The organism is Mesorhizobium erdmanii USDA 3471 (assembly GCF_000472705.1).
GTDB classification, from domain to species: domain Bacteria; phylum Pseudomonadota; class Alphaproteobacteria; order Rhizobiales; family Rhizobiaceae; genus Mesorhizobium; species Mesorhizobium erdmanii.
In genome coordinates this window covers 1-57,671 of record NZ_AXAE01000035.1, presented here as the reverse complement: position 1 = coordinate 57,671, position 57,671 = coordinate 1, and the positions used below count along the sequence as shown (strand labels likewise).

41 protein-coding genes and 2 pseudogenes (1 of these 43 running past the window's edge) are annotated in these 57,671 nt (G+C 60.1%); 31 read left to right on the top strand and 12 right to left on the bottom strand.

All coding sequences use genetic code 11. The features are described 5' to 3' along the window. From A3AU_RS0125270 to A3AU_RS1000000137350, 6 genes and pseudogenes are all read left to right on the top strand, one after another. Nucleotides 1–693, top strand: partial view of a cyclic nucleotide-gated potassium channel gene (locus A3AU_RS0125270; RefSeq protein WP_027055362.1) — the 3' portion only. Its footprint begins 375 nt before the window's first position; the window shows 693 of its 1,068 coding nt (coding positions 376–1,068); its start codon lies off the left edge, out of view; it ends in the stop codon at nt 691–693. A 492-nt stretch (nt 694–1,185) separates the two neighbouring features. Next, nucleotides 1,186–1,629 carry a hypothetical protein gene (locus tag A3AU_RS0125265; protein ID WP_032918099.1) on the top strand — a complete coding sequence of 148 codons (444 nt, stop codon included), beginning with the start codon at nt 1,186–1,188 and terminating at the stop codon, nt 1,627–1,629. Between the two features lie 153 nt (nt 1,630–1,782). Continuing rightward, the gene (locus tag A3AU_RS1000000141000) at nt 1,783–2,409 is read left to right on the top strand and encodes a cation-transporting P-type ATPase (protein ID WP_027055360.1); all 627 of its coding nucleotides are present in this window, start codon (nt 1,783–1,785) and stop codon (nt 2,407–2,409) included. Next, entirely contained in the window at nt 2,406–3,428 is a 1,023-nt protein-coding gene (locus A3AU_RS01000000136085) for an ABC transporter transmembrane domain-containing protein (protein ID WP_154674658.1), read from the top strand. Before A3AU_RS1000000141000 ends, A3AU_RS01000000136085 begins: the two co-directional genes overlap by 4 nt. Nucleotides 3,429–3,775: 347 nt before the next feature. Then, nucleotides 3,776–4,683: pseudogene (locus tag A3AU_RS1000000140485) on the top strand (adenylate/guanylate cyclase domain-containing protein); the annotation flags it as partial. After that, nucleotides 4,681–4,905 (top strand): annotated as a pseudogene (locus tag A3AU_RS1000000137350) (ornithine cyclodeaminase); the annotation flags it as partial. The pseudogenes A3AU_RS1000000140485 and A3AU_RS1000000137350, both read left to right, overlap by 3 nt. A gap of 60 nt (nt 4,906–4,965) precedes the next feature. Here the strand turns inward: A3AU_RS1000000137350 and A3AU_RS1000000137345 are convergent. Next, complete coding sequence (locus A3AU_RS1000000137345; RefSeq protein ID WP_051355466.1) at nt 4,966–5,688, bottom strand: antitoxin Xre/MbcA/ParS-like domain-containing protein; 723 nt, start codon at nt 5,686–5,688, stop codon at nt 4,966–4,968. Between the two features lie 326 nt (nt 5,689–6,014). On the opposite strand from A3AU_RS1000000137345, the gene A3AU_RS0125220 reads away from it, so the two are divergent. After that, nucleotides 6,015–7,199: a porin gene (locus A3AU_RS0125220; RefSeq protein WP_027055356.1), complete on the top strand. Its 1,185-nt coding sequence runs from the start codon at nt 6,015–6,017 to the stop codon at nt 7,197–7,199. A gap of 419 nt (nt 7,200–7,618) precedes the next feature. Here A3AU_RS0125220 and A3AU_RS0125215 read toward each other — a convergent pair whose 3' ends face one another. After that, entirely contained in the window at nt 7,619–9,301 is a 1,683-nt protein-coding gene (locus A3AU_RS0125215) for a tetratricopeptide repeat-containing sulfotransferase family protein (protein WP_027055355.1), read from the bottom strand. Between the two features lie 301 nt (nt 9,302–9,602). Continuing rightward, nucleotides 9,603–10,766: a RelA/SpoT domain-containing protein gene (locus tag A3AU_RS1000000136965; RefSeq protein WP_245235568.1), complete on the bottom strand. Its 1,164-nt coding sequence runs from the start codon at nt 10,764–10,766 to the stop codon at nt 9,603–9,605. An 878-nt stretch (nt 10,767–11,644) separates the two neighbouring features. On the opposite strand from A3AU_RS1000000136965, the gene A3AU_RS0125200 reads away from it, so the two are divergent. The 3 genes from A3AU_RS0125200 to A3AU_RS0125190 are packed head-to-tail and all read left to right on the top strand — an operon-like array spanning nt 11,645 to nt 15,280. After that, the gene (locus A3AU_RS0125200; protein WP_027055354.1) at nt 11,645–12,859 is read left to right on the top strand and encodes a glycosyltransferase family protein; all 1,215 of its coding nucleotides are present in this window, start codon (nt 11,645–11,647) and stop codon (nt 12,857–12,859) included. A 1-nt stretch (nt 12,860) separates the two neighbouring features. After that, complete coding sequence (locus A3AU_RS0125195; RefSeq protein ID WP_027055353.1) at nt 12,861–14,105, top strand: glycosyltransferase; 1,245 nt, start codon at nt 12,861–12,863, stop codon at nt 14,103–14,105. Then, nucleotides 14,102–15,280 (top strand): glycosyltransferase family protein, encoded by a 1,179-nt coding sequence (locus tag A3AU_RS0125190; protein ID WP_032918097.1) that lies wholly within the window; start codon nt 14,102–14,104, stop codon nt 15,278–15,280. The genes A3AU_RS0125195 and A3AU_RS0125190 overlap by 4 nt, the downstream gene beginning before the upstream one ends. Before the next feature lie 47 nt (nt 15,281–15,327). Here the strand turns inward: A3AU_RS0125190 and A3AU_RS0125185 are convergent, their stop codons facing one another. Continuing rightward, nucleotides 15,328–15,999 carry a class I SAM-dependent methyltransferase gene (locus A3AU_RS0125185; protein ID WP_081709665.1) on the bottom strand — a complete coding sequence of 224 codons (672 nt, stop codon included), beginning with the start codon at nt 15,997–15,999 and terminating at the stop codon, nt 15,328–15,330. A 224-nt stretch (nt 16,000–16,223) separates the two neighbouring features. On the opposite strand from A3AU_RS0125185, the gene A3AU_RS0125180 reads away from it, so the two are divergent. The 3 genes from A3AU_RS0125180 to A3AU_RS0125170 all read left to right on the top strand — a co-directional run bounded on the left by A3AU_RS0125180 (nt 16,224) and on the right by A3AU_RS0125170 (nt 20,511). Further along, nucleotides 16,224–18,938, top strand: a complete 2,715-nt coding sequence (locus A3AU_RS0125180) for an ABC transporter ATP-binding protein (RefSeq protein WP_027055350.1) — start codon at nt 16,224–16,226, stop codon at nt 18,936–18,938. A 34-nt stretch (nt 18,939–18,972) separates the two neighbouring features. Continuing rightward, nucleotides 18,973–19,428 (top strand): cyclic nucleotide-binding domain-containing protein, encoded by a 456-nt coding sequence (locus A3AU_RS0125175; RefSeq protein WP_027055349.1) that lies wholly within the window; start codon nt 18,973–18,975, stop codon nt 19,426–19,428. 228 nt (nt 19,429–19,656) lie between these two features. Beyond that, nucleotides 19,657–20,511 (top strand): MBL fold metallo-hydrolase, encoded by an 855-nt coding sequence (locus A3AU_RS0125170; RefSeq protein WP_027055348.1) that lies wholly within the window; start codon nt 19,657–19,659, stop codon nt 20,509–20,511. A 1-nt stretch (nt 20,512) separates the two neighbouring features. Here the strand turns inward: A3AU_RS0125170 and A3AU_RS0125165 are convergent, their stop codons facing one another. Continuing rightward, nucleotides 20,513–21,277, bottom strand: coding sequence for a polysaccharide deacetylase family protein (locus A3AU_RS0125165; protein ID WP_027055347.1), 765 nt, complete (start codon nt 21,275–21,277; stop codon nt 20,513–20,515). Next, nucleotides 21,274–22,362, bottom strand: coding sequence for a glycosyltransferase family 4 protein (locus A3AU_RS0125160; protein WP_027055346.1), 1,089 nt, complete (start codon nt 22,360–22,362; stop codon nt 21,274–21,276). Before A3AU_RS0125160 ends, A3AU_RS0125165 begins: the two co-directional genes overlap by 4 nt. Nucleotides 22,363–22,436: 74 nt before the next feature. On the opposite strand from A3AU_RS0125160, the gene A3AU_RS0125155 reads away from it, so the two are divergent. The 8 genes from A3AU_RS0125155 (at nt 22,437) to A3AU_RS0125120 (ending at nt 33,485) form a co-directional block, all read left to right on the top strand. Beyond that, a complete protein-coding gene (locus tag A3AU_RS0125155; RefSeq protein WP_027055345.1) occupies nt 22,437–23,618 on the top strand; it encodes a DUF3095 domain-containing protein in 1,182 nt (393 codons plus the stop codon). 112 nt (nt 23,619–23,730) lie between these two features. Beyond that, entirely contained in the window at nt 23,731–25,074 is a 1,344-nt protein-coding gene (locus tag A3AU_RS0125150) for a nucleotide sugar dehydrogenase (RefSeq protein WP_027055344.1), read from the top strand. 267 nt (nt 25,075–25,341) lie between these two features. After that, nucleotides 25,342–26,682 carry an adenylate/guanylate cyclase domain-containing protein gene (locus A3AU_RS0125145; RefSeq protein WP_027055343.1) on the top strand — a complete coding sequence of 447 codons (1,341 nt, stop codon included), beginning with the start codon at nt 25,342–25,344 and terminating at the stop codon, nt 26,680–26,682. Nucleotides 26,683–26,824: 142 nt separating this feature from the next. Further along, entirely contained in the window at nt 26,825–28,720 is a 1,896-nt protein-coding gene (locus A3AU_RS0125140) for an ABC transporter ATP-binding protein (RefSeq protein ID WP_027055342.1), read from the top strand. Then, nucleotides 28,717–30,615 carry an ABC transporter substrate-binding protein gene (locus A3AU_RS0125135; RefSeq protein WP_027055341.1) on the top strand — a complete coding sequence of 633 codons (1,899 nt, stop codon included), beginning with the start codon at nt 28,717–28,719 and terminating at the stop codon, nt 30,613–30,615. Before A3AU_RS0125140 ends, A3AU_RS0125135 begins: the two co-directional genes overlap by 4 nt. Nucleotides 30,616–30,617: 2 nt before the next feature. Then, on the top strand, nt 30,618–31,616 hold the full coding sequence (locus tag A3AU_RS0125130; protein ID WP_027055340.1) for an ABC transporter permease: 999 nt from the start codon (nt 30,618–30,620) through the stop codon (nt 31,614–31,616). After that, a complete protein-coding gene (locus A3AU_RS0125125) occupies nt 31,613–32,794 on the top strand; it encodes an ABC transporter permease (protein ID WP_027055339.1) in 1,182 nt (393 codons plus the stop codon). The genes A3AU_RS0125130 and A3AU_RS0125125 overlap by 4 nt, the downstream gene beginning before the upstream one ends. A gap of 211 nt (nt 32,795–33,005) precedes the next feature. Beyond that, complete coding sequence (locus A3AU_RS0125120) at nt 33,006–33,485, top strand: class I SAM-dependent methyltransferase (protein ID WP_027055338.1); 480 nt, start codon at nt 33,006–33,008, stop codon at nt 33,483–33,485. Nucleotides 33,486–33,516: 31 nt separating this feature from the next. Here A3AU_RS0125120 and A3AU_RS0125115 read toward each other — a convergent pair whose 3' ends face one another. Continuing rightward, nucleotides 33,517–34,932 carry an adenylate/guanylate cyclase domain-containing protein gene (locus tag A3AU_RS0125115; RefSeq protein ID WP_027055337.1) on the bottom strand — a complete coding sequence of 472 codons (1,416 nt, stop codon included), beginning with the start codon at nt 34,930–34,932 and terminating at the stop codon, nt 33,517–33,519. Nucleotides 34,933–35,119: 187 nt separating this feature from the next. On the opposite strand from A3AU_RS0125115, the gene A3AU_RS0125110 reads away from it, so the two are divergent. From A3AU_RS0125110 to A3AU_RS0125100, 3 genes are all read left to right on the top strand, one after another. Then, nucleotides 35,120–35,944, top strand: a complete 825-nt coding sequence (locus tag A3AU_RS0125110) for a hypothetical protein (protein ID WP_027055336.1) — start codon at nt 35,120–35,122, stop codon at nt 35,942–35,944. Nucleotides 35,945–36,018: 74 nt separating this feature from the next. Then, nucleotides 36,019–36,537 carry a GNAT family N-acetyltransferase gene (locus A3AU_RS0125105; protein WP_027055335.1) on the top strand — a complete coding sequence of 173 codons (519 nt, stop codon included), beginning with the start codon at nt 36,019–36,021 and terminating at the stop codon, nt 36,535–36,537. Then, entirely contained in the window at nt 36,537–37,922 is a 1,386-nt protein-coding gene (locus tag A3AU_RS0125100) for a hypothetical protein (protein WP_027055334.1), read from the top strand. Before A3AU_RS0125105 ends, A3AU_RS0125100 begins: the two co-directional genes overlap by 1 nt. Before the next feature lie 10 nt (nt 37,923–37,932). Here the strand turns inward: A3AU_RS0125100 and A3AU_RS0125095 are convergent, their stop codons facing one another. Continuing rightward, complete coding sequence (locus A3AU_RS0125095) at nt 37,933–39,681, bottom strand: adenylate/guanylate cyclase domain-containing protein (protein ID WP_027055333.1); 1,749 nt, start codon at nt 39,679–39,681, stop codon at nt 37,933–37,935. A gap of 245 nt (nt 39,682–39,926) precedes the next feature. Here A3AU_RS0125095 and A3AU_RS0125090 point away from each other — a divergent pair, with 245 nt between their 5' ends. Continuing rightward, nucleotides 39,927–43,223, top strand: coding sequence for an adenylate/guanylate cyclase domain-containing protein (locus tag A3AU_RS0125090; RefSeq protein WP_027055332.1), 3,297 nt, complete (start codon nt 39,927–39,929; stop codon nt 43,221–43,223). Between the two features lie 20 nt (nt 43,224–43,243). Continuing rightward, on the top strand, nt 43,244–43,924 hold the full coding sequence (locus A3AU_RS0125085; RefSeq protein WP_027055331.1) for a peroxiredoxin-like family protein: 681 nt from the start codon (nt 43,244–43,246) through the stop codon (nt 43,922–43,924). Nucleotides 43,925–43,930: 6 nt separating this feature from the next. Here A3AU_RS0125085 and A3AU_RS0125080 read toward each other — a convergent pair whose 3' ends face one another. Next, nucleotides 43,931–46,897, bottom strand: coding sequence for a trifunctional glycosyltransferase/class I SAM-dependent methyltransferase/polysaccharide deacetylase (locus tag A3AU_RS0125080; protein ID WP_027055330.1), 2,967 nt, complete (start codon nt 46,895–46,897; stop codon nt 43,931–43,933). Between the two features lie 533 nt (nt 46,898–47,430). On the opposite strand from A3AU_RS0125080, the gene A3AU_RS0125070 reads away from it, so the two are divergent. The 4 genes from A3AU_RS0125070 (at nt 47,431) to A3AU_RS01000000136060 (ending at nt 53,757) form a co-directional block, all read left to right on the top strand. After that, nucleotides 47,431–49,722 (top strand): mechanosensitive ion channel family protein, encoded by a 2,292-nt coding sequence (locus A3AU_RS0125070; protein ID WP_245235567.1) that lies wholly within the window; start codon nt 47,431–47,433, stop codon nt 49,720–49,722. Nucleotides 49,723–50,221: 499 nt separating this feature from the next. Then, the gene (locus tag A3AU_RS1000000140160; RefSeq protein ID WP_209444668.1) at nt 50,222–50,641 is read left to right on the top strand and encodes a hypothetical protein; all 420 of its coding nucleotides are present in this window, start codon (nt 50,222–50,224) and stop codon (nt 50,639–50,641) included. 897 nt (nt 50,642–51,538) lie between these two features. After that, on the top strand, nt 51,539–52,618 hold the full coding sequence (locus A3AU_RS01000000136065) for an ABC transporter permease (RefSeq protein ID WP_245235566.1): 1,080 nt from the start codon (nt 51,539–51,541) through the stop codon (nt 52,616–52,618). A 56-nt stretch (nt 52,619–52,674) separates the two neighbouring features. After that, nucleotides 52,675–53,757, top strand: a complete 1,083-nt coding sequence (locus A3AU_RS01000000136060; protein ID WP_081709664.1) for an alpha/beta hydrolase — start codon at nt 52,675–52,677, stop codon at nt 53,755–53,757. A gap of 284 nt (nt 53,758–54,041) precedes the next feature. On the opposite strand, the gene A3AU_RS0125055 is transcribed toward A3AU_RS01000000136060, so the two are convergent. Together A3AU_RS0125055 and A3AU_RS0125050 are read right to left on the bottom strand one after the other, a co-directional pair. Further along, complete coding sequence (locus A3AU_RS0125055; RefSeq protein WP_032918091.1) at nt 54,042–55,550, bottom strand: cyclic nucleotide-binding domain-containing protein; 1,509 nt, start codon at nt 55,548–55,550, stop codon at nt 54,042–54,044. Next, on the bottom strand, nt 55,547–55,744 hold the full coding sequence (locus tag A3AU_RS0125050; RefSeq protein ID WP_027055327.1) for a hypothetical protein: 198 nt from the start codon (nt 55,742–55,744) through the stop codon (nt 55,547–55,549). Before A3AU_RS0125050 ends, A3AU_RS0125055 begins: the two co-directional genes overlap by 4 nt. Nucleotides 55,745–56,127: 383 nt before the next feature. Here A3AU_RS0125050 and A3AU_RS0125045 point away from each other — a divergent pair, with 383 nt between their 5' ends. Beyond that, nucleotides 56,128–56,322, top strand: a complete 195-nt coding sequence (locus A3AU_RS0125045) for a hypothetical protein (RefSeq protein ID WP_027055326.1) — start codon at nt 56,128–56,130, stop codon at nt 56,320–56,322. Between the two features lie 185 nt (nt 56,323–56,507). On the opposite strand, the gene A3AU_RS0125040 is transcribed toward A3AU_RS0125045, so the two are convergent. After that, a protein-coding gene (locus tag A3AU_RS0125040) for an IS3 family transposase (protein WP_154674525.1) occupies nt 56,508–57,607 on the bottom strand; the annotation gives its coding sequence in 2 pieces (ribosomal slippage) (nt 56,508–57,355 and nt 57,355–57,607; 1,101 coding nt in all). Nucleotides 57,608–57,671: the final 64 nt, after the last annotated feature.

Below are 57,671 nucleotides of genomic sequence, written 5' to 3'. Positions count from 1 at the left end.
GCGCGCAATCTGATCGGCGTCACTACGCTCTTCGGCGTCGTTCTGTTCGCCGTAGCGCTCGCGGCCTATGTCCTAGAGCGATACATCCAACCGGAAAAGTTCGGCAGTATCCCCCAAGCAATGTGGTGGGCGGTAGTCACGCTTTCCACCACCGGCTATGGGGACACCATCCCGCAAAGCTTCTTCGGCCGCGTCCTTGCCGGTGCGGTCATGATGTGTGGCATCGGCATCTTCGGGCTCTGGGCAGGCATTCTTGCCACTGGCTTCTATCAAGAAGTCCGTCGCGGGGATTTCGTCCGCAATTGGCAATTGGTCGCAGCCGTGCCGCTGTTTCAGCAGCTCGGCCCGGCTGTCCTGGTCGAGATTGTGCGCGCGTTAAGAGCTCGTACGGTGCCGGCGGGCGCCGTGATCTGCCGCATTGGTGAGCCCGGTGATCGGATGTTCTTCGTCGTGGAGGGGCGCGTCAGCGTCGCGACGCCGAATCCGGTGGAGCTTGGCCCCGGCGCCTTCTTCGGCGAGATGGCGCTGATCAGCGGCGAACCACGTTCGGCGACCGTCAGTGCCGCAACGGTGGTTTCACTCCTGTCACTGCACTCGGCGGATTTCCAGATGCTGTGCAGCAGCAGCCCGGAGATCGCGGAAATCATCCGCAAGACCGCGCTCGAGCGGCGCGGCGCGGCGGGGAGCGCTTGACCGTTTCCTCGGCGAGATCGGGGCTGCCCTGGCAGGCGGGATGACGAAAACCTTGACGGTCTCAGTGTGCTGCGGGCCGGTACGCCGACCACGGCCGTGTCTATATGTCATCGTGTCGGTCACTCGAAATAATGACTATACCTTCACTTTCCTGAGAACGGCCGCTCAAGCTTATGGGAGCTGCTTCGACGTCGGCTTGGATCGCGGAGAGAGCGTGACATGATGGATTCTGCGCGGATCGACAGACTGATCGCTGCGGTGCCCTCGAGCCTTAGCGCTTCGAGGCGGACTGGACCTTGGCATCTTCACCCGGCTCGGTGGGGATGCTGCGACTGCCGGCAGCCTTGGGGCCACGCAGAATCGAGACCTCTGTCGCGCCTCCTCTACGCGCTCGCCAGCATCAGTGTCCTCGAAGTCAAGGATGGTCAATTTCGGAACGGAGCCGACCGATTTATTCAACGCCATTATCGCTGAAGAAGCCGGCTGAAGGAGTTGTATGCGCCGCTGATGGTCAGGCTAGCTGATCAGGGTGGCACTTTGGCCAAATTGTCCTTGACGGGCTCGCGCGTAGCCGACTTTAGGGCATGGGCTCAAAAAACCGAGAAAGAGCTTTTTGACCTCGCTAGCGGCCCATTCCGTAGAACCGGAAAACTTTTGGAATTTGCCAACGCGGAACTCAAACAAGCGTGGGAGACCGGTGACGTCGAGACGATGGATGCTTTCCTCAAAAAACATCCAGAACAGTTGGTCGAACCTAGTCCTGATCGCAGCAAGACCGCATGTCGCTTTCGAAAGTGGCCAAAGCGGTTTGCTCAATGGCTTTATAGCTCTGACCAAATCAATGTGTCCGAAATGACGGGCAGGGGCCTGCCAGGGATCGCCTATGATCTGGCGGCCTGGACTTGGCTGATATTCGCTAGAGCGTCTCCGAGATGATCGAAGGCGGAGAGGCAGCGTTTAGTGACCGCCCGTAGATATCAAATTCTAGCACCTATCAGCGGCTCCGGCAGGACGATGGTTGCGGGTCACGCAACGCTCTGAGTTCTCCAGCGCAACTATCGTGCAGCCTGCCTGCTTATCCCGGCCTTGATGTTGATCAAGGAGCCACGCGGCCTTCTGCGCTATCAAACCGCGATGATCAATAACTCAGCCTCACCAACTTGGCGCGGCCTTGGCAAGCCCTACTGGTGGCGACCGGCGATCGAGGTAATGCAGGAATGCCGTACTCGGCCCACCGGGCTGACCTCGGCCGAGGTGCGCAACGGGCTTTCGCGCCACCGTTCAAACACGTTCGCGGATCACCGGCGAGAACATGCGTTGGCGGTCCTGTTGCTGCGGTTCTGCAATTCGCTTGTTTTGATCCGGATCGTCGCGGCGATCGTTTCCTGTGTTGTCCGTGAAGGCTGCGAGGCGGGCATCGCAGCAATCATCCCCGGGAGTTGCGGTCTCGGCTTCAATCAGGAGTGCAGCGCGTCTCACACAGTCGACGCTTTGAGGCAGCGCATCACGATCGCCTATGCCCTTGTCTCGGAATGGTCGGAGAGGCTCTTCTTTGAGCACGACCGGCACCAGCCGGGACAACGCCAGCGCGAAAGGCATGGCCGAGCGACAGTACGGGCCCTGCTTGCGGATGCCCGTTCAGCTGGTCACCGACCGGCTGCGTTGCTCTTATCGGCTGGATCGGAATTGGAGGCGACTGGAGCGTACCGAAGGTGAGCGGCATTTTCGCGACAATTGCAAGGCGCCTCGCCCCGTTTAAGCCGATGGCCGACGCGATCCGTCCGGGCGAGAAGTTTCCCAGTTTTGTCCGGCGAGCCAGCGGCACGCATCAGGTCTACACCAGCGTGATCGCAATTTCGGTTGCCTTGGCCAACTTCATCCCCATCGACCTGCAGAGACGGATCGTCGATGTGGCGATTGCCGACAAGGACGTACGAGCGCTTCTGATGCTCGGCGGCCTGTATCTTGCGGCTATACTGCTGCATGCGGGGCTGAAATACGCAATGATCGTCTATCAGGGTTGGGTCGGAGAGAGCGTGGTGAAGACGGCCCGCGACCAACTCGCTCTCGTCGCCACGCAAAGGTCCGCGCGCGACCACGCAAGGAGTGGTCAGACCGCAAGCATCATTGGCAACGAGATCGACTATGTTGGCGGATTTGTCGGCACCAGCATTTCCGAATGCGTAGTCAACGTCACGATGATGATCTCCGTCGTATCTTACATGATCTACATGCAGCCGGTGATCGCTCTGGTCAGCGGCGTGTCACTCCTGCCGCAGATCCTGCTTGCGCTTCACATGCAGAAGGACCTGAACTCACTGGTGGAACGGCAGGTCGCGCTGGTTCGAAGGCTTGGCAACCAAGCAGTCAATTCCTTCGCCAGCCACTCGCCGAAGCGCCGGGCGGCCTTTCGCACCATACGCACCATCTTCAGCAATCGCATTGAATTCTATTTCTTGAAATTCGGGCTGAAGACGTTGCTGAATATAGCCAACGCGCTGGGGTCCCTGATGGTGCTGATCGTTGGCGGCTATCTTGTGATCCGCGGGCAGACGACGATCGGCACGGTCGTCGCCTTCATTTCGGGCTTCCAACGCTTGTCGGAACCCACAGGAGAACTTCTCGACTTCTATCGCACGTATTCGGAAGCGAAAGTGCAATTCCGGATGATCGTCCAGTGGGTTGATGGCGATCATCCCGCGCAAACAGGACATTCCGCGCACAGCCAGCGTTGATCGATGTCTTGCCCGCCAGCTTGTTCCGGGAACTGGTGCTCCTCTTAGGTCATCGTCTCCGCCTACATGAGAGATTTTCGTCCGCCTTACGGCACCCAGAACACTTCAGCATCTCGCCCCTGGCGATGTGCTGGCCCCTGCTTGAAAACAAACGCGGCTAGCGACAGGGCTGGACGTCTTGATTGCGCCAGCTCTAGCGCTATGCCGACCTGCTCGAACGACTCCGGGTATATCCTATTCGGACCCTCCGACCCTTGGCTCGGAGCTATCTTCCCTATGCTCAACGGCTCTATGGTGAGGGGGACGGAACTATTCTGGCTGCAGTCGGCTGGATAGAGGAGCGCGAGGTGAGTGAGAACCGGCAAATGGCAGCAATTCTAGTCTCGGATGTGGTCGGCTACAGCCGGCTCGCCGGCATGGACGAGGGATCGCATCCTGGCTCGGCTGCGGGCGCTGCGCAGCGATCTTATCGATCCGACGATCGCCGTGCATAGTGGTCGCGTGGTCAAGCGCACAGGGACGAAGCCCTAGTCGAGTTTCGCGGCGTCGTGGACGCCGTGCGCTGCGCCATCGAGGTGCAGACGGCATGGTTGAGCGCAATGCCGGGCTGCCGCCCGACCGCCGCATTGACTTTCGCATCGGCATCCATCTGGGCGATGTCGTGGAGGAGGGCGACGGCGATCTGATGGGCGACGGCGTCAATATCGCCGCGCGGCTCGAAGGCATCTGCGAGCCGGGCAGCGCCTGTCTCTCCGAGCAACCGTGCTGGCAGGTCGAGGCAAGGCTCGATCTCGCAATCAAAGATCGCGGCGCGGTGCAACTCAAGAACATCGCCGATCCGGTCCGAGCCTTTTCCCTGCTGGTCGGGTCCTGCTCAGGCGAAGCCCGCGGCACCCTGCGGAGCCCGCTGTGCGGGACAAGCCTTCGCCACAGCTCGCGCTGCCCGACAAGCCTTCGATCGCCGTGCTGGCGTTCCAGAAGATGAGCGGCGATCCTGAGCAGGAATATTTCGCCGCCGGGATAACCGAGGATGTGATCACCGATCTCTCTAAGGTCGAGGGCCTGCCGTGATCGCGCGCAATTCGAGCTTCGCCTATAAGGGCAAGGCTCTCGACCTGCGGCGGGTGGCCAGTGATCTCGGTGTCCGCTCGGTGTTCGAAGGGAGCATCCGCCGCGCAGGCAACCGCGGTAGGATTACGCTCAGTTGATCGATCCGGAAACCGGCGGACACCTTTGGGCCGACCGCTTCGATCGCCGCTGGGAGCTTTTCGACAAGACGCCTCGCATTGCATCGCACAGCCATGACGGCGTCATGGAACTTATGCCGACGAACGACTGGCGGCTCTATGGCTTCAAATATGTCAACGGCCATCCAAAGAACATGCGCCGGGGCTTGCAAACGGTCCCCACTTTGGGCGTGCTTGCCGTCGGTAGCGGCTACCCGATGCTGCCTACCGAAATGATCATCCCGACCGCTGCGCACCATCAATATGTCCGCTATGGCATGATTATCACCTGATCTTTGCTACCAAGGTGATCAAGTTTTCACCAAAACGAGGCCATGCGATATTCGACTACGAGCCCAAAGTCCCGCCGCCTCCACCACCAAATCGACCTTACCCGATGCCAGCAAGTCGAGCGGCGCGTCGCCAGCAAAGTCTGGATTTGGCGAAATCAACCATTTCCACGCCTCACGTTGGCTACCCGCGATTGAAATTGTCGAGGCAATGCCAGGCAGCGGCCGGCCATCGACAAATTGCCTCAACGGAAATACAGGCTTGCTGCTGGTCCGGGTATTGATAGCCACCGCCTCGTTGTGTTTCTGCCACCTATATAACGTCGAGCGCGGGATTCCGTAAAACCGCTCGATCTCTGTAGGGCCCGCGACGGGGCCAGCCCAATCATCAGCTAGCGGTAGAGTCGCTTCCGGCTCAGGGAGGCTTGCCTTGAACCGCACCAGCCGTCGTGAAACTTGCCCGGTCGCGATTTGCACCAGATCGGCCGCAAATTCGGTGGCATAACTGGCGATGTCGTCCTCAACCGTCTTGAATGCTCGCTGCACAGCGTCTGTCTGGCAAACTATTTGAGACACAATAATCGCTGCCAACTCGGATGCCACCCTCATGGCAGGCAAGCGCATCTTCGGCCCATCTGTTTGCAGGACACTCTCTATCGCTAGAAAGAGTGTTTCCTGCAAAGCCTCTCGGTTGGCTAGCTTCTCTTTGTGACGCTCTTTCGACAGACGCCTTCGGGTAACCATTTTCTCTCCGATTCCAGTTTCGGCTGCGGCCCGATTCTCGCCATGCAAAGAACATGGTGCCGGGCCCAGGCAAGGCCAATTCGTTACCAAATTGTTTATCAAGAGGCGAAAACGTGACGTTTCTGCAACAGGCAATTCGGATAGCAGTCGGTCAGGGACACTCCTGCGACGATCTCGGTTGATCACGATGCTCCGATGGGTAATGTCGATTTCGAAGGAGCGGCGCGGTGCGCATCTTTTTCGGTAGTGGGGATGGGGCAGGGAACGCTGTCCTTCAGCAAAGAATACCCAGACCCGTTTTTTAACTTTTGACTGGAGGTCAGAAAATGAACATTAAGAGCCTTCTCCTCGGCTCCGCTGCGGCCCTGATCGCAGTTTCCGGTGCGCGCGCCGCCGACGCCGTCGTCGTTGCCGAGCCGGAACCCGCTGAATACGTCAAGATCTGCGACGTCTACGGCGCTGGCTACTTCTACATCCCCGGCACCGAAACCTGCCTGCGCATTGGCGGCTACATCCGTTACGACATCGGCGTCGGTGACATCGGATCGTTCGATGGTGCTCGCAGCCACGACGTCGTCGACGGCAAGGACCAGGGTACTTTTCAAAAGCATGCTCGCTTCTCGCTGAAGACCTGGACCGGCCAGGAAACCGAGCTCGGCACCTTGAAGACCTACACCGAGACCCGCATCAACTTCCAAAACCACAATGGCGATTACGATCCGAACGCCGCTGGGAACACTGGGATCTCACTGAACTTCGCTTGGATCCAGCTCGGCGGTCTCCGCGTTGGTAAGGACGAATCGGCCTTCGATACGTTCATCGGCTACGCCGGCAACGTCATCAACGACACGCTCGTCCCCTACGGCGGCTTCGACACCAACCTGATCAGCTACACCTTCGACGCCGGCAACGGTTTCTCGGCCATAGTCTCGCTTGAAGAAGGCTCGGGCGGCGGCAACCAGAAGTACGGGCACTTTTATGGCGTCGGCACGATCGACAGCTATGTTCCGCACGTCGTCGGCGGTGTGAAGTGGACGCAGGGCTGGGGTGCGATCACCGGCGTCGCTGCTTACGACAGCAACTACGAATCGGTGTCCGGCAAGGTCCGCTTGGATGTGAACGTTTCCAGCGCACTGTCGCTGTTCATCATGGGCGGCTACGGCAGCCACGGGAAGCTCGACGATAACACCATTCATGATCCGGCTGGCGATCGCGGCTTCTATAAGCCGTGGGGCGGCAACTGGGCGGTGTGGGGCGGCGGCACCTACAAGTTCAACGAGAAGACCTCGTTCAACCTCCAGGCTTCGTACGACCAGTGGAAGAACCTCGGCATTGCGGCGAATGTCGCTTATGACGTCGTTCCCGGCCTCACTGTCACAGCCGAAGTCGACTACGTGCATGCAGGTAAGTTTGACGACGCTTTTGATGGGACCGGAAACAACTACAACTGGACCGGTGGTACCAAGAAGAACAGCGTCGGCGGCGTGCTCCGCTTCCAGCGCTCGTTCTAAGACCAGATATTTCTGGGACAGGGAAACCCGGCGGGCAACCGCCGGGTTTTTCATTTTGTACGCGCAAATCTTGCGCTAGTTCGCCGCCGCGCCTTTGTGACCTATCGCCTTTCCGCAAACCGCCTGGCGATCCTGTCTGAGTGTCTTGAAGCAGTTCCGGCCGAAACCGCCGGGAATCGCGGACTTACCCGCACAGCACCGCGCACATTCGGACGCAAGCCAGCTGCGGCGTTCGGCTGGAGTGCGATCTTTTTCGAAGATGGGGTACCGGTTTAGGTCAGGCGCGGCTGATAGCTGCCGAAACCGGCTTCATGCGATGGCCACATTCAACCGGTTCACTAAGAATAGAACCACCGACGCGCTTTCAACGCATCGCCTCCCGGCGCACCGCCGCGCCCTTACGGCGGCTTTACCGAAGATCAGGTGTCGGCCAGGTCACCCAAGGCTTCGATCAGGGGGGCGATCTCACCTTGGAAATTCTTCCAGCGCTTAACGGAGGATTTGTAGATCGGCTGACGGACCTGCCATCGGCTAGGCGTGGTGACCGCCCCTTCCCTATCGAAAAAGCGGAGGCATGCGTCATTCCAAGGCAGCCCTAAATAGTCTATGAGCCGGCGTGACTGTGCCTCCTGGTCGTCCACAAGCATCTCGTAGCGATTTTCAAAGATGCGACCTGGCAAAACCTCGTCCCAGTGACGCATCAGGCGGTCATATTCGCGATAGTAGAGGCCAAGCGCTTGCAGATCTGTATTGTAGCTGTGCGCCGAGCTGAAGGGCAGGACAAAACATGACACACAATTGTCGATGGCATCGCGACGGCAATGAATGATGCGGGCATTGGGAAAAAGGAGGGTGAGGAGGCCGATCAGTTCGAAATTGTGCGGCATCTTGTCCACGATGCGCTGTGCGGTTGGAGCGCGCTCCCTCAAATAAGATAGGTGCTCCTCGGCCAACGTCCTGGACAAGCCTTCAGTGACCATCATGACCGGCTTTTTCAAATCGGAAGCCGAGAATTGCAGACCCATCGCGTTGGCTACCCGACTCAGTTTGCTGAGCTCTCCGGCGCCATGGACCTCCGGATGACTGGCGCATATCTGTTCGGTAAGCGTTGTGCCGGAACGCGGCATCCCGACCACGAACACAGGGGCTTCCGAAGGATTGCCGTAGCCGGACCTTTCGGCAAAGAAGTCCGCCGTGAAGGTCTCGATCGATGCGTCAATGAAGCGGCGGTACTGGTCTATGTCGAATCTATAGCCCTCGACCTGCTTCGCCTTTTTGAAATGGTCGAAGGCTTCCGCATAGCGCTTGAGGTCGTTTTCCACCTTACCGGCGGCGTAGTAGAGACTCGCTTTCGTCTCCGGCTTAAGTCCCGGGCTCTCCAACTCGCGCAGGATCGGCTGGAGTTCGGCCGGCTCCTCGGTGAATTTTCGGGTCTGCACAAGGTCGTAGTACGCCGCCCCTACGTCGACGCGGCGTTTGATCGCCTCCTTAAGAAAGACGCCGGCCTCCTCCATGCGCCCAAGACCAGTGAGCGCAGCAGCCATACCGATCCGCGCCTTGGGGTGATCACGGTTAATCTTCAGCGCCTTCTCATAAAGCGGCAAGGCTAGGTCGGGTTTGCCGTACTGGGTATATACGCGCCCCAAGGCACACAGTGCTTCTATAAGATCGGGCCGCACTTCCAAGGCATACTGGATATGTTTTACGGCAACTGAAAATTCACTCAGCTTCTCATAGGCCTCGCCGAGGCTAAGATGGTAGTAGGGATTTCTAGGCTCCTCGGCGATCGCACGTCCGAAATAGCGCAAAGCCGCTTCGTCGTCGTAGCCCAGGCAAACGGTACCCATGATGTAGAGAGCCAGCGGATGATTCGGCGTGCGCGACAGCACCTCGAGGCATATGTCCTGAGCTTCTGCCAGCCGCTTGGCCTGTTGATGTTCATACGCCTGCATCAGCAATTGGTCATCAGCCCGCGCACGCGCGTCATTGGCGGCGCGCACGAGTTGTTTTGCCACTGTCGGATTTGCTTGAGGCAAGCGTGGCTTCGAAGCGGGACCAGGCTTGAGGTGCTTTGCCCAGGCGGGCGGCAGACGATTGTTCATTGAACCTTGCTAACAAAATGCACAGGAAGAATCCAGTCGAGCTATGCTGTCAATGTCGGAGTTTGGCGGCGGCTGGCGACCGTCCAAATAGCGCCGAAAGCCACCCGGAAAAAAGATTGGAAAGCTTAATCAGAAAGAGCAATCCGGGTGGTTCAAGGAAGCCGCTCGGGGGCTAGAGGAAAGCGGCAAGGATTTGAACGGGCAATAGGGCGAAATTTGCCGAGGAAGGCACTTGCTCCGGCTACTTCAGACGGAAGCGATGCTTAAGCCAACCATAATCGGTCTTTTCGTAGGGCTTCGGTTACGGCGCCAGACTGTATTCGATAGCCGCCTTCTCCGTGCAGATGGATTTCAGCTTACGAGCAAATAGCGAAACATCTCCGAAGTAATTCGGATACATTTCAACTAGCTTTTCGACCTTATCTACCTCCACCAAGACAGCCTTTACATCAATACCCCTTAGTTCTATTTTTTTCTCTATCTCTTCCAATGTCCGAGCACCTAACATAAGCGTCCGATATGGTTCGATGGTTACGCTATGATCTCCGCCATACTGGATCAAATAGTATCGAGATTTTTCCGTTGATCGTACGAAGTTCTCTGGGTAGTGGGTGAGATTCTGAATGTCTTCTAGTATCCTGGTCGCACCTATTCGCTTATTGATATCCCGCAATTCCCGCACCCGGTCATTGTGATCCGGAACACCGATATGAACGGGGCACTGCTCAACGAGCGCGAATTCCGCCGACATAAGCTGGAACAGACGTAGCCAGTCCTGCTCGCCCTTTCCGTGCTGCAAATCCTGGCCCCGGAATAGCCCGACAGCCTCAACTGCGGTTGCCCACGAGTGCTGAAGTCTGGTCCGAACTTGCAATTCGATGCGTCGTCCCTCGAAAGCCTCAGTGTCGGCATTTTTGGGCCGGTACTTGAAAACAATATGGTGACTTCGATAGCCGTCCGGCTTCGGTTCATCGATATAGTTAAATTCCCGAGTGTGGATCTCGTGGGGGAAATTCTCTCGCATCGATGCGAGAAGCGAGCGAACACCTTTGATGTCGGCCATGATCGCTCGGCAGCCGCCGATGTCGTCCATGGTGTCCAAATTCGTGGTGGACTCGCGGAGCTTCCGACGAATGGATGCCATACGCTTCGGGCGGGATGCCATATCGCCCTTCAGTCGAAGGGTTCTCATGTGGTGACCGACAGAGAACCGAACGCTCCGCATCGGCAGAAAGTGCGAGTCGCGCCAGCTATTGGCGATTGAGAAGATCTCGAGCGTGTCCACGTAGTGGCCGACAGTGATGTCTCGTCCGAACTGAATAGGTTTTGCCAGCTGGTCGCCTACCTTGCGAACGGCTTTCATGCTGTAGGCAAGGCGCGGGTACTCAGTCATTGGACCCATGAAGTCAAGGTAGTCCGCCTCATTCTGGACTGGCGGGACTACCGCGAAGGAATCAGATGTCATGGACCATACCCGTTTGGGGTACGCTGCGGCGACCCCCTTTCAACGGAGATGGCCGTGCCCGTAAAGACCCTGGCCGACACCTTGTCGCGCGCGACCAACTGGCACCCGAAGTGCTGCAAATCGACAAAGCTCGGCATCGGTGCACTGGTAGAATGGCTGGGCCGGACCACGGCTCGACACGTCAGGATCTCGTCGGGCAGTTTGGCTGCTCGAATTGCCAGGCGGCCGGCCGCGACCGCCGGCCTGGGTTACGAAGGACAGCAGCAGGCACGGAAGCGCGAATGGAGCCGACTTTCGAGAAGCGCCAGGTTCGCGTCCTGCGAAATGACGCTGGGCGCCTCCTGGCGGTCGGGGGATGGCCTAGAGGCACCGACCTAAACTGCTACGTGCGACGGACGCATTCTGCCCTCGGGGAAGGGGTTGTGGGCAACATCGCTCCTGTTCCGAGGACGAGGAGGCGTAAGTCTTTGGGGACGTTCGCTTCTTCACTATCGCCCATCGCAGTTCTGGCGATGCTTGGGGTGACCTCAGTCGCGACTCTAATACGTGAGATCGAGCGGCACGACGAGGCGCGAGAATCCTAAGACAGCCTGCCGCTCCTGGAACCTGCCCGTTATGCCAGCCGCCTGTTTGCTCAAAAGGCTCCAACGAGAGGAACGCCTTTTGAATCTGGTGCTGCGGCTGCGGCATCAAACGAGGCCGCCGGGCGAAATTGTCCGCAGGGCAGCCAGTTTGGCTGGGCAATCTAAGGTTTTTTGGTAATACAAATTGAAAATTTCGTCCTCATGTTTCACAACAGGTCGGTAGAGCCCGGGCGGGTTCGAAGCCTGCGGGTTTGTCACGGTCCTCAAGGCGAGAATTCGAAAAGACGTTCAACAATGACCCAACACTCAGAAAATGCTCGAATTCTTATGTACAGCCACGACACGTTCGGGCTCGGGCACTTGCAGCGCTGCCGGACGATCGCGCATTCGCTGGTCGAGGATTTTCGCGGACTTCAGGTGCTTATCATTTCGGGTGCGCCTATCGCTGGCGCCTTCGACTACCGCGCCCGTGTCGACTTCGTGAAGATTCCCAGCGTCATCAAGCTGCGCAACGGCGAATACACCTCGCTGGAAAAGGATATCGATCTGCACGAGACGCTAAGGATGCGCCAGTCAATCATCCGCCACACAGCCGAGACCTTCCGACCGGATATCCTCATCGTCGACAAGGAACCGCTCGGCCTGCGAGGTGAGATTGAAGACACGCTGTCCTACCTCAAGACACGGGGCACCACGCTCGTGCTGGGCCTGCGCGAGGTGATGGACGCGCCGCATCTGCTCGAAGCAGAGTGGGCACGCAGGGATGTGATGCGCAAGATAGGTCTGTTCTACGACAAGGTCTGGGTCTACGGTCCGCCGGATTTCTACGATCCATTGACCGGCCTGGATGTACCGCCGGCTGTCAGAGCAAAGATGAAGTTCGTGGGTTTCCTGCAACGGAGCCTGCAGAAGAACGAGTTGCCGGGCCACCGCCCCGAGGGCGACTATATCCTCGTTACCACCGGTGGCGGCGGTGACGGCGGTGAGTTGGTTCACGACGTCATCGATGCCTATCAGCAGGATCCGCAATTGCAGCATAGGGCTCTAGTCGTGCTTGGGCCTTACATGCCAGCGCGCAAGCGCAACAAGCTGCTCAAAAAGGGGTCCAAGATCCCCTATATCAACATCATCGAGTTCGACAACCGCATGGAAGAGCTGATTGCCGGCGCCAAGGCGGTGGTGGCGATGGGTGGTTACAACACCTATTGCGAGATACTGTCTTTCGACAAACCGGCGCTGATCGTGCCGCGCGTCAAGCCTCGCGAGGAACAACTGATTCGTGCACGGCGCGCCGCCGAACTTGGGCTCATCGAGATGCTTCTGCCGGAAGAAGCAGAGGATTCTCAGCGGTTTGCCAATGCACTGGAAATGCTGCCAAACCGGCCCCGCCCATCGCAGAGCAATCCGCATCTGACGCTGGAAGGGCTGCCTCATATTTCCGAAATCGTCGCGGAACTGCTCGACCGGCGGGCCGGCCATCACCTTTCGGTCATTGAAGGCATGAACTGAGTTGCAACATCGCAAGATCGTCGTGGTCCTGAAGGGCTATCCGCGGCTGTCGGAAACCTTCATCGCGCAGGAATTGCTCGGTCTGGAGCGTTCGGGGTTCGAACTGATACTCGTCGCGCTCAGGCGGCCGACCGACGCAAGACGCCACCCCGTGCATGACGAGATCAAAGCGCCCGTCCATTATCTGCCGGAATATCTGCATGACGAGCCGTTGCGCGTGGTTCGCTCGCTGTTTGCTTGTCTGCTGCGGCCGGGCTTCTGGCGCGCTCTCGGATCGCTGGCGGCCGATATCCCCCGCGACTTTACGCGCAATCGCGCGCGCCGCTTCGGGCAAGCGCTCGTGCTGGCCGCCGAATGGCCGGAAGACGCGGGTTGGCTGCATGCACATTTCGCGCACACGCCGGCATCGGTGACGCGCTATGCCAGCCAGCTTCGTGGTCTGCCCTGGAGCTGCTCGGCCCATGCCAAGGATATCTGGACTTCGGCGGACTGGGATCTGGTTGGCAAGCTTGCATCGGCGCGCTGGACGGTCACTTGCACGAAAACCGGGTTCGACCGTCTGAAAAAACTCGCTAACGGCAACGCGCGTGTGCATCTGAGCTATCATGGGCTCGACCTTGATCGCTTCGGCAGTTTCGGCGAGACGCGGAAACAGCATGACGGCTCGGCGCAGGACGAACCGGTTGTCGTTCTGAGTGTCGGGCGCGCCGTTGAAAAGAAAGGTTACGATACCTTGCTGGAGGCCCTTGCCCTCTTGCCTGGTGATTTGGCGTGGCGTTTCGAGCATATCGGCGGCGGCGAGGAACTGGAAGGGCTCAAGGCGCTGGCGCGAAAGCTCGGACTGGATGGTCGCGTCTCTTGGAAAGGCGCGCTTGCGCAGGAGGAGGTGCTTGAGCACTACCGCTGCGCCGACATCTTCGCCCTGGCCTGCAGGATTACCGCAAATGGCGACCGGGACGGTCTGCCGAATGTTCTGGTGGAGGCGGCTAGCCAGCGGCTTGCCTGCTTGTCGACCGATATTTCCGGCGTGCCGGAGCTTCTATCGCCGGATGAAACCGGGCTGCTGGTTCCCACGGAAAACCCGATTGCCCTGGCACAAGCGCTGGAGCGCCTGATCCGTGATCCCGTGCTGCGCGCCCGACTCGGCGATGCCGCAGAGCGGCGCGTCCGCGGCAATTTCGATCATTTGGCAAGCATTGGACAGCTCAAGGACCTGTTCGAGCGGGAGTGGCGGGCCGCCGAATGAAGCGGCTGCGCGCTTTCTTCTATGTCCAGCACCTGCTCGGCATCGGCCATCTCGCGCGCGCCAGCCGCATTGCGGCTGCTCTGACCGATGACGGGTTTGACGTAACCGTCGTGACCGGCGGAGCGCCGATCCCGGGCTTTCCGGGACCGGGTGTAAAATCTGTAAATTTGCCGCCTGTCACCTCCGGAGATGAAGGATTTTCCGGGCTTGTCGACCTGCAGGGCAAACCCATCAACGATGATTTCAAGAAATCGCGCTCCGAGATGTTGCTGCAAGCATTTCGGGATTGCAGGCCCCATATCGTCATTGTCGAGGCGTTTCCCTTTGGGCGCCGGCAGATGCGTTTCGAACTCTTGCCGCTGATCGAGGCCATCGAAGCGACGTCGCCCAGATCGTTTTTGGCGACGTCCGTGCGCGACATCCTTCAGGAGCGCGTCAAGCCGGGCCGAAACGAGGAAACGGTCGATCTCGTCAACAGGTATTTCGACCTTGTCATGGTCCATGGCGATCCGGCTTTCGCAGCCATCGGCAAGACATTTCCACCGGCCGGGGCGATCAGGGCCGAGGTCGCCTACACAGGGCTCGTTGCCGCACCGCGGGCGCCCGCGGCCTCCGAGCGCTTCGACGTCCTGGTGTCGGTTGGCGGCGGGGCCGCGGGAAAGAGCATTGTCCGGTCCACCATCGCGGCGGCGCGCAATGCAGACAACGCCTGGAAATGGTGTCTGATCACCGGCCCGAACCTGCCGAAAGACGAGTTTGACGCGATTGCAGGCGATGCCACGCCGGGCCTATCCATCTTCCGGTTTCGCGAGGATTTTGCCAGCCTGCTGACCGGTGCCCGCGTGTCGGTGTCGCAGGCGGGTTACAACACGGTCTGCGATGTCCTGCGCGCGGGTTGTCGCTCCCTGCTCGTTCCATTTGCGGTCGGAGGGGAAACCGAGCAGACGGTTCGCGCCCTGATGCTCGAAGAACTGGGCCTAGCAACGGTCCTGATGGAAAAGGACCTGACCCCTGAAGGTTTGTCGCAAGCGATTGAACAGGCGCTTGTGGGACCGACGCCAGCCGCGCATCGTCTTGATCTGGAAGGCGCCAGTCGCTCGGCGCAAATCCTGCGCGAGAGGTATCGAACATGGTCGCCAAAAGTGGGACCCGGCTTCGGAAAAGTTCATGAGTAAACAGACGATGGATGCATGCAAGCGCCATGCACTTTTGGACGAATACATTAAACAGTTCCAATCAGCATGAAGCGCATATAATTTTTTGTAGGCAGTTCCCCGGAGAACCGCACCTCACGCAGCGCCGCCATCGCTTCGAAGGCTGCAAGTGAAGCCACGCAGTTGATATGTGTCGGCTCGCTGAAATAATCGTTCGATTGCAGCAGTACGGTCGTGCCACGCGGAAGCAGAGCAAGCCAGGCGCGCAGATCGGCTATGTGTTCGCAGCTCGTATTGACCACCAGGTCGGGTCGCCCGGCCGCATAGTCGAGTGCGTACATGTCTGCCGTCACCGCCCGGAACCGGTCGCCGTCTTCCCGGTTGAGGGTCAGCGCGACCGGGGCGACTTCCGGATCGATGTCGATGCTATCGACCGCTGCGATGTCGAAGCGGGCGTCGTTAAAGAGCATTGCCGGCAATACGCCGTACCAGCCACCCAGGACCCATATGCGCTCGAATCGGCCGCCGCAGCTTTCGAACAGCCTATCGAGCGCCCACATCTTGCAGGCGACCTGCTTGTGGTTGAAGGCGTTGGCGATATCGGCCTTCGGATGCTTGGTGAGGACGCGCGCCAGCCCCGCCACGAGAGGCCGGTTGACATAGGCAGCAATTCCCCGCGTGAGGTCCAGGGCTTGTTCGTGCCAGTCCATGTCGGCATTGCGTGGTTGCGTGACATCCATCATATTCGTCTTGTATGTTGGGATTTCGGGCGACACAACGCAATCTTGCCTCCCGCAAGGTAGTTCGATCCGCGGACGTGATCATGCTGCAAGCCGCTTCGCCACGGGCCGATGCCGGAGAGAGCCCGCTGCGTCTGTCTGGGTCATCGGCGTCCCAAGTGCGCTGCGCCAGCAGGTACGTCTATATCCCGCATCCTTCCAATTGAAGAGCCCCAAAGTCGCAAATGGAACCCAGTCTAGCCCGCTATATCTGGACGCACACCAAGAAGCAGCAGCTCTGGATATTGATGATTGTCCTGCTTTCGATGATCCCGTATTTCATGTCCTTCGACCTGCCGAAGCTGATCGTCAACGGCCCGATTCAAGGTAGGGGCTTCGAGCAACCGGGCGCGACCCAGGCATTCATGCGGCTGCACTATAACCTGCCGTTTATTGGAGAGGTCCAGTTCTTCTCCGGTTTTCAACTCGACCGCAAGGAGACGCTGCTTGCCCTAAGCCTTGTGTTCCTCTTGCTGGTCGTCATCAACGGCTTGTTCAAGTTCTACATCAACACCTACAAGGGCCGCCTCGGCGAACGTATGCTGCGGCGCATCCGCTTCGATCTCGTCGATCGTGTGCTACGGTTTCCGCCGATTTACTTCAAGCGGGTGAAATCCGCCGAAGTGGCGACCATGGTGAAGGACGAGGTGGAGCCGCTGGGCGGCTTCATCGGCGATGCCTTCCTGCAGCCAGTGCTGCTCGGTGGCCAGGCCCTGACGGCCATGCTGTTCATCATGGTCCAGAACGTCTGGCTCGGAATGATAGCGCTCGTGATCGTGGCAATCCAGATCGTGCTCATCCCGCGAATGCGGCGGCGCCTGATCGTGCTCGGGCGCGAACGCCAATTGACGGCGCGCGCGCTTTCGGGCCGGGTTGGCGAAATAGTCGACGGCATCGGCGCCGTTCACGTCCACGATACCTCAAACTACGAGCGCGCCGACATAGCAGCCCGGCTCGGGCTCATCTTCAAGATCCGCTTCGATCTTTACCAATGGAAATTCATGGTGAAGTTCCTCAACAATTTTCTAGCGCAGATCACGCCCTTTCTCTTCTACATGATCGGCGGGTACCTGGTCATCGGGGGCCGGCTGGACGTTGGCCAACTCGTGGCCGTGATCGGCGCGTACAAGGATCTGCCCGGACCGATGAAGGAACTGATCGACTGGGATCAGGATCGGCAGGATGTCCAGGTGAAATATCACCAGGTCGTTGAACAGTTCACGGCCGATGATCTCATTGCGCCGAGAATTGGGGCATTGACGATCGACGATCCGGAGCCGATGACCGGCCCCCTTTCGGCGATCGGCCTGTCCATAGCTGACGATGGCGGTGCAATGCTCCTCGATCACATCTCCCTCCAGGTCAAGCCGGGTGAGACGGTGGCGCTGGTCAGTACCGCAACAGGTGGAGCGGAAGCGCTTGCGGAAGCCTTCGCACGCCTGAACTGGCCAGACAGCGGAAGGGTCGCTTCGGGTGCCGATGACCTGCTTGAACTCCCCGAAGCCGTGACCGGTCGGCGCATGTCCTATGCCTCGTCGGAAGTTTTCCTGTTCCAGGCAAGCCTCCGCGATAACCTTCTGTATGGGCTGAAGCATGCGCCGCTGACATCGGTGTCTTATGACGATGCCTCGGCAGACCAGCACCTCTGGAACATCCACGAGGCGCGCCGATCGGGTAATTCGGAATTGGACATCCACAGCGACTGGATCAACTACGCTTCCGCCGGCGCTACCGGCCCGCACGACCTCTTTGAGGCGGTGCGACGGGTGCTCGATGCGGTTGTTCTGTCGCGCGATATTCTGGATCTTGGCTTGCGCTCTTCGGCCGACCTCACCCGGCACACGGAGCTTGCCAAGCGGATCGTCGAACTGCGTGCGGCGCTTCGAACTCGGCTGGAAGAAGAAGGGCTTAGCGGACTGGTGGTTCCTTTCGAACCCGGCGCCTACAACAAGGAAGCAACGATCGGCCAAAACCTGCTCTTTGGCGCAGCCACCGGCTTCGAACTGGCCGACAGGGCCTTGGCGGCCAATCCCTATTTTGCTTCTGTGCTGAGGCAAGCCGGCCTCGACCGCAGGCTCTACGAAATGGGCATGGAGATCGCCGAGCAGGCGATCGAGCTGTTTGCCGACCTGCCGCCAGATCACCAGTTCTTCCAGCAGCTCGCCTTCATGAGCGCCGAGGAGATACCCACCTACGAGACCTTGCTGCAACGGCTCAAGAACCGTCCCTACGATGCGGTTTCGGAGCCCGACCGCGCCATGATCGTCACTTTGAGCTTTGCCTATATCGAGCCCCGGCACCGGTTCGGCCTGCTGAGCGACGATCTGATGAGCAAGATCGTCTCTGCACGCAATCGGTTCTACGAAAACCTGCCGCCCGAACTGCAAAACGCGATCGAACGCTATGATCCTGCCAAATACATCGCTGCGGGCACCGTCATGGACAACGTCCTGTTCGGGCGTTTAGGCAACAACCATCCCGACGCGCCGGAGCGCATACGCTCCATCGTCTATGATATTCTCGACGAGTTAGGGCTTTATGCCGAGCTTCTGGATGTCGGCCTGGACTTCAACGTCGGCGCCAGCGGCAGGCGGCTGACAGGCGGACAGCGACAGAAGCTCGACGTTGCCCGAGCCCTGCTCAAGCGTCCTGATTTTCTCATTCTCAATCGGCCGCTGTCGGCCCTCGACCAGCGGATGCAGGACAAGGTGCTGCGAAACGTGCTCGAGGAAGCCAAGCGCGATGGCCATTCGCCGGCGATCGTGTGGGTCGTGACAAATCCGGCAATGGCGATGATGTTCGATCGCGTCGTCGTCTTCGACTCGGGACAATTGGTGGAAGACGGAACACACGAGACACTTTTGGCAGGAAACGGTATCTTTAAGGAACTTTTGTCGTAGTCTGGCAAGCGCGAATTTGGGAAGGTTTGCGACAATGCTGCTCAAGGATGAAGTTGGAATGCTGCAACGCGTTCCCTTGTTCTCTGGCATCGAGCTGACAAAGCTCAAGTTGCTGGCGTTCACTTCCGATCGCGTGAACTACAGCGCCGGTCAGACCCTTTTCCGGCAGGGTGACGAGGGAGACGCCGCCTATGTCATCCTTTCAGGCCGGGCGGATATTCTGGTCGATTCCGACACCGGACCGATAAAAGTTGCCGAATTGGTGCCAAATTCGATTGTTGGCGAGATCGCCATATTGTGCAACAGCTCCCGCACCGCCACCGTCAGAGCGGCCAGTCCGCTGGAGGCCTTGAGAATCCCCAAGGATCATTTCGTGAGGCTTATGAAAGAGTTCCCGGAAATGACCATCGAAATATTAAGGGTTCTTGCCAATCGCCTAAGCCTTACGACCGCGGATCTCATCGACGCACGAAGCGCAAATAACGAATGACATGCGCTCGATCCTCGCGGCCATCGTGACGGGACTGGCCTCTTGCTGAGAAGTCACTCGGAGAAAACCTGTCTCGCCTAACGCATTTCGCCGTTTTACGAAGACGGCGAACGCACTATCTCTTTGTTAGACGCGATTCCGGACGGAAAACGGCTTCACACTTTCCTGCAATTGCCCTGGCGCCAATTGTTTGGCTACGATGGGCGACAGGGACTGCAAAGGGCTAGCATGGACGACGACGTTTTCGTGGTCAGGTTTTGGGGTGTGCGCGGCAGCGTTCCCGTTTCAGGGCCGGAGTTCTCTCGCTATGGCGGCAACACTATCTGCATTGAGATGCAATGCGGCAAGCATACGCTTCTGTTCGACGCGGGCTCTGGCCTACGGCCTGCCGGCAGGGCTCTTCGGACGTCGGGGGTGACCGATTTCGACCTTCTTTTCACCCATTGCCATTACGATCACATCATCGGGCTGCCGTTTTTTTCGCCGATCTATGACCGGAGCGTCAAGGTCACGCTTTGGTCCGGGCATCTTGCAGGACATGTGACGACCCGGCAGATGGTCGACGAATTCATGCGGCCGCCGTGGTTTCCGGTGAAAATGGATATCTGCAAGGCAAGTCTCGACTGCCGGGATTTCGTGTCCGGAGACGTGCTTCGGCCGCGCGAAGGAGTGGTGGTCCGAACCGGCAGTCTTATCCATCCGGGCGGCTCCATAGGCTACCGGGTCGAATGGGGCGGCCGCGTCGTGGCGGTGATCACAGATACAGAGCACGAGCCGGACAAACTCGATCAGGCGGTGCTCGGCCTTATCAAAGATGCCGACCTCGTTATTTACGACTGCACCTACACCGAGGAAGAAATGGAACGCAGTCGCGGGAACGGGCACTCGACATGGCAACAGGGCGTCAAGCTCTGCGAGGCGGCCGGTGCCCGCGGGCTTGCGCTGTTTCACCATGATCCCACACGCACCGACGAGGAACTGGACGAGATCGAGAAACTGGCCCAGGACAGGTTTCCCGGCGCTTTTGCCGCGCGGGATGGCCAGACGCTCAAATTTCCAGTTGCATTGCACGAAAAGCGTTGAGCTATTTTCCTCTTTCGATGCCGCGCCCGATCAAGGTCTTGATCGGAAGCCATGCGCAGGCTTCAGTCCTTGCTGTGACCGCGAACAGCCGTTCGAGGAAAAGCCAGGCCGATTCATCATGTACGAGATGGTGAGTGAGTAGGCCGACCGGTTCGCCGCCGTCAAAAGCATGCCGCATTTGCGCGATGATAGCGTGAACCAACAAGCCATGGTCGCGGCAGCCGCGCGTGCCATGCCAATCCATGATATCGACATTGGTGTTGATGACGGCCAGCGAAGCCGGCTTCGGCGGCCCATAGACCGACAATGCCGCAAATCCTGTCGATCCAAGGTCGGATACCAGGCTGGCGTCGATCCTGTTCCAGGGTGGCACCAGCATCGGAACGGCGCGTGTGCCATGCAAACCGGTTATGCGTGACAATCCGCGAGCCAGATCGTGGAGCACGGCCTCGCGGGGACGATGCGCGCCGAGTTCCTGCGTTTTCTGGTCCTCGGGGGCATGATTTCGGTGTGCCCAGCCATGGATGGCGACGGCTGCATGCGGCGCCGCGTCAAGCCGCGCGACAAGCTTGCCGTCGGTTCGGGCCGGAATGACGGCCAGAGTAACCGGAACCGCGAATGCACCGGTGAGCTTGAGCAGCCGATCAAGTGCCGGCGTCGGATCCACGGCGTCGTCGTCCCGCAGCCAGAACTCCAACTTGCGGCCCGCCCGTTTCCGGCGCGCCAGTTCTTCCACCAAGGGCTGCCAAATCGGATCGGATGTCATGAGACCAGGATCTTCTTGAGAAGTTCGGCCAGTCGCGCTGCCGCAGCGCCAAGGGAACGTTCTTCGAGGACGAAACGTCTAGCCTCCGCGGCCATGATGGTTCTCTCGTCGTTACGGGCCAGCAGCCTTTCAATGGCGGAAGCGAACGCCGCCACATCGCCCGGCGGGGTGAGAATCCCAGTCTGGCCATCCCGCACCACCTCCGGCACGCCGGCAATGTCCTGAGCCACCACCGGAAGGCCGGCGGCCTGTCCTTCAAGATAGGCAACGCCATAGGCCTCGCCATAACCCGGCCAGACGTAGATTCCCCCGGTGTAAAGGACATCCGGCACTGTGGCCGGCTCGATCGCGCCTAGCCATTCGATACGGTCGGCGGGCAAGCCGGAGAATTGCGCTTTGACCTCGTCGCGGGCAGGTCCGTCGCCGACCACCGACATGGTCCAGGGCAGGTGGCCGATCGAACCGAGCGCTTGCGCCAGCATGCGATAGCTTTGGACTTTGTCGCCGGGGCGCATCATGGCGATGGTAACGAGGCGCGCCGGACAACCCCGTGACGGCATTTCGCGGAATGCCGATGTGTCGATGAAGGGCGAAAGCATGCCGAAAGCGGCGTCGGGAATCGCATCTGTCAGCCCCTGGTGATCCCTTTGGGTGAAGCAGATATTCAGCGCCGCCTGTTCGATGGCTCGCGCCACCAACGCCTGGCTATCGGCCCAAAAGCCGGCGTTGCGTCGCCTGGAATAGGAGGCTTCCGCTGTCACATAGGGGACAGCAAAGGTCGACGCCAGCTCGGGCCCGATCAAGTCGGGCGCCTTGTAATAGGGATGGTAGGTGAACCAGAGATCGGGCTTGCCGTCACGATGCCAAAGCTTGGTCAGCCGCGCGGCTTCGTCTGCGGCCACGATCTTGAGCGCATCGAAACTTTTCGGCTCCGGCTGCCGTAGATAGAAGCGCAACTCAGATGCCAGTTCGACGCTATGCCCTCCGTGCTCCAGCGCCTTGACCAGCATCCGTGCCATCTGGCGGTCGCCGGAGACGACGGGATGGTTGGGTGACTTCAGCGGCGCGTAGAAGGCAATTCGCATCGCGCGACCCTATCATCGGAAAGCCTGCGCAAGTCAATTTCGAAGCACGATGGACTTCACCTTCAAGCGTTGGAATGTGCTATCTAATGCTCATGGAAACAGCTGTCGCGTCCGACCCGTTTGTCGGTTCCTTGCCAGTCTTCGCAAAGTTCGAAAGCGTTGCCGATATCGACAATTATCGGCCTCTGCCCGATGGCTGGGCGCTGGCGACCGCCGACATTGTCGGCTCGACCAAGGCGATCGAGGCGGGGCGCTATAAAATCGTCAATATGGCCGGCGCCAGCGTCATTTCGGCGCTGCTCAATGCGCTGGGCCGGCAAGACCTTCCCTATGTCTTCGGCGGCGACGGCGCACTCGTGGCGTTTCCCGGCTCGGCGCTTGAGATCGCCCGCAACGCGCTGGCTTCTGTCCAGAGATGGGTGGCGGACGAACTGGACCTGACCTTGCGTGCGGCAATCGTGCCGATAAAGGACATAAGAGCGCAAGGTTTCGATGTTCGCGTGGCGAGGTTCCAGGCCTCCGAAGCGGCCTTCTATGCCATGTTCGCCGGCGGCGGCGGCAGTTGGGCGGAAGCCGAGATGAAAGCCGGGCGCTACCGCATCGACCCTGCGCCGGCCGGCGCGCGGCCGGATCTGACCGGCCTCTCCTGCCGCTGGAACCCGATCGAAGCCCGGCACGGCGAAATCGTCTCGATCATAGCGATACCGGGGGTTTCGCGAGACTTGCGCGGTTTTCAGTTTCTGGCGTCCGACATTATCGCCCTTGCCGGCAGGCAGGAGCGTGATGGCCACCCGGTGCCGGTGGACGGGCCGGCCTACAGTCTGTTGCCCGCCGGCCTCGATGTTGAGGCGCGGGCCACGGCGCCGCCAGGGTGGCGGTGGCGGGTGAAGCTGTGGGTGATGTTCCTGATGACGCTTACGGCTGTCACCGATAGATTTGGCTGGACGATCGGCCGTTTCGATCCGAAGGTCTACAAACGCGAGGTGGCCAGCAATTCGGATTTCCGCAAGTTCGACGACGGCTTGAAGATGACCATCGATGTTGACGCGGATGTCTTGCACCGGATCGAGAACCGGCTGAAACAGGCGGAAGAGGCCGGCATTTGCAGCTATGGCCTGCACCGCCAGAAGTCGGCCTTGATGACCTGCCTCGTCATCTCGCCGCTGCAGCCCGATCATGTTCATTTCATCGATGGCGCCGACGGCGGCTATGCGATGGCTGCCGCAAGCCTGAAGGCGAAGGCGCCGGTCCAATGACGGCTTGCGGAAATCGATTTTCGGCAATATGCCTCGGCCATGGTTCTTTGGGACCCGGTGAGCCTCGCCGTGGGCGCGGGTAGTCTGTCCGAATTGATGGGAAAGCAGTTTTTTGGACGCCTCACGATCGACATATGACCGTCTTTTGAACCGGATTTCGACGCGCGCAGCGCAAGTCGGCGTGATCGGACTGGGCTATGTCGGGTTGCCGCTGTCGGTTGCGATCGCGCGCGCCGGCTTTCCGGTTTCGGGCTTCGACATCGAAACCCAGAAGGTCGAGAGCCTGAACAAGGGCCAATCCTACATCGAGGCGGTGACGTCGATGGCCCTTGCCGGCCATGTGGCGAGCGGACGGTTCCGCGCCACCGCCGATTTTTCCGAGCTGGCCGTCTGCGATGTCATCATCATCTGCGTTCCGACACCGCTGACCAAACACCGTGAGCCGGACCTCTCCTTTGTCAGGAACACGGCAACCACCATCGCCAAGCATCTGCGTCTCGGCCAGCTGATCGTGCTGGAATCGACCACCTATCCCGGCACCACCGACGACGTGATCAAGCCCATACTGGAAGAAACCGGCTTGCCGTCGAAGACGGACTTCTTCCTCGGCTTCTCGCCCGAACGCGAGGATCCCGGCAATCGCAGCTTCGAAGTCGCGACGATCCCCAAGGTCGTGGCAGGCGACGGCGTTGAAGCAGCCACGCTCGTGCAGGCTTTCTACCAAAGCGTGGTCAAGACCGTCGTTCCGGTTTCCAGCACGGCGACCGCCGAGGCGGTCAAGCTGACGGAAAACATCTTCCGCTCGGTCAACATAGCCCTCGTCAACGAGTTGAAGGTCGTGCTCGGTGCGATGGGCATCGACATCTGGGAGGTGATCGAGGCGGCAAAGACCAAGCCCTTCGGCTATATGCCTTTCTATCCTGGCCCGGGACTTGGCGGGCACTGCGTCCCGATCGATCCCTTCTACCTGACGTGGAAGGCGCGCGAATACGAACTGCCGACCCGCTTCATCGAGCTGGCGGCGGAGATCAATACGGCCATGCCGCGTCATGTGGTCGATGAACTTGCGAAGGCACTGGACCGGCGCTGCGGCAAAGCGCTCAGCCGCTCTCGCATCCTCATCATCGGGCTAGCCTATAAGAAGAATGTGCCCGACATCCGCGAAAGCCCCTCACTGCGGCTCATAGAGCTCATCGAGGAATGGGGCGGCAAGGCGGAATTCCACGATCCGCATGTTACCGAGATACCGACCACACGGGAGCACATGGCGATCAAAGGGCGCCGCTCGGTCGAATTGACCGAGGCGGCCTTGAAGGATTTCGATGCCGTGGTCGTTGCAACCGACCACGACGCGATCAACTATCAGACGATCGCGGATCACGCCCTTCTGATCGTCGATACACGCAATGTTTTCGGCCGCCTCGGGCTGGCCCGAGAGACGGTGGTGAAGGCCTGACAGCGTCTGAGCCGGCGAATTTTTTTGCCCGATGTCAGGATCGTGATTGCACTCCGCTGGCAGCTTCGCCACATAAGGCCTCACAGGACATAGAAGCAGTTACGCCCGCTCCTTGGTTGCAAGGATAGTCATCCGGGAAATTCCTTGCCGCATGCCGCCGAAGCCGGCCTCGTTGACTTCGGGGCCTTATCTTTGGGTCGTTGGCGGGGACGGTGTTATGGCGGATCAAAGGACAATGGCTCCGTCTTCAATGGGTTTCGAGATAGAATGAGCACAGCGCAAGCAGAAATTTCCACCATTCTCATGGATAAGGTTGCCGATTGGCTGAACCAATCGGCGCTGGCGGGCAGCGACCTGGAAACATTGGTAAAAGGCTTTTGCGAACGGCTGGCTGCTGCCGGCCTGCCGCTGAAGCGGGTGCATTTGAGCTTTTCGATGCTCCATCCGCTTTATGACGCGCTTGGCTTCACCTGGTTTCGCGGCCAGGGCATAGAAGTGGAAGGCTTCCGAACCGAGCCCAGCGGGCCGTCCGACAGATTCCTCACCAGCCCATACTACCATCTGCTCAACAACAAGCTCGATCATCTGCGACGCCGGATCGATCCGTCATTGCCGCCGGAGTTTCCTATTTTCGAGGAACTCAGGCTTATCGGCGTCACCGACTACATGGCTTTCGTCCATCCCTTCAGCGGCAACACCAGTCAGGGCATGATTGGGTCCTGGTCCACCGACAGTGCCGCAGGCTTCAGCGACAGCATGATTTCGGCGCTGCTGCGCATCCAGAGCCATCTCGCTATTGCAACCAAGATGGCGGTGCTCACCAAGCTCGCCGACAACATGATGACCACTTATCTCGGCGGCGACGCTGGTAGGCGCGTGCTGGACGGCCAGATCAAGCGCGGCGAGGGCGATACAATCCGGGCCGCGCTGGTCATGGGCGATATGCGTGGATCGTCGAGGCTTGCCGAAACCTCCGGCCGCGAAATCTATATCGATACGCTGAACCAGTTTTTCGACGCCGTTGCCGCACCTTTCAATCGCAAAGGCGGGCAGATCATGAGTTTCATCGGGGATGGCTTCATTGCCGTCTACCCTTGCGAAAGACACCGCTCGCAGTCCGAGGTCGCCTGCCAGGCTGCTCTCGCGGCCGCGCACAAAGCCACCGCGCGCATGATGGATCTCAATCTGCGCAGGAAGGAGCAAGGGTTGGGCGGCATAAAATTTGGTATCGGCCTGCATGTCGGTAATGTGATGTTCGGCAATGTCGGGCTTACCGACCGGCTCACATTCTCTGCCTTCGGCTCGGCTGTAAACGAGGTCCAGCGCCTCCAGACCCTGACCAAGAAATATCCGCACAGCGTACTCGCCAGCAAAGAGTTCGCCAGTTATTGCGGCGCCAACAGCTGGCTGACGCTGGGCAATGAGGAACTGGCGGGCATCAAGCAGAAGCTGACGGTGCTTACGCCCGATCCGTCGGGTGCTCTCTCACTCGATGAAGACGCTGCGCCGGAGCCGATTCACGACCGAAGATCGGAAGCCGAGCAGGTCATGCTGCTTCATCGCGATACGGCGCGGATATCGGCGGGCGACCCGAGCAAGCTCCAGTAACCGCCACAATCCGGCCCGAACGTCGTTGGTAGACGTCCAGTCGTCGGTTCCACGACGGGCGACCGTTTCGAATCCAAGTTGCTCTGGGCTGGCAATGCGCTAGTCTCGCTTTCTGGACTGCCAGAGTGGGGCTGGTGCGAGAATGAATTCAGGTGTTGATCTGCTGCGGATCGAAGATGTTGGCATCTCGTTTGCCATTATCGGTGGACCGTTGCATGCCGTCAGGCGCGCAAGTCTTCGCGTCCTGCCCGGCAAGGTTACCGCGCTTGTGGGCGAGTCAGGTTCCGGAAAATCAGTTCTGAGCCAGGCCGTGATGGGCATTTTGCCGAACACAGCCCGTGTTCGCGGCCGTATTCTGTTTTCCGATCCTGAAAAGCCCGGCACGACGCAGGATATCCTGCAGATGCCGCGTGACGGACCCGGAATCCGGGCGTTGAGAGGCAGCCGCATCGGCAAGATCTTTCAGGAGCCGATGACATCACTGTCGCCGCTGCACACGATCGGCAACCAGGTCAGCGAATCCCTGCAGATTCATACACCGATGGGGCGGGCGGAGCGCAAGGCGCGGACAGAGGAAATGCTCAGCCTTGTCGGCTTTCCCAATCCCAAGCGCGCCTACGACATGTATCCCTTTGAACTTTCAGGAGGATTGCGTCAACGCGCCATGATCGCCATGGCTCTTATCTGTCGGCCCGCTTTGTTGATCGCCGATGAGCCGACGACGGCGTTGGACGTCACCATCCAGGCGCAAATCCTGCAGTTGCTGCGCGAGCTTCAGACCAAGCTGAACATGGCGATGCTGCTGATCACGCACGACCTCGGCGTTGTCGCCAATGTCGCCGACGAAGTGGTGGTGATGTACCATGGCGAGATCATGGAAGCGGGACCTGTGGAGGCGATATTCCGCCGGCCGGGTCACCCTTACCTGAAGGGCCTGATGGCAGCTGTTCCCCATTTCGACCTGAAGCCTGGCGAAAGACTAAAGGCGCTTCGCGAGGTGCCGGTGAATGTCGGGAACCTGCTCGGCAAGCAGACGGCGCCGGCATCGAAAGGGGCCGACGACATCCTGCTCTCGGTGAGGGATCTGGAAAAGGTCTACACCACCCGCAAGTCCGGATGGTTCGGCGGGAATCAGCAAACCTCTATTCGCGCCGTGGACGGCGTGAGCTTCGATATCAGGCGGGGCGAGTGCCTGGGTCTGGTCGGCGAAAGCGGTTGCGGCAAAACCACTGTCAGCAAGATCCTCATGCGGGCTGTCACCCCCAGCGGCGGCTCCGTGGTCTTCAACGGCCGCGACAGATCAATCGACGTCTTGGAGGCCGAGGGAAACACCCTGCGCATGCTGCGCGCGAAAATCCAGATGGTCTTCCAGGATCCGGTTTCGTCGCTTTCACCTCGCATGACGGTGGAGAACATCTTGAGCGAGCCGCTGGAAATCCATCGACGCGGCAATGCCGCGTCCCGACTCGCCACGGTCAAGAGCCTGATGCAGGCAATCGGACTCGATCCGCGCTTCATCAAGCGTTATCCGCACAGTTTCTCAGGCGGGCAGCGTCAGCGTATCGGCATCGCGCGCGCGTTGGCGCTGGGGCCTGAACTCCTGATCTGCGACGAGCCGGTTTCGGCGCTCGATGTCTCTGTCCAGGCGCAGATCCTGAACCTTCTGAAGGACCTGCAGAAGGAACTAGGCCTGACCTACCTGTTCATATCCCACAATCTGGCGGTGGTGGACTACATGGCAGACCGCATCGCGGTAATGTGCGGCGGGCGTATCGTCGAGCTTGCGCCGCGCGAAGTTCTGCTTAGGAAACCGGTCCACCCCTACACGCGCTCACTGGTCGCCGCGGTACCTTTCCCGGATCTCGACAGGCCGATGGATTTTAAGACGCTGAAGCTCGGGGGCGCTTCCGATACCAGCGCATGGGGACCGCAATTCCGCGACGAGGGCGACGAGGATATCCTGTCGCCGCTCGATCTTGGCGGCGGCCATCTCGTGCTGGCCCGACGTTCGTCCGACGTCAGCGAGTTACGCCATTGATCCGCCGGCGCACCCTCCTTGGCTTCATGGCTTCGGCATTTCTGCCTGGCACGGCGCGCGCCGTCGATCTGGAGCCGGAATTTCTTCAGCCGCAGTTGAAGGCCAGGGCGCTGCCGGCACTCGCCGACCGCCTGCCCAAGAGCCCGCGTTCTTTGAATCTCGCTTTGATGGGCCGGCAGCCCGGCCAGTATGGCGGCACGCTGCGCACGATCATCGGCAGCCAGAAAGATATCCGGATGATGACGATCTACGGGTATGCTCGGCTGGTCGGCTATGACGAAAAGCTGAAGATGCAAGCCGACATTCTGGAAAGTTTCGATGTAGCGAATAATCGCGTCTTCACGTTCAAGATACGGGAAGGACATAAATGGTCCGACGGTAGCCTGCTGACGCCGGAGGATTTTCGCTATTGTTGGGAAGATGTCTGGCTGAACGACGAGCTTTCGGAGGGCGGGCTCGCCCCGGCACTGCTGGCGGACGGCAAGCCGCCTCGTTTCGAGATCGTCGATCCGTTGACGGTCCGCTATAGTTGGGAAGCGCCCAATCCCGACTTCCTGCCAAAGCTTGCCGCTGCTTCGCCTCTACCGCTTGTTCTGCCGTCCGCCTATCTCAAGCAGTTCCACAAGAAATACCAGGATCCATTCCGGCTAGCCGGGCTGATGAAGGAGTACCGGGCCAAGAAATGGACGCTCTTGCACATCCGCATGTCGCGGCAGTATCGCCCGGAGAACCCGGAGCTGCCGACGCTGGATCCCTGGCAGAACCGGACCAAGCCGCCGGCTGAGCAGTTCGTCTTCGAGCGCAACCCATTCTTTCATCGAATTGACGAAAATGGCCGGCAACTGCCCTATGTTGACCGGATTGTCATGAATGTCAGCTCGTCGGCGATCATTTCCGCCAAGACGGGTGCTGGTGAGAGCGACCTGCAATGCATGGGAATTGACTTCGCCGATTACTCTTTCCTGAAGGACGCGGAGAAGCGCTACCCGGTGAAGATGCATCTGTGGAAACGCACACAGGGCTCGCGGCTGGCGCTGCTGCCAAATCTGAATTGCTCCGACCAGGTGTGGCGTAGCCTCTTCCGAGACGTGCGCGTGCGCCGGGCACTTTCGCTCGCTGTGGACAGGCGCGAGATCAATTTGGCCGTGTTCTACGGATTGGCGCAGGAAAGTGCCGACACGGTCCTGCCGGAGAGCCCGCTCTATCGGCCGGAATTCGCGAAAGCCTGGGTCGCCCATGATCCCGACCAGGCCAATGGCCTGCTCGACGAGGTCGGGCTTCAGAAGCGTGACAATGACGGGCTGCGGATACTTCCCGACGGACGCTTGGCGCAGGTCATCGTGGAAACGGCCGGCGAAAGCACCCTGGAAACCGACGCTCTCGAACTCATTACCGATCACTGGCGCAAGATCGGCATTGCCCTGTTCATCCGGACTTCGCAGCGAGACATCTTCCGCAGCCGCGCACTTGGCGGCGAGATCATGATGTCGATGTGGTCGGGCATCGACAACGGCGTGCCGACCGCCGACATGAACCCGTACCAGTTGGCCCCCACCATCGACGACCAGCTGCAATGGCCGCTCTGGGGTGCTCACTATTTGTCTCATGGCACGATGGGTGAGGCGCCCGATCTTCCTGAAGTGGTCGAGCTGATGGCTTTGCTCAAGCGCTGGAACGCATCAACTGAAGCCGCGGAGCGCGCCGAAATCTGGAATTCAATGCTATCGATCTACACCGATCAGGTGTTTTCGATCGGCACCGTGAACGCAACTTATCAGCCGGTTCTGGTGTCCTCGCGGCTGCGCAACCTGCCTGACAAGGCGCTCTACGGCTACGACCCGACTGCCTATTTCGGTGTCTATATGCCCGATACATTCTGGCTTGGAGAGACCTGAGCGTGCTTCGATATATTGTCTGGCGCATTGCCGTGATGGTTCCAACGCTTCTGGTCATATCGGCGCTGGTGTTCACGATCATCGAACTTCCGCCAGGCGACTATTTCGACAGCTATGTTGCCGAGCTTCGAGCCCAGGGCGAAGCGGTGGATTCCGATCGCATCCAGATGATGCGCAAGGAATATGGTTTCGACCAGCCGCCGGTCATTCGCTACTTCTACTGGGTCGGCGGGATGCTGCACGGCGATTTCGGCTATTCCTTCGAATATGAGCTGCCGGTTCGCGACGTCGTCGGGGACCGAATGTGGCTGACCGTGCTGGTTTCCTTCGTCACGATCATCGTCACCTGGCTCATCGCCTTTCCGATCGGCATGTACTCCGCCACGCACCAGTACAGCTGGGGCGACTACGGCCTGACGTTCTTGGGCCTTCTCGGCCTTGCCATTCCGAACTTCATGCTAGCGCTGATCTTGATGTATTTCGCCAACATCTGGTTCGGCACGTCCATCGGCCATCTCATGGACCAGCAATATCTCGGCGAGCCTATGAGCTGGGCCAAGGCGAAGTCGATCCTCGCCCATCTCTGGATCCCGGTCTTGATCATCGGCACTGGGGGCACGGCAAGCATGATCCGGCGGCTGCGCGCCAATCTGCTCGACGAGTTGCACAAGCAGTATGTCGTGACCGCGCGCGCCAAAGGCCTTCATCCATTCAAGGCGCTGGTCAAATATCCGCTGCGTATGGCGCTCAATTTCTTCATTTCCGACATCGGCTCTATCCTGCCGGCCATCATCTCCGGCGCCGAAATCACCGCGATCGTCCTGTCCTTGGAAACGACCGGGCCGATGCTGATCAGGGCGCTGCAGAGCCAGGACATGTATCTGGCGGGGTCGTTCCTGATGTTCCTTGCCTTCCTGACGGTCATCGGTGTCCTGATTTCCGACCTGGCGCTGGCGCTGCTTGATCCACGAATTCGCTTGCAGGGCGGCAGCACCAAATGAGCACGTCTTCGCCGCTGCCCGCTCCAGGTGCTCCGCTGGAACACTACGTTTCCACCGCGCCCTTTGACCTGCAGTCGGTCGAGGCGATGACGCCGGAGCAATCGAAGGTCTATCAGGCGTCGCAGTTGCGGCTGATGTGGTGGAAATTCCGAAGGCACCGGCTTGCCGTTGTATCGGGCATATTCCTGGCGGCGCTTTATTTCGGGATACTGATCTGCGAGTTCCTTGCGCCCTACAATCTACACACGCGCAACATGGATTACATCTATTCGCCGCCGCAGCAGGTGCACCTGTTCCATAACGGCCAGCTCGTCGGGCCATTCGTCTATGGCCGCCACATGACGCTGGACATGGACACGCTCAAGCGAAACTACATCGAGGAGCAGGATGACGTTCAGCGGATCCGTTTCTTCTGCAAGGGCGACAGTTACCGCTTCTGGGGCCTGATCGAAGGTGACAGGCATTTTGTCTGCCCTGCCAAAAACGGCCAGCTCTTTCTCGCCGGCACCGACAGGCTGGGGCGGGATGTGCTCTCTCGCATCATCTATGGCGCACGGATCTCACTGACAATCGGCCTCGTCGGCATTAGTTTCAGCTTTGTGCTCGGCATTGTCATCGGCGGACTGGCCGGCTATCACGGCGGTCTCTTCGACCTGATCGTTCAACGGATAATCGAAGTTCTGCAATCGATCCCCAGCATTCCGCTATGGCTGGCTCTGGCGGCGATCATGCCGATAACCTGGAGCCCGATCCTGATCTACTTCGGCATCACCGTCATCCTCGGGCTGATTCACTGGACCGGACTGGCGCGGGCCGTTCGTTCAAAGCTTCTAGCCCTGCGCGAGGAGGATTACGTTCTGGCCGCGCAATTGATGGGCGCCAACAGCAGCCGCATCATCGGGCGTCACCTCATTCCCGGCTTCATGTCGCATTTGATCGCGACGGCGACGATCTCCATACCTGGCATGATCCTGGGCGAGACGGCGCTGAGCTTTCTCGGGCTCGGCCTGAGGGCGCCGACAACCAGCTGGGGCATCCTGCTGACCGAGGCACGCAGCGTCAGCGTGATAGCATTCTATCCATGGCTGCTTTTGCCGATGCTGCCCGTCATTCTCGTCATCATGGCGTTCAACTTCCTCGGCGACGGCTTGCGGGACGCCGCGGACCCCTACAAGTGAGATCGTCATTGCGCCGCGCGCCCTGCGGCGGACTCCGCCCGGTATGATCCCAGTCGGCAGCCGTGTTCGATTGTTGCAGTGTTCATGGTTCGCCTCTATATGGGGCGACACGCGAGCGGGGTTAAACACGTCGCGCCCTGGGGTTCCGTGAACAGCTCTGGCCATGGGGTATTGCCGATCTCTTGAGCTGGTTCGGGACACACAAACGCATATGACTCGCCTCGATAATTTCATCAGCAGGATGACCTCACAGCGCGACATTCTCAATCAAATCTGCCCCGAGGTGGCGAAGATGGAGGGGCCAGTCCTAGAGCTCGGCCTCGGCAATGGCCGGACGTTCCACCATCTGCGCGAACGCCTGCCCGGACGCCGGATCGTGGTGTTTGACCGCGAAGTTGGCGCACACGCCAGCTCAATTCCCGAAGCTGAAAACATGGTGCTCGGTGACATACGCGAGACGGCAATCAGGTTCATCGGGATCGACGCCGCTCTGGTCCATGCCGACATTGGCACCGGCTACGAAGATCGCGATGCTGTGATCTCCACCTGGCTTCCGGATCTGATTGCGCGTTTGCTTCGCATCGACGGCTTTGCGGTCAGCGGCACGCCGCTCGATCACCCGCTGTTGCAACGCCTCCCGCCGCCGCCTTCGGTGCCTCTCGGTCGTTATTTCATCAGCAGGCGCGTTTGAGAGTGGGGACGAGTCTTCAGGGACCAAGTCTTCAAGGAATCGTATATACCGCTATTTCCCGCTCGATGCCGCGTAGCGAGACTTCGTGGGGCACGGGCGTCAGCGCTTTCCTGCGCAGCAGATCGGCTGTGAGATTGTCGTCGACCACCGCACGAGTGGCGAAGATCGCCTGTGCGTTGGCAAGGTTCTGGACCCGCGACGCAATGTTGACCGTCTGGCCGAAATAGTCCTGGCGCTCGTTCATGGACACCGCGATGCAGGGGCCGGCATGGACGCCGATCTTGAGCAGCAGATCCTCGCGCCCACTCTTGTCGTTGAGCGCACGCATGGCATCGCGCATCCTGAGGGCCGCGGCAATCGCGCGATCAGGCGTCGCGAAGGTCGCCATCACCGCATCACCGATCGTCTTCACCACCGCACCTGCCTCCGCCGAGACGATCTCGTGCAGAACCTGGAAATGCGCGCGCACGAGATCGAATGCCGAAAGGTCGCCCACCCGCTCGTAAAGCGCGGTCGATCCGCGCAGGTCGGTGAACAGGAAGGTCAGGCTAGTGATCTTCAGGCGCTGGTTGATATCGAGCGTATCCGTGCGATAGAGATCGCGGAACGTCTGGTTGGTGAGAAGGCGATTGGCGGTCAGGAAGGGCTGGCGTTTGCCCAGGAAATCATGCAATGCATGGCCGGCGATGAAGACCGTCGGCAGCACGCGTGTGTCAGTCCTGTTTTCCAGCGAAATGCGCAACGGGCCGGGTTGCATCACCAGCGTCTGGTTCTGGACATGGTCGCGGTCGAATACCAAGGAGAGGCTTCGGCGCTCTTTTGTTGGTTCGCCCTTCACGTCGATGAACTGCGCTGAATGGGTGACCGGCTCGAAGACAATGACGAATTCGGACGGAAGCTGAATGGGCAGGACCGCCTTTTCACCAGGCGCAAGCTCGATATCCTCCAGCGAGAATGCTTCCAACCTTGTCGCGAAATCCTCATCAGGGATATCGACGCCGGACGCCCAGTAGATCTGACGGAAATATTCCACTATCGGCAGTTCGTGGGGATTGTGGGCGGCAATCCTGCGCACGCGGGGACTGACGGTGAATGTCACCTCGACCATCTCGTCGAGGGTCGGCGAATAGCCCTCGGAGCATAAAGCGCAGGTGTATTCGTCCTTCTGCAGGGTCTTCAGCGTGGCGTTGGTATCGAGCACGCCGCCACAGCCGGGGCATAGAACATTCCAGGAAATGTCGAAGATGCCCACCCGCGCCGCATGGAGAAAGGCACCTATGGCGCGTTCCTCGTCCAGGCCATGCTTGCGGGCGAAGGCTAGGACATTGATGCGGCAAAGTTCGCGGTCCTTGCCCTCCGCGATGGTTCGCTTGATCGCGTCGATTGCCTGTGGATCGACATCGGTCGATTGTCGCAGCAGCGAGAACAGATCCTGAGCTTCGTTCATCATGCAGGCTCCGGAAAAAGCGCCCCGAGGCGTGTTGACCGGACCGGTCTTTGGTCCAAGTGCACCACCTTACTTCGAAACGGACCCTACGGCCATTTCGAATATGCCTGGCGACGGTTCAAGTTCCATTCGGCGGCAAGCGGCACTATGATGGTCTGCAGAGCAGACATCTTTGGGGCTCTCTCCCATGCCAATACCCAACAACCCGCCATTCCCGGCGGCCCTGCGCCTTTTCTCCGTGGTGGTCATTATCGTCCTGGTTGTCGGCGCCGGCCTGTTTTTTGCGCCCGCACTGGTCAGGCCGCGCTGGCCCTGGCCCGTCACGCCATTCAGTGCCCGCTTCCTCGGTGGCTTCTACACCGCCGAAATGGCGGTGATGGCGGCGCTCTTGTTCTGGAATCGCTGGTCGCCCGGCAGGCTGGTGCTCGTCATGGCCTTCATATTCACCGTCATCGTGTCGGCGGTTTCGTTGATCAATCTCGGCTATTTCAACTTCGAGCGAAAAGCGACCTGGCTCTGGTTCCTGGTCTATCTTGCCTCGGCCGCGGTATCCGGGCTGTTCCTGTGGCGGGCCAGGGCCTGTCCTTCAGCAAAAGGCGTGACCCTGAATCCCGCCTGGCGCGGCTACATGTTGGCGGAAACGGCGATTCTTGGGCTCTATGGCGTCGGCATGCTGCTGTTTCCCCGGATAGTCAGCAGCACCTGGCCATGGCTGGTCGATCCCTTCCACGCCCAGGTCTACAGCGCCATCTTCCTCGCTGGCGCTGGCGGTACATATCTCGTGTGGAGAAGCGCGCCGCGCGAGGAACTGCTGGTGCTCGGCCTGGCGCAGTTTCTGGTTGGGCTGCTTGCCATACTTGGCCTCGTCATCACCGACGCCGAGGTACATCGGATAGGCTGGACGGCGACCGGGACATTGTGCTGGCTCGCCCTTTTCGGCTGGATCGGCGTCAGCGGCGCCTTTAAACTCTACGCCGCCTCCCGATATTTCAGCTCGCAATCGGCGTCATAGCTTGCTGAGACGGCTGGATTTTCGGGTGAAGTCCGGTGCATCGTGCCGGGCCGATTGCCTTCGCCGGGAACGCCATGACCAGCACGACCTCCTCCGAGAAAATTCCGCCGCGGCTACGCGCCGTCCGACCAAGTGATGCGGAGGCGCTTTGCGCCATCTTCAACATGCCGGGCTTCCGCTGGGGCACGCTCAGGATGCCCTTCGAGATGGTGGAGCAAGTGGAGCGGCGCATCGCCAAGTCCGGCCAGGAAACCACCTGGATCGTTGCCGAGCTGGACGGCAAGGTCGTCGGCCATGGCAGCCTCGTCGTGCAGGGTTCGCCGCGCCGTTCGCATATCGGCGAGATCAATATTGGCCTTGACGATGCCTTTGTCGGCAAGGGGATCGGTTCCGCCATCCTTGGCGCGCTGCTTGACGTAGCCGACAATTGGCGCGCCTTGAAGCGGGTCGAATTGACCGTCTATGCCGACAACGAACCAGCCATCCGTCTCTACACCAGCCACGGCTTCGAGGTCGAAGGCCGGCATGTGAAGGCCGGTTTTACCGACGGGCAGTACCACGACCTCCTCAGCATGGCCCGGCTGCGCTTCTGATGACCGCCGTAGTTGATCCAACCCCTGCGCCTCCGATGGAAATCCTGGCTGTGCTGTCGCTGCTCTGCCCAGAAGTCGTGCGTGACATCGAGCAGAACTGGAATGCACCGGTTTCCGAATACGCCCGCCATCTGTGGCGGCCCGTGGCAAGGCCTGTATCGAGCCCGGCGATCGCTGCCCGCTCGATCCTGCGCGACGTCCTGCATCAGCGCCTCGGCGTGATCATGCAACCTGAAGAGATCGGCAAGGCCCTCGACGAATTCGAGCACAGACCGGTAATTCAGTCTGGCCTGCACTGCCTGCTTCTGATGGACCGGATCACCTTCGATGCCCTCCTGCTTGCCTGGCTCGGCGCTGTCGAAAACGGGCTGTCAGCCTTCTTCAGTTTCATGGGAACGACGATGACCATGGAGACAGTTGGCCGGGAGGGGCCGGGATGGCTCGATATGGGCGACGACAAGGTCAACCTGTTTGGCATGGGGCGCCACAAATTGTGCCGCAAAAGCACCTGTGTGGCCGGTCCCGTCTCCCTCAACAAGCGCGCACTCGAAGCGGTGGGCGACGAAACAGATGCCAGCCGATGGCTGGGCACACTGCTTGCCAGCCAGGACACGGTGTTTGGGACCGCCGCCGATGCGCTGACGGCTCTCAACGAGGATCTGGTCGCCAATTGGGATCGTTCGGGCATGACCCTGCCGGTTTTCATCGATGATCGGTTCGCCGCGGTTGCCATGGCCCGGCATCTGGAACATGACGGCAGCCTTCTTTCCAGACTGCTCATTGAGCCCGCAAGGCGCCAGCGTCTCGACCATGCCCTGCAAGAGGCCGCGTCAGGCCCATTTGGCCGATTCCTGCCCAATGCCACGGCCTATTTCTGGGGCATCCGCGCGGAGCGTGTGCGCAAGCTCGTCCTCGAGAACGGGCACTTGGTCGAGCCCGACAGGCCGCATGGTCTTTCCATCCCGTTCGAGCGGCCGCATCTCAAGCAAGCGCTGCTCGATGGCGTGTTGCTGCCGAACTTGTTCCTGATGTTCCTCGTCCTTGCCATTTTGCCGCGCGTGCGGGTTGTCGGAGGTCTGAGGCAGATTGGCTATGTAGCGCTTTTCCACTCGATCCTGCTGGCTGCGCTGGACGAAAACGCGCCGGAAGAGCGCGATCTGGCTGCGGAGCTGCAGGTTCGGGAAAATGCCTGGGGCATGCGGGTCATCGATGAACAGATCTCGGTCCGCGAGCAGCTTGCCGGCCTGCCGGAAGGGGCGCTCTTCCCGGAACTGCTCCGGCAATATCGTTTGCGGACATTTGCCGAGACGACCGACAACCTGAAACTGGTTCGCGAAAACGCCCGATGGCGCAGGATCGGCCAAGCGGAGATCAAAGCGACCTGAGCCTAACCGGTCACTGTACGACACCGGCCTTGCGGAGCCCGTCCACCACGCGTTCGAAATCGGCAGGGTTCTTGTAGGGCAAGACTTTGCGACGGTATTCCAGCGAATAGTCGGGATTGACGCGAAGCACTTCCTGCCATGCCGCGCGGGCTTCGGCGAAACGGCCCAGATGGCCATAGCTCGCCGCCAGAAGTACACGTGAGACGTCGGTGCCAGGGTTACGAACGAGTCGCCGCTTGAGAGAAGCGACGGCATCCTCGTACCGGCCCAACTGGAACATCGCTTGCGCCTGGAAGTGCAGTAACATGTCGGGATAGTACGGGTTCAGGGCCATTGCCCGATCGAAACACACAAGCGCCTCTTCGGACCTCCCCGAATAGTGCAGTGTATTGCCGAGGGCTTCGTGCCCCTCCGATAGGTTTGGAGCGAGGGCGATCGAACGCTCGGCCTCGCGGATGGCCACGTCGTGCCGTCCTAAATGCAGATTGATGATGGCGAGCGCCCAATGCGCGTAAGGATATCGGTCATCGAGCGCCACTGCCCGCGTCGCAAACTCTTGCGCCTGTTCCATTGATGTCGACGGGGACGTGCTCCATCGGTTTATGTAGTCCAGACCGTGCGCGATAGCGAGGAACGCATAGGCGGGTGCGAATTTCGGGTCGAGTTCGATGGCGCGCTGCAACAGGTCCCGAGCCTGGTTGTTTTGCTCTCTCGTGACCCGCCGCAGGTGCTCTCGACCACGAAGAAAGCAGTCATATGCTTCCAGGTTGTCGGTTTGTTCGGTTACAAGCCGCTGTTGATCGACCTCCGTCAGGTTGAGCGCGAGCGCGCCGACAATGTGCTGTGTCACGTCGTCCTGAACGGCAAAGATGTCGGTCAGGTCCCGATCGAAACGCTCGGCCCACAGATGCCCGCCCGTGGTTGCGTCGATGAGCTGTGCGGTGATCCGTACCCTGTTGCCGGACTTGCGGACGCTGCCTTCCAGCACGTAGCGCACGCCGAGGTTCCGACCCACCTCCTGTACGTTCACGTTCTTACCCTTGAACGTGAAGGACGAATTGCGAGCGATGACGAACAGCTGCGACAGCTTTGAGAGAGCCGTGATCGTGTCCTCGGAGATCCCGTCGGCGAAATACTCCTGCTCGGCATCGCCGCTCATATTGGCGAAGGGCAAGACGGCGATCGACAGCTTCGGCGGCGCTGCTTCCGAGGTCGCGGCCGCCTTGGTCCCGGCGGCGCCGACCTGCAGCGAATAGACCCGGATCGGCTCGGCGATGTTCTTGAGCTGCGTGCTGCCGAGATCGCTGACCGAGAGGTCGAGCCTCGCCTTGACCTGGCGATAGGCATCCTCGGACAGGCAGATGGCGCCGGGCGCCGCGACGCCCTCCAGGCGCGAGGCGATGTTGACACCGTCGCCCATCAGGTCGCCGTCGCTTTCTTCGACCACATCCCCCAGATGGATGCCGATCCTGAACTCGATGCGGCGGTCCTGCGGCACGCCGGCATTGCGCTCTACCATGCCATTCTGAACCTCAACGGCGCAGCGCACGGCATCCACCACACTGCGGAACTCAACCAGCGCTCCGTCCCCAGTGCGCTTGATCACCCGCCCGTGGTGCACTTCAATGGTCGGATCGATCAGGTCGCTGCGCAGCGCCCGCAACCTCGCCAAAGTACGATCTTCGTCCGCGCTCGCGAGCCGGCTGTATCCGACCACATCCGCAGCCAGGATTGCGGCTAGCTTGCGATTCTCGCTCAAGGGTCCGTCTCCTCATCTCCACGATAGCAGGAAGAGGGAGGGTAAGAGAGAATTTTCGCAAACGACGAGGGCCACGCAACGCCCAAGCCGGTAGCGCCCTGCCACCGGACCCACACGGATCGCTCGATGCCCATTTTGCGCTGCCGCTTGCCGGTCGACGGCTATCGGTTCATCCTTGTGGATACCCTGGCCGTGAACTGCGTGGCGAGATCACGCCGTCGCGGCCCCAAGTGAGGTCTTGCTCGATGGACTGCTCGGGCTGCGGTTTCGAGGTTGAGGGCGGTTACGCTTTCTGTCCCAGGTGTGGCAGGCGCCAGCCCATGCCATGCGCCAGTTGCGGCTACCTCTGCGCACCTGATTTCGAGTTCTGTCCGAAATGTGGGGCAAGCGTCGGTGCGCCCGCAAGAGCCGTCGAACGGCCTGCTCCGACACCAAGCCGGACCATTGTGCCGCCTTCTCGAACTCCGTCGCTGCTTGCGAACATCGAAGGCGATGGGCTGCATCCCGTCTCAGACGCCGATCGCCGGACGGTAACGGTCCTGTTCGCCGACCTTTGCGGCTTCACGACACTCAGCGAACAGCTTGACCCCGAGGTGATGCAAGCGCTGCAGAACGAACTGTTCAAGGAATTGACGGCGGCCGTGCGAAACTTTGGTGGTTTCGTCGACAAATTCATCGGCGATGCACTGCTCGCCTTGTTCGGTGCGCCGGTCGCGCATGAGGACGATCCGGAACGCGCGCTTCGCGCCGCACTCGACATGATCGCCCGGACGGCGCGGCTCGGCGAAAGCGCGCCACACTCCGGCTCGCCTCTGTTGCTCCACATCGGCATAAACACTGGTCCGGTCGTCACTGGCGGATTGGGCATCGGCACCGCCAAATCCTACTCGGTGACCGGCGATACAGTGAATACCGCGCAACGCCTGCAATCGCTGGCCGCACCGGGTGAGGTGCTGGTAGGCGAGCTCACTCACAGGCTGACCCGGCATGCCTTCTCTTACGAGCCGCTGGGTGATGTCGTGCTTCGCGGCAAGGCTGGCAGTGTACTCGTCCATCGACTGGATGCACCGCTTGCGGCGCCGCGTGCGGCGCGTGGGCTCGAGGCGCTCGGCCTCAGCGCGCCGATGATAGGTCGTGGCGCGGAGCTCCATAGAATGCTGGCGAGCCTTGACCAGGCGTGCGGCGGCTCGGCCCAGCTTGTCCGCCTCGTCGGAGAAGCCGGCATCGGGAAATCGCGGCTGGTGAAGGAGTTCGTCGCCCGCGTCGGCGACGAGGATCGTTTTCGCAACGTCGCCGTGCGGCAGGCCACGTGCTCACCACTGGGCGAACAATCATTCGGCGCCTTGGGCGCGGTGGTGCGCAGCGCTGCCGGGATGATGCAAAACGACAATGGCGACGAAATGCGGGGGAAGCTCGCCGCCCTGCTTACCGATCTCGGCCTGCAGGGCGAGGAGGCGAAGCGGCTGATGCCTTTGCTCTACCATGTGCTTGGCCTTGGCGACCCCGATGCAACCTTGCAGCATGTCGAGCCCGAGCAACTGCGGCGGCAAATTTTCTACGCGGTCCGCACAATCGTCGAACGGCGGCTTGCGTTGTCGCCACTGTTGATTGTCGTCGAAGACCTGCACTGGGCCGACGCCATGTCGCTCGAGGCCCTGCGTTTCGTGATGGACAGGTTGGAACGCACGCGGTTGATGTTGCTGGTCACGCATCGTCCGGCGCCGGACAACGACCAGCTCGACTCAAGTCGGGTCAGTCACACAGCGCTCAGGCTTTCGCCGCTCAACAATGACGACGGACGCAGCCTGCTGGCGGCGCTTTTCGGCGAGAGCTGGGTAAATTCCGCAGGCGGACTTGTCGAGCAGATCCTCGATCGCGCGGGCGGCAACCCCCTTTTTATAGAGGAGATCGTTCGCGGTCTTATCGATCGCGGCGTCCTGGTGCGCGAGGGCCAGCGATGGCGGACCGTGGCAGGCGAAGTCGCCACCGACATCCCCGCCACTATCCAGGCAATGTTGCTTGCTCGCGTCGACCGGCTGCCCCAAGAGGTGCGCCGGCTGGCCCAGGAAGCCGCGGTAATCGGCCCGCGCTTCGATGCCACACTTCTGAAAACCGTGACAGCCGACCCCGGCCGGCTGGAAGCCGGCTGCGAACTGCTTTGCGATGCGGAAATCATCGAGGAAGTTGCCGGATCAGGCTCGGTCTCGTCGCAAAGCTACCGCTTTACGCAAACATTGCTGCAGGACGTGATCTACCAGAATCTGCTGGTGCAACGCCGGACCGAAATCCACGGACGGATCGGTGCTGCCCTGGAGCAACTGTGCGGCGACAAGCCGGAGCGGCTGGAGGATTTGACCGTGCTCGGTCATCATTTCGCACTGAGCGCCGAGCGGGAGAGGGGCGCGCATTACCTGCAGGCGGCGGGCGATCGCGCTCGCATGATATACGCCAATGACGACGCACTTCGTTTCTACGAGCGAGCACTGACCGCATTGAGCGCGATCGGGCAAACACCGCTCAAACTGGCAATCGCGGAGCGCATTGCCGATTTGAGCGGCCCGGTGGGCCACCGCGAGATCGCGCACCACCACTACGAGACGGTGTTGCAGGCATACCGCGATTCAGCCGATCATGTCGCGTCGGCGCGCATCTTGCGTAAGATCGGTCGGCTGCTCTGGGACGTCGGCAAGCGGGACAAGGCAGAATCCCGCTATGCTGAAGCCGCGTCGCTCCTCGATGGAGCGGATGCCCCGATCGAGCAGGCGCATCTCTGGCAAGAACGTGGCCGACAGGCGTTCCGCAGCGGAGATCACGCTCTCGCGGCAAAATGGGCGGACGCGGCGCTGGATTGCGTAGGCTCTCTGACAACGGAGCATGTCTCCGAGGCAGGGAGTGATGCCACTCTTGTGACCGCTGAGGCACTTAATACCAAGGCTGTCGCGCTGGCTCGCCTTGGGCGAAACCGTGAAGCCGTGGGTCAGGTCGAGCGCAGCATTGAATTGGCCGAAGCCGCCGGTCTACTGGGCGCGGCCTGCCGCGGCTACACCAATCTCGGCGTGCTTTACACGACCATCGATCCGGCAAAGGCGATGGAGGTCTGTCGGCGCGGTCTTGAAGTGGCGCGCCGTATTGGTGATTTGGGTTTCCAGGCGCGCCTCCTCGCCAATCTGGCGGTCGCTTGTTGTACTTTCACGGATCGCTGCCCAACGGAGGGCGTGCCTGCCGCCGAGAAGGCCATCGAGATCGACCGGGCACTCGACCAGCGCGAGCACCTGCCGGTGCCGTTGATCGTGCTTGGGCAGATCCACCAGTGCAACGGGCGTCCGGAGCTGGCGGTTGGCTTGTTCCACGAAGCACTGGACGTCGCCCGTGAAACGGGCGAGCCCCAACTGCTGTTTCCGTGCTATGATGGTCTCGCAACGCTTAACCTCGACCTGGACAATCTGGCCGAGGCCGAACGCTACTTTTCCCTGGCGCAGGGTATATGCGCCCAGCACGGGCTCGACCCGGAAGCGCTTGTGGTGCTGCCTTTTCTCGACTAGCCGGGGATTGGGGGTTGGAAATGTCCGCGCCTCGTGACTTGGTACCGCTTCAACCGGGCGACCGTGCGCCAAACCTGATACTCGACGCCATTACCCAGGAAGGCAAGATCGCGCTCGACGACTTCCGGGGACAAAAACCGGTATTGGTCGGCCTGTTTCGAGGTCTGCATTGTGCGTTTTGCCGGCGCCATATCGCCGCCCAGGCGCGGCTTGATCCGGAGCTGCGTGAAAAGGGCGTGCAGAGCCTGACGGTGGTCAACACGCCGATCGAACGGGCGCGTCTCTATTTCCGCTACCACCCGATGCCGAATCTGCTTGCGGCCTCCGACCCTGAACGCGCTTCACATCGCGCTTTTGGACTGCCCAATCTCGAATTCACCGAAAACGAGACGAACTGGCCGTACAAGGTTTCGATGGCCGCGGCGAGGGATATGCGGGTCGACATGCCAGGCGAGTTGCCCGGTCCAATGGATCCCATGGCGGCCGGCGAAATCCTCGACAAGAAGGACCATTACGAACTGACCGAAGTCGACAAGCAGATGATGGCAACGGGATACGGACAATTGGTCGGTCAGTTCCTGCTGGACCGGCAGGGGATCGTCCGCTGGAGCTTCACGGAGGTTCCGGAGGGTGGGCGCTACATGTTTGGGGCGCCAAACCCCCGGGAGCTTATGTCGGCCGTGTCGCAAGTCGCCCAATAGACAAATTCACCGCTCCTTGAGCACGGCCTCGACAGTGGCAACAAAGTCATCGAGCGAGCGATCCCCGCGAATCTCGATGCGCGGAAGGTCGATGAGATCGCAATCGAGGTCCGCCGGCCCGTGTCTGGCGCCGAAGCCGATCCGATAGCCGCACTCCCTGGCCAGCCGGCCAAGCCGTCGGTCGGTGACGGAGAAGGGTGCCGTGAACGCCGTGGTTGGCCGACCGGTCCACCGTTCGATGAACATACGAGAGCGCAGGAGCTCGGCGGCCAGGTCAGAACTCGACAGACCATCGATCGCGCGATGCGTCGCCATGTGGCTTCCGAAGAAAGCACCCTCGCCGGCGAGGCGTCGCACCGTCCCGGCGTCCATAAGCTGCGTCGGCGGACCGCTGTGGGCGTCCCATTGTGCACTTTTCCCAACAAGATCCGTCACCAGGAACACTTCCGCAGTCAGGTCGTTCGCGCGCAAGGTCGGCCAGGCATGGTCGGCAAAGTTCTGGAAGCCGTCATCGAAGGTGATGAGCACTGGGCGGCCAACGAAAGGTTGGCGGTTGGCGATGCATCCTTCCAGCTGCTCTGAATTAATTGCGTGAAAGCCATTGGCGCGCAGCCATGCCATCTGGCTGGCGAATGCGACGGGCGTGAGCCGAAAACGGGCGAGCGCGGCCGGACCATCATCGGAGACGCTGTGATACATGAGGACAGGGACACGCTGCCGCCGCTCGTTACGCGCGACGTCGCGGCGCAGGGCTCGTGCCCCACCCCAGATAATATTTCGCGCGACCCCGATGTCGATAGGCGCGCGGATCGGCACATGGTCGATCGCCGGTTCCGTCACCAAATCGGCCCGCGACAGGCGAAGGAAGCGGTCTATGCGGTAGAGCTCGGTCTGGATCGATTGCTCGAGCACGAGGCCTTCTGTCGCCGCCAGCGTCTCCGAGATCGCTTGGGCACCGAATGTGTTCCAGTCGAAGCCCGTCCTTTCAACATTGTCACTAAGCACGAATGCGTGTGCGCTGATGAAACTGCCGCCAGGCGCCAACGCCTCTGCGAATTTTTTGGTGATGCGCCGCAACTCGGCGAGATCATCCAGATAGTAGAGCACTTCCGAACAAAAGATCAGATCCATCTCACCCGGCAACGTGTCCGCGGCGAAATTCAGTACGCCGAACTCAATGTTAGGCTGATCGCTGCATCTCTTGCGGGCCCGCTCGATGGCTATGGCGGAGATGTCGGTTGCGGTCAAATGGCCAACACGCGGCGCCAGCTGTCGCGTGAAGTGGCCCTCCGCGCAGGCCAGCTCAAGCGCCCGCCCGATGCGGCCGACGGGCAGGATTTCGAGCTGCCGCTGATATTTTTCCTGCTCATAAAGCGAGCCGTAGTTCCAAGGATCCTCGGTCGCGAAATAACTGTTCCAGAACGCGGTGCGATCATTCCTGTCCGCGGCTCGTGCTCGGCGCGGCGCTGCAGGAGGTTGTGCTGGTTCGGCTCTCGACCGAACCAGCTCCCGCGCTTCAGCGGCCAATAGGGCGAGTTTGCCGAAGTGACTGTCCGGATCGGACCGGCGTTCGGCCGTGGACAACAATGCCTTGCCTGCAAGCGTGTTTGACGAGTGGGCACCAGCGCCCTCTTGCGGCACAGTTGATTGTATTGCAAACCTTGCCGGATTGTCTGCAAGCAGCTCAGCGGGCACGACATTTTGAATCAACTCAACCCAATGATCCCTTGTCACTGTCCCGAGCACGCCAAACTGCACGACGGCCTCGATCTTGCCGTCCAGCATCAGATAGGCATAAATTCGATCGATGCCTACTGGGAGTTCGATCGCGGTCGGATTGCGTGCGTCGACGCGAATTCCAAGTGTCCGCGTCAGCCTGCGCGACGCGGCAAGATCGTCAGCGTCGAGAAGCATTTGCTCAAGCTGATACTGGACGCGGCGAGCCGCTGCGGGATTGTCCCAGACCTTGCCGAGTTCGATGATCAACTCGGTGAGGGGGCCGCCGAACCTGCCCCACCTGGCAGCCAATTGGGCAGGCACCGTAAGGCTCCCGACCATAAGGCCTTCGATGGCGACCTCAGCGATCTGACGCGCCCACTTCCGTCCTGCCGGGAGGGCGCGCAAGGACTGCAGGTCGATCGAGCGCGAGCGGCGGCCGCAATCGGACGCAGCGTTCCACAACGCGAACCACGCGAGTGCTTCGGAAGCGGTGCCGCCCTTCGCCGAAATCGCTCCATTGGCATGTGCCGACGCTGGGTGGTTGACCCTGGGATCAGCAGAAAAGCCGCGCGCGATCACGATCTCCGCATCGGCCAACATCTGCGTCGAATTGCGGGAGAGCGCGGGGGGGCTGGCCCGATAAAAAGCGAGCGGCTCGTCGACCATCACCCAATTTTTGCCCAGACGTGCAAGGCGCTGCCACAAATCCCAATCCTCGCAGGTGCGCAGCGACACATCGAAACCGCCCAACTCGACAATTGTCTCCCGGTCGGCCAGCAGCGCGTGAGTGCAAATGGCACACTGGCGGGCGAATGTTTCGAAGGGCTGGATCGCAACCTGCGTTGCGATGCTCGACGGGGCGAGTTCGCCATCCGGCATCACGCGCCGAAAACCGCAATAGGCGGCCACTGCATCGGGAGCGGTTTTCAGTGCGGCCAGCATTTTTGCAAGGAAGCTGGCGTCCACCCAATCGTCCGCATCCAGAAGCATGAGCCAGCGGCCGCGCGCTGTCGAAATCCCGCTGTTGCGCGCGCCAGCGGGGCTGTAGGCGCAGGAACCCAACGTTCGAAATCGGGAATCTTGCTCCACATAACCGGCGGTAATCACGGGGGTGCGGTCCGTGGAGGCATCGTCGACAATGATCGCCTCCCAATCCACTATGTCCTGGGCGAGAAGGCAATCGAGTGCGCGCGCCAGCGTTACCTCCGCGTTGTGCGCGGGAACCACAATAGAAACCAAGGGATTATGCGCCACGCCGTCTTACCCGCGCCCGGTTCGAAGGTAGAACAAGGGTCCCCAAAAAGAACCGGCGATTCCCCGCCAAAAGAGATGGTCCTGCCGGCAAATGCTGGCAAGCGTTGCGCCGGTGGTCTGCTCGGCATCGAAAATCGGTACCACGCCGCCTGCCGTAGCATTGTCCTGGGCCATCGAGCTTTCGTTTCTTCGTCAAGAGTCGGCGAATGTCAAAACCGGATAATGGCATCGGACGGCAGCAACGTCCTGTCAATATCGAAATGGCAAGCGCTCATGCCCGCGTAGCACAAGCCTGGGGTGGTGGTGCCGGGCGTCCTTCCCCGGCACCACCGATCCCCAGTTCACAGAACGGCCTGAGCCTCGGCCGAGATCGGAATGCCTTGCCATCGAGGGCCAATACCGCCAAGTGCCCAGAGCGACTGTTAGCCTCGGGCCGATGAAGTCTTGTACCGCGACATTGGCTTGTTGAAGTTAGGAGCAACGACGGACATAGATGTCGTTGCTTGCCGATTTGAGCGGGAGGTTACAGCACGATGAGACGCATGATTCGACGATTGGGAGCCAGCAATCTGGCGCGCCGGGCACGACGACTCGGATATCTGACTGCGATGCTTGTCCTGATTGCCGGGTCGCTCGTCTTTGGTATCGCCCTCTTGCTGGCTGATCCGGCACAGGCACAGGCGGCGACCATCCCTCCTGAAAAGGTCAAACAGCTGTTCGAGCTTCTCGATGATCCGTCAGTAAAGGCTTGGGTGGCCGAACAGCGAAACCAGGACGCCGGGTCGACAGCAGCGCCTGCCGCGGCAGGAGCTTCGCCGACCGACGCATCGTCCGACGCCGTGGCCGCACCCGGCCAGATGAATACGATGGCATCCTCGACGCTCGATCGGATCAAGCATCATATCGAACGGATCGTGCGAACCTTGCCCTCGCTGCCTGGCCAGTTCGCGCACGTCCGGGAAGCGACCATGGAGGATATGTCCAGCAGGGGGCCAGCCGGCGTATTTTTGCTGATTGCGATTTTCATCGCGGCCGGCCTGGCGCTCACCTGGGCCACGTACAAACTCACCCGTCCATTTCGTCTTTGGATTATCGCCCAACCGAAAGATACTCCCCTCGGGCGGGCCAAGAAGATTGGTGGTCGGCTGCTTTATTCCAGCCTTCTGATTCTCTCGTTCGCGGTTGGCAGCGCCGGCGCATTCATGTTGTTCGACTGGCCAATGCTGATCCGTGAGATTGTGCTGACATTTCTGATGGCGGCCGTCGTTACATGGGGTGTGCGCACGTACGTCATAGCTCTGCTCGTCCCCTCCTTCATGCATGTCGAGAACGCCGCCGAGGTTCGTGCCTTGCCGATCACCAACGAGACGGCCGACCATTGGTCCTACTGGCTATCGCGGATCGTCGGCGTCTTCGCCTTCTTCGCAGCCGCTTTCATCCTCCTGCCCGGTCTCGGCATCGACCGCGACGGGATGATGGTCCTGTCGGTGGGCGCCGATTTTGGGCTGCTGGTGCTCTTGCTGCTTGCCGTATGGCGCCGGCCAAGGATGCGGCCGCACGATGGGCACGGTCACACGGCAGCGACGTGGTGGTTGACTGCTTATTTCGTAGCTCTGTTCATGGAGCGTATCGCCGGCGAGTACACATTGTTCTGGTTTACCTTGGCCGCATTCGTCCTGCCTTTGGCAATCGTGCTGACGCAGCGCGGGGTCAATTTCGTCCTGCGGCCGGGTTCGGAAGATGTCGGCCGGCCTACCGTCCCGGCGGTGACTATCGCGGTCATCGATCGTGCCATCCGTATGATGTTGATCCTGGCGGCGGCTTACCTCCTCGCGCGTGTCTGGGGCCTGAACATGCAGTCGATGCGCGACAGCGATACGACGACGACGTTCATATTGCGCGGCTTGATCAACATCGTGGTCATTGCCCTCGCAGCCGATTTCGGCTGGTCGATCATCAGGGCTTTGATCGAACGAAAGCTGGGCATCGAAATGCCGCACCCTGTGATCAGCGAGGAGGACGTTCCGATCCTAGATGCGCAGCAGGCGCGGCTGCACACGCTCTTGCCGATCCTTCAGAACATGCTGCTCGCATTGATCATCGTGATGGCGGTGCTGATGATGCTCGCCTCTTTGGGTATCCAGATCGGCCCGCTGATCGCCGGCGCTGGCGTCGTCGGCGTTGCTGTGGGCTTTGGCGCACAGACCGTCGTCAAGGACGTCATTTCTGGCGTGTTTTTTCTCCTCGATGATGCGTTTCGTGTCGGCGAGTATATCTCCTCGGGCAACTACAAGGGTACGGTGGAAAGCTTCTCGCTGCGCTCGGTGAAGCTGCGCCACCATCGTGGCCCGCTGTTCACCATACCTTTCGGTGAGCTCGGGGCAGTCCAGAACCAAAGCCGTGATTGGGTTATCGACAAGTTCAACATCACTGTCGGCTATGACACCGATATCGACTTCGCTCGTAGGCTGATCAAGCGGATCGGCCTCGAGCTGGCGGAAGATCCGGAGTTCAAAAACTGGGTGCTCGACCCGATCAAGATGCAGGGCGTCCAGGAATTCGGCGAGTACGGCATCGTGTTGAGGGTCAAGGCCATGACCAGACCCGGAGGCGCCTTCGGTATGAAACGCAAATTCTATGTACGCATCCGCCAAGCTTTCAAGGAGCAGGGCATCGAACTGCCATTTCCGACCGTCCACATCCAGGGGCTGCAGAACCCAGATGACGCAGAGAATGCGCAGTTGGAGATCACACCCGTGTTGCAAATGGCCGTCGCGCAGTCGCACACCAATCGGCGCAGAAAGAAAGCTGGCACAACGGAGTAGGAAGCCTATGACACCTGCCGGTCACAACGCCGCTTTTCTCACTTCGGTCGTGACGGGGGATACTCTTATGTTCGCCCGATTGAGACGAAGAAAGTGCCGTCACGAACCTCACTGTCCCTGACGGTACTTTGACATATTCGGCCGGCAGTATGCCTGAAGTCCGACGTGGCGTTGGCGTCACACTCTATGTGCCGAGAAATGCCGAACGCGAGCGAACGGATTTATCAAATACTTTGTGGCCCACATATTGAAACTCAGGTTGAGTGGCCTTGATCACGTGCTGCGATGCGGTCGATTTCGTCGCAGCCGCGGCAAGTGCCGTTTGATTAGTAAAATGCGCCATCTTCGTGGATTGCGGCTAGCTCGCGATTCTCCTCGAGGGTCCATCTCCTCATCTTCAGCGAACACGCAGTTTAAGAGCGAACTTTCGCAAACGACGGCGATACAGCCGCCCGAACCGGCGACTCCGCCACAGGATCCACATGCACAAGATCGCGCAATGCCGCGCAATCTGACCAATTTCCGTGACCCGCAGTACGGCATCCGCCGCTCGCTGAGGTCATTCGGCCTTCGCCTGGGCAAGGTCGGACGCGGAGCTTTCGAGCAGGCGGTACGCCGGGCGGCGGGGGACGATCCGCTGCCGGTCGAACTAATACACGCCATGCAGTCGGCGCGCTCCTCACGAGCTCGTCTTGAAGATCGTTGGGCGCGGTGCCTGATGCGCAACGGCATCGGTGGTCAGGAATATAATAGCCGACGTCCGCGACGCTTCCGTTTGCGCTTCGGCTTTTTTCCTTCAGATGCAGGGAACCGAAAACCCAGCTTCAACACTTCGTCGACGCTTGTGAGCCTCGGGGCGGGTGCAAGCGGACCGAAACCATTGTCAGAATTCGAGAGGACCGTTGATCCTCCCCGATAGTCGCCTTCGCCCTGATGCTTCGGCACCCCACTCCCCCAAGCCTACAAGATTGCAACATTAGCGCAGGCTTGAGGAAGGCGCCAGACGCGCCAGGCTCTTCCCATCGCGGAGGACATCATTAAGTTGGCGACAAGGTCGCGGGCCCGCCGCGAACACGTTGTGCTTGGTGCAAAACCCACGTGACATGGCCCGCACCACGCGGGGAATGCGGTTCGGTTGCAGATTGCGGACCTCAGCTGGCGGGCCGCTGACACATTTGAATGCTTCGGAATATCAGGTTCCGCTTATGCAGCAAAAATGCGCGCCAGCTTTCGGCAAACAGAACAAGAAACATCGCACTGAAGGGAAAAGTGCAGCGCCGGAAACGATTGGGCGCGCAGATGTCCACTGACACCTACATGCCGACATCCTGGTCTGAATCCGTAAATTATCTTGAAGGGGCAGGCTTTAAGGCACATAATCCTTAGGGCCGGTCACCCCTTCCCTGGACTGGTCCGGTGCATGGCCCGGCCTGCGAAATGCTGTGATGTTCATTGCGCAGGCCGAGGTCCACTCATACGTGCCCGCACCTAGTGAGGCCAGAGCGTCTCCTGGGGCTTGCTGTGGCCTCGATGCAGCTATTTTGTACCCGCTTCCGGAGAATATCGAGCTCGCCCCAGCCTGTAGACCTCTGGCAGGGGTTGCCAGTCGGCCGGCTTGAGCTTCATGCACCATCATCCTCATCGTCCTGGCGTTGCTGCTCGGATCGCGGCTGGAATGGCTTAGGCTGAATTCGGCTTCCGGCCGGCGTCTTCCACCATCGCCCGGCTCCAAGGCCCTCGCGACATGAGAGGCATCATCGTGATAGCTTACGGCGAGCTGCGACGCATCCTTGGCATGCCGCCGGTGTTTGCTACAATGGTCATGGCGATCCTGCTTTACTCGGTCTTCTATCCGCAGCCCTATCTCAATGAAGCGCTGCGCGACGTTCCAATCGTGCTGGTCGACCTCGACCAGACGTCCAGCAGTCGTGAACTGGCCCGCCGCGTGGACGCCGCGGAGTTTGTTGCCCTATCCGACAGTGCACCCGACATCGTCAGCGCCGAGCGGGCAATCTTCGCGCGCGAAGCGTCAGGCATTATCGTTATCCCGCAGCATTTCGAGCGTGACCTGCTGCATGGGCGACCCTCGCCTGTCGCACTGTATGCGGATGCGAGCCATTTCCTAATGTATTCGCGGATCGCCAATGGCGTCGCGGCGGTCGCCAAGTCACTTGGCGCGCAGGTCGAAGCATCGCGGCTGGTTGCCGCCGGCGCGGATCCCACCGTTGCAGCGGCTGCAACGAACCCAATGCCGCTTACCGCCATCCCTCTGTTCAATCCCGAGGGCGGCTACGCCACCTATCTGTTGCCTGCTGCCTTCGTGCTGATCCTTCAACAGACGCTGCTGATCGGTGTCGGGCTGCTTGGAACGCTGCCGGGCCACCGTCATGGCGCCGAACACGGAGCGGCCTCGTTCGTGTTAGGACGGCTGTTCGCCTACCTTGTGATCGAGACCCTCAGCTTTTCGCTCTATCTGGTTGCGTTGCCCTATCTCTACGGCATTCCGCGCCTCGGTACACTTTCTGCGATCGCCGGCCTGTCACTGCCATTTATCCTGGCAACCGCCGCGCTCGGTATTTGCGTATCGTTCGTCGTCAAGTCGCCGGCGGCGGTGCAGCTCATCTTGGGTGGGGTAGGCCTTCCCTTCATGTTCATGACCGGCTTTTCCTGGCCGCTGGAAGTCGTACCGGAGCCCGTCCGGCTGCTTTCGCTACTCGTTCCGACGAGCTTCGCGATCGATGGCATGACGCGCATCGCCCAAATGGGCGCGACTCTCGCCGAGGTTCAGCGGCAGTATCTTGGATTGTGGCTCCAGGCCGGCGCATACACCGCGCTTGCCGTGGCTTTGGCCCGGCGGCGGCACGGTGCACCGAATACCGCCCTCAGCCGCGCATGACGACGCCCTGTCTGGCGGGGGTTCGGCACGTTGTCGACAGCATCCGGATGTTGCTCATGCCGGCCATCGCCGGTGTGGCGCTCGCCGGCTGCGCGAGTGGACATCACCATTTTGACGTAACCCCCCTGTCGGCGCAGGCGCCGGAGACGACAACCGTTGACATGCTCGCCGTGACCATGCGCGCGCCAACTGGCGAGCGGACATGCGCCTTTTCCGGTGAACGTGGAAAGGAGCAAAGCATTTGCCGCCTCGTCGTGTCGATCCCTTCCGACAGCCATCGCAGGGCTGGAGAAGTGCAGTGGCCCCGCGACCCAAAAAAGCCTGACCCTCAACGCGATTTCGTGACGCTCAGCGCCACGAATATAGAGCCGCAGGCTCTCGACTTATGGTTTCGCAAAGCAGCGGGGAAAAAGCGGCGCCTGCTGGTCTTCGTTCACGGCTTTAACACCAACTTCGATGAAGGCGTGTACCGGTTGGCGCAAATCGTGCACGATTCCGGCGCGAATGCAGCCCCCGTCCTGTTCAGCTGGCCCTCACGCGGCCATGCATTGAGCTATATCTACGATAATGCTAGCGCAACCTATTCGCGTGACTCCCTGGCTTTCTTGCTTGAGCGGGCAGCCCAGGATCCAAATGTCGATGACATCGTGATCATGGCTCATTCTCTCGGCAATTGGATTATGATGGAGGCACTTCGCCAGTTGGCCATCAGGCACGGCTCCGTCCCGGCAAAGATTGGCAACGTTATCATGGCCGCGCCGGATTTGGACGTTGACGTCTACAGGGCCCAACTCCTGCAGCTTGGTCCGAAACTGCCGAGAACGACCATCTTTGTCTCGAAGGACGATGCCGCGCTTGCATTTTCGCAGCGACTGGCCGGTGGAGTCGACCGGCTCGGTGCAGCGGACCCTGACTTACCTCGGTACGCTTCGCAGCTGAGCCGTTTCAACATTGAGGTTATCGACCTCACAAAAGTCAAATCTGACGACCCACTAAACCACGGGAAGTTCGCCGCCAGCCCGGAGGTCGTTCGACTGATCGGACAGAGGCTTATCGAAGGGCAGCAGGTGGAGGGGCGTGGTCCCGATATCTCAAATTCTCTAAGGTCGTTGCCCATTAAAGTTGTTGGCGCCGAGTGATGCGGGTGGTCCCGCTGGCGATCATTTCTGGAGTGCCGATACGCGTCGACGTTTGATTTTCATCGGAGGCGAAGGGAGCGGCGCCGGAACGTCGGAGAGCAGAGCCTGGGCGGCAGAGCCGATATGGAAGGAGTTCCTCCGCAACCTCACCGCCTGTGCGGTGTGAAGCTGGACGTTTTCCGATGCAAACCAAGGTTTTGAGGCGGCCGTCACAGCGCTTCTCTCGGCCACAGTGCAGCGCTGCCGCGTCCACTTCAAGGGGAACGTGTCGGTTGCAAGGCTTCCTATAGGTGGAAAAGCTGGCGAATATGCAACGTCAGTCTCGCAACCGTATTGTCACCTTCGTGTCCGTCGCCAGTCGCTTGCAAATGCCTCTCGGATCTGGCGTGACGGGCCAGAATTTCGCCCAGTTCGTCGGCAAGGCGGGGCCGGTCCCGCATAAGCGGTGCAAGGTGGGTTTTCTCGATTTCATAGACAACCACAAAGGTAAGCGCCCGGATTGTCCCGATCTCCCCCGTCCCGGTCAAAAGCCCTTCCTCGCCGAAACAGTCTCCTGGAGCCAGGCGTGCAATTTCAATCTCACGCTCGGATTCATGTCGGCTCAACCCAAGGACGCCAGTGCGGACTATCATCAGGGAACCGAGAACCTCGTCCTGTTTGGCCACGACTTCACCCTTGCGGTAGGTCCGTCTTGTCATAGTCGATGCAAGCGCTTTGCGTTCATCGTCGGTCAGTGAGGTAAACAAGGGCAGGGCGTTGAGAAGTCGAAGCGAGGTTGGCTGAAGTGCCGATGCGGTGACTTCGAGCGGCGGCGAAGCATATCCCGCTTCGCCCGCTGGCGAGTGGGATAAAACAAGACCGGATGCCAGGACGTGCCGATAGATCAGGTCGAAAATCTCGTTTTGAGCGGGTCCGGCCGCAGCAAAGCTAGCAACCCTGAATGAAATCTCCACTTCGATCGAGAGTGCATCCAATGATATGACCGTGACGCCGGGGGCGGGCTTTGTCAGGATCGAGACAGCACTCATAAGTACATTGCGCATGACATCGACGACCGCTGCCGGCGAGGTTGTTGGCAGCAGACGAACGTTGATCTTGACGCCGTGGACGGGATCGGGACTGCTTTGATTGATCACAGTGGCCTTTGCCAGATTGCTATTAGGCAGGACCACCAGATCGTCGGTCCCGTTGAGCAGATGAGTTGCACGCCAGTTCGTTTCCAAAACCCGGCCTTCGATGCCACCATCAAGGACGATCCAGTCACCTACCGCATAGGGCCGACCTATGTTGAGGGCTATGCCGGAGAAGACGTCGTTCAAAGTGCTCTGGAGCGCAAGGCCGAAGACGATGGCAAAAACGCCGGAGGTTGCTATCAGCGTGCCGACAGGAAAATCGAAGACATAGGCAACGACGGAAAGCGCAACGCCGACATAAATAACGCCTATTGCGAGATCCTGGATCAGGCGGCCTTCGCGCGGCTGCCGCTCGAACACCAGAAACACTCGCACTGAACCGACCAGCGACAAAGCGGCATTCGTCCACCAGACGATCTTGGCCAAGCCTATGAAGAGGCGCTGGATTAGCTGGGCTTCGGACGGTCCTCGTTCATAAGGTACGATGCCATGGTATAAAAGCAGAAGGGTCAGCGCCACAAAAAGCGCAAGGTGCCCGATCAGGCGCAGGGCGGGATGGCGACTGAGGACGACGTGGGCAAGCAAGGCCCCGACCAGCGAAAGCAACCCGGCTTGGACGATAGGGTCGTAGAGGATGTCGCCCAATTGGGTCTGGTTCATCGATCGGCCGTCAGCCAGATGCTCATGCAAGGTTGCCGGCCCTGTTGCGACGCTGTTGCGTCGAGCTTGAGGCCGAAGCTGTTGATGTCACGGTCACCCACGGCGCGGGCCGGCCGCCATGTCGCGACCGTCGCGAGGGCGCCGATTGCAACAGGAGCGCAGGCGGGTGCCTCGACCACGGGCTCATCACTCATGAATCATCGTCCTGACAAGATACGACCCGACCAGGTCGGCCTCCGTGTGGCCCAAGCTAGAAGGCACGCTTTATCAGCCGGAATCGTCAAGCGCTGCCTTGCTGACATAGAAGGGACTGCGTAGGCAGTTAGCGACCGTTAGGAAACGCCCGACACCGGCAAGCGCCAAGTTGATGTGGATTGCTACATTGCGCGCTGTCCGTTCGGTTCAAACCAAGCTTACGCGGCATAAGCGGTGGGTGGCCTGCTGCCGGTTTTTCGGATGGTCGCGGCCCGCCGCGATACTCTGGATGGTTTAAAGTCGTACGAACTTCACCTCGCGCCGCAACGCGGCCGCAACAACTGCGTGTTGATTTTCGGCAATTATGCACTTGAGTTAGCAGATGTCAGATGATACTTACAAAACCGTCGATTCTGATTTGGGATCGTCTGGCGCGCCCGAAATTGAAATCACCCCAGCGATGATCGAGGCGGGGACTGCCGCTCTTCGGTTGTGTAACAATGGGGATGAAAGAGACCTAATCGTTTTCATGGTTTATTCTGAGATGGTCAAAGCCAAGCTTATGGAAGCTCGTTAAGGTCCCTATCGGTTTCGCCTCCACGTATTAGGTGAATGCGTTTCGAGATTTCGACGCATGTCGTGAAATATCGGGTTCGAGGATGGTCGCGGTTAGATGCGTCCGGTAATTTGCGTTTTGGCGTTATGACCTGAGACCCATCTTTGCTCCAGCTCAGTGGAGAGTCCGGGGTTTCATTTCTGGCCTCATGCGGCCTGTTTTTCCAGTGCCATTTTCATGGCGAATTCGCTCGGCGTGATGTTGCCCAGTGCTGAGTGTGGTCTGTGCCGGTTGTAGTCCTCCTTCCAGAGCTGGATCGCCGCCCGTGCTTCCGCGAGGGTGGAAAACAGCGTTTCGTTCAGGCATTCGTCGCGGAACCGGCCGTTGAAGCTTTCCACGAAGCCGTTCTGCATCGGCTTGCCGGGCGCGATGTAATGCCATTCGACGCCGCTCTCCTGGCACCATTTGAGGATGGCCATCGAGGTCAGTTCGGTGCCGTTGTCGGAGACGATCGTGCAGGGCTTGCCGCGATGGGCGATGATGGCGTCCAGTTCCCGGGCCACGCGGGCGCCTGACAGCGACGTGTCCGCGACCAGCGCCAGGCATTCCCGCGTGAAGTCGTCGACGACGGCCAGAACCCGGAACCGCCGGCTGTCCGTGAAGGCATCGCTGACAAAGTCGAGCGACCAGCGCTCGTTCATCCGGCCCGGCACGATCATCGGCCTTCTCGTTCCCAGGGCCCGCTTGCGGCCGCCACGCCTGCGAACCTGCAGCTTCTCCTCCCGGTAAAGCCGCCGTAGCTTCTTCTGGTTCATCACCATCCCTTGCCGTTCAAGCATGATGTGGATGCGCCGGTAGCCGAAGCGCCGCCGCTGCGCGGCAACCGTCTTCATCGCGGCTCGAAAGACAGCATCATCGGGCCGGATGCTTTTGTAGCGAACGCTCGAGCGATCGACGAAAAGAGCCTTGCACGCCCGACGCTGGCTCACCCCATGCTGATCGCAGGCGTGGACCACAGCGCTTCGCTTGGCATCGGGCGTCACCATTTTTTTGCAGCGACATCCTTGAGGATGGCGTTGTCCAGCATCTGCTCGGCCAGCAGCTTCTTCAGTTTGGCATTCTCTTCCTCCAGCGCCTTCAGCTTGCGCGCATCGGAAACGTCCATGCCGCCAAACTTGGCCTTGTATTTGTAGAACGTCGCTTCCGAGATCCCGTGCTTGCGGCAGACATCGGCGGTCTTCATCCCCGCCTCCTGCTCCTTCAAAATCGCGATGACCTGTTGTTCCGTGAACCGTGAACGCTTCATTCGTCCGTCTCCTCGATCAGACGGACTCTACCAAAAACTGGAGGAGATTCAGGGTCTCAGGTCA

Bases quoted from the DNA above. Each gene is read 5' to 3' on its own strand.
- A3AU_RS1000000141000 (WP_027055360.1), top strand. From the start codon at position 1,783: ATGTTGATCAAGGAGCCACGCGGCCTTCTGCGCTATCAAACCGCGATG.
- A3AU_RS1000000137345 (WP_051355466.1), bottom strand. From the start codon at position 5,688: ATGGTTACCCGAAGGCGTCTGTCGAAAGAGCGTCACAAAGAGAAGCTA.
- A3AU_RS0125220 (WP_027055356.1), top strand. From the start codon at position 6,015: ATGAACATTAAGAGCCTTCTCCTCGGCTCCGCTGCGGCCCTGATCGCA.
- A3AU_RS0125215 (WP_027055355.1), bottom strand. From the start codon at position 9,301: ATGAACAATCGTCTGCCGCCCGCCTGGGCAAAGCACCTCAAGCCTGGT.
- A3AU_RS1000000136965 (WP_245235568.1), bottom strand. From the start codon at position 10,766: ATGACATCTGATTCCTTCGCGGTAGTCCCGCCAGTCCAGAATGAGGCG.
- A3AU_RS0125200 (WP_027055354.1), top strand. From the start codon at position 11,645: ATGACCCAACACTCAGAAAATGCTCGAATTCTTATGTACAGCCACGAC.
- A3AU_RS0125190 (WP_032918097.1), top strand. From the start codon at position 14,102: ATGAAGCGGCTGCGCGCTTTCTTCTATGTCCAGCACCTGCTCGGCATC.
- A3AU_RS0125185 (WP_081709665.1), bottom strand. From the start codon at position 15,999: ATGGATGTCACGCAACCACGCAATGCCGACATGGACTGGCACGAACAA.
- A3AU_RS0125180 (WP_027055350.1), top strand. From the start codon at position 16,224: ATGGAACCCAGTCTAGCCCGCTATATCTGGACGCACACCAAGAAGCAG.
- A3AU_RS0125175 (WP_027055349.1), top strand. From the start codon at position 18,973: ATGCTGCTCAAGGATGAAGTTGGAATGCTGCAACGCGTTCCCTTGTTC.
- A3AU_RS0125170 (WP_027055348.1), top strand. From the start codon at position 19,657: ATGGACGACGACGTTTTCGTGGTCAGGTTTTGGGGTGTGCGCGGCAGC.
- A3AU_RS0125165 (WP_027055347.1), bottom strand. From the start codon at position 21,277: ATGACATCCGATCCGATTTGGCAGCCCTTGGTGGAAGAACTGGCGCGC.
- A3AU_RS0125160 (WP_027055346.1), bottom strand. From the start codon at position 22,362: ATGCGAATTGCCTTCTACGCGCCGCTGAAGTCACCCAACCATCCCGTC.
- A3AU_RS0125155 (WP_027055345.1), top strand. From the start codon at position 22,437: ATGTGCTATCTAATGCTCATGGAAACAGCTGTCGCGTCCGACCCGTTT.
- A3AU_RS0125145 (WP_027055343.1), top strand. From the start codon at position 25,342: ATGAGCACAGCGCAAGCAGAAATTTCCACCATTCTCATGGATAAGGTT.
- A3AU_RS0125140 (WP_027055342.1), top strand. From the start codon at position 26,825: ATGAATTCAGGTGTTGATCTGCTGCGGATCGAAGATGTTGGCATCTCG.
- A3AU_RS0125125 (WP_027055339.1), top strand. From the start codon at position 31,613: ATGAGCACGTCTTCGCCGCTGCCCGCTCCAGGTGCTCCGCTGGAACAC.
- A3AU_RS0125120 (WP_027055338.1), top strand. From the start codon at position 33,006: ATGACTCGCCTCGATAATTTCATCAGCAGGATGACCTCACAGCGCGAC.
- A3AU_RS0125115 (WP_027055337.1), bottom strand. From the start codon at position 34,932: ATGAACGAAGCTCAGGATCTGTTCTCGCTGCTGCGACAATCGACCGAT.
- A3AU_RS0125110 (WP_027055336.1), top strand. From the start codon at position 35,120: ATGCCAATACCCAACAACCCGCCATTCCCGGCGGCCCTGCGCCTTTTC.
- A3AU_RS0125105 (WP_027055335.1), top strand. From the start codon at position 36,019: ATGACCAGCACGACCTCCTCCGAGAAAATTCCGCCGCGGCTACGCGCC.
- A3AU_RS0125100 (WP_027055334.1), top strand. From the start codon at position 36,537: ATGACCGCCGTAGTTGATCCAACCCCTGCGCCTCCGATGGAAATCCTG.
- A3AU_RS0125090 (WP_027055332.1), top strand. From the start codon at position 39,927: ATGGACTGCTCGGGCTGCGGTTTCGAGGTTGAGGGCGGTTACGCTTTC.
- A3AU_RS0125085 (WP_027055331.1), top strand. From the start codon at position 43,244: ATGTCCGCGCCTCGTGACTTGGTACCGCTTCAACCGGGCGACCGTGCG.
- A3AU_RS0125070 (WP_245235567.1), top strand. From the start codon at position 47,431: ATGAGACGCATGATTCGACGATTGGGAGCCAGCAATCTGGCGCGCCGG.
- A3AU_RS1000000140160 (WP_209444668.1), top strand. From the start codon at position 50,222: ATGCCGCGCAATCTGACCAATTTCCGTGACCCGCAGTACGGCATCCGC.
- A3AU_RS01000000136065 (WP_245235566.1), top strand. From the start codon at position 51,539: ATGGTCATGGCGATCCTGCTTTACTCGGTCTTCTATCCGCAGCCCTAT.
- A3AU_RS01000000136060 (WP_081709664.1), top strand. From the start codon at position 52,675: ATGCCGGCCATCGCCGGTGTGGCGCTCGCCGGCTGCGCGAGTGGACAT.
- A3AU_RS0125055 (WP_032918091.1), bottom strand. From the start codon at position 55,550: ATGAACCAGACCCAATTGGGCGACATCCTCTACGACCCTATCGTCCAA.
- A3AU_RS0125050 (WP_027055327.1), bottom strand. From the start codon at position 55,744: ATGAGTGATGAGCCCGTGGTCGAGGCACCCGCCTGCGCTCCTGTTGCA.
- A3AU_RS0125045 (WP_027055326.1), top strand. From the start codon at position 56,128: ATGTCAGATGATACTTACAAAACCGTCGATTCTGATTTGGGATCGTCT.